Source organism: Prosthecobacter dejongeii (assembly GCF_014203045.1).
Classification (GTDB): Bacteria; Verrucomicrobiota; Verrucomicrobiia; order Verrucomicrobiales; family Verrucomicrobiaceae; genus Prosthecobacter; species Prosthecobacter dejongeii.
In genome coordinates this window covers 403,701-460,108 of record NZ_JACHIF010000001.1, presented here as the reverse complement: position 1 = coordinate 460,108, position 56,408 = coordinate 403,701, and the positions used below count along the sequence as shown (strand labels likewise).

Here is a 56,408-nt window from a genome sequence, read left to right as displayed (position 1 = left end):
ACCGAGGGGGAATGGATCGCCCGGAAGGTCGTGGCCGTGCGGAAGGGCCCCCTCATGAACGTGGGCGTGGACGTCAAGAACACCACTCCTCTTCCAGGCACCCGCAAGAGAGGGCTCACTTTGAGCGGGAAGATCGGGGGGCTGGCCGTCGCCAGCCACGTCATGAAGAAGGTCGTGGTGGCGAGTCACGCATGAGTCATCGAGGCGAAAATCGCCGGGGGCCTGCGCCTTCACGCTCGCGTCATGAAGGCGAAGCTCGGCTGGAGGAGCGTCTGGAATTCCGAGGTCCGCCGCGTGGCCCCGAAGTACCTCATGCCCACCTTCACCGTCATTCTCACCCAGATCATCGTGAGGGATCTCCTCCACGCTCCATGGCTTCGCCGCGTGGGCAAGGACACCAGGCGCATCCATCCTATCGAGGAGATCATCCACGTTCGGCCACTCCCCCCGCTCACCGTGGCCCTAGGGCAGAAAGTCACACCCCGCGCCCGGGAGGCCGGGGCCATGCAGAAGAACCCCGCCGGGATGGCCCCTCACGCGCACCTGAACACCACGAGCGCGGAAAAGGCGGGCCCGATGGAGAATCGCCGCGCGGACATCGCAAAGATCACATGGAGCGTCAGGGACGCCCCATGAACCGTGAACAAAACCGTGGCGACCACTTTCGCAGCGCTTAGACCGATTTCCAAAACCTTGTCCGAAAAGCGGCAACGGGGTGGGACGATTGGCGGCGTAACTCACTTGGCTGTTATCATCAAGATAGTAGCCTGCGCTCTTGCCACTCATCCCACCGCACCCGCCTTTTCAATCGGACCCTCTTTTTGGAAACCGGTCTAACAAACAGGTTTGCTAAAAAAATCCCCGCAGCGCGGAGTGTGGTTCACGCCACCTTCGCGCTGCTGACGTACTTGAGCAGATTCGCCAAAGTGCTGCGCATGTCTTTGCGCTCGACGATCATGTCCACCAGGCCGTGCTGTTTCATGAACTCAGCCGTCTGGAATCCTGGAGGCAGATCTGCATGGGTGGTTTCTTTCACCACTCGTGGGCCTGCGAAACCGATCATGCATTTAGGTTCCGCAATGATGATGTCACCCAGCGTGGCAAAGCTAGCCGTGACTCCCCCGGTGGTCGGGTGAGTGAGCACTGAAAAGTAGGGCAACTTGGCTTCTGCATGGCGTGCCAGGGCACCACTGGTCTTAGCCATCTGCATCAGGCTCAGGATGCCTTCGTGCATGCGTGCGCCGCCCGAGGCAGAAAAGACGATGACGGCTTTTCCCTCCGCTGTTGCGGCCTCGATGGCACGGGTGATTTTTTCACCCACCACACTGCCCATGCTGGCACCGAGGAAGCGGAAATCCATGACCGCGAGAAGCACTGGAACACCTTCAATGTTCGCCCGGCCCGTGACGACGGCTTCTTTCAGCCCAGTCTTATTTTGGTAGGCTTTCACTTTATCCACGTAGCCTTTGAAACCCAAGGCATCCACGGAATCGAGCGGCAGATCCATTTCCACAAAGGTGCCTTCATCCACCAGACTGGCGAGGCGTTCGCCGCTGCTGATGGTGAAGTGGTAACCGCAGTTCGTGCAGACCCGGAGGTTTTTGGCGAGTGTTTGCTCAAAGAGGCTTTCTCCACAGGAGGGACACTTGGTCCACAGCCCTTCGGGCATGTCCTGTTTCTTTTCACCCAGTTCGTTGACAGTGCGCTTTTTGAAAAATCCCATGATGTGATGTGTCGTCCCGTCTTTCACAAGCAGACTCCTCGTTCATCCCCGGATGGCTACCGCAGGAGCGGCTGTGAGAACACCCCACAACCTGAACCAAAAGCCCGATGGTTACCGGACGTGAGGCGGATACTAACCACGTGCTGCGGTAATCACCACCACTTTTTCTACCCCCGCCTGCTGCTTGAGGACTTTTGCACACTCATGGGCCGTCGCTCCCGTGGTGAGGACATCATCCACCAGCAGGATGTTCCGGCCCTTCAATTCCTGAGGTGGTCGCCAGGAAAAGCGGTGCGAGAGCGCAAAGGCTCCCCTTAAATTTGCCAGGCGCTTCCGTCTTTGCAGGTGGGCCTGGGCCACCGTCCGAGTTTGACGGCTCAAGGATTGCGCAGCGGGAATCCCCGTGCGTTGGGAAATTTGACGGCACAGTTCCCAACTTTGATTGAATCCCCGCCAAATTTGGCGGGAAAAATGCAACGGCACAGGCACCAGTAACCAGCGACGCAGATCCTCAGAGGCTAGGCGTGGATCTTCCAGTGCTGGCAGTAGCAGGTCCGCAAGGGCCGCCCGCAGTGAGAGATCGCGACCATATTTATATCGGTGGATCACCTCCCTCACCGGTTCGCTAATCTGGTAGCCCGCCACGGCGAAATCATACGCGACGCGGTGGCCCGTGCAGTTTTGACAGCGAAAGGCCTCCGTCATCGCACCTGAAAACATCTCCCCGCAGACGCTGCAATAAGGCGCGGTGGTCGCCTCCATGTCCTGCTGGCAAGTTCCGCAAAACCACGCGCCTACCCCTTGGCGCGGGGCTTCGTGCGGCAATAAAACCTCGCAATGACGGCAGAGCCGAGGGTAAAACCCATCCAGCACGACCTGGCACGTCTTTTGCCAAAAGTGCTGCACCGTACGGAGAAACTGGGAGGCCCTGGGCATGAAGCGGGAAGTGGAACTGGGACGCGCTACCTGCATTCCCTGAAAAAACAACTGCTTCCCTTCAGGAAGATCACATGCCTGCCCTTGCCAGATCTCGGAGCGTCTGCGTTACTGCATCCATGAGATGCCTGCTCGGCCTAGTTGTGATGGTTTGCCTCAGTTCCTTCGCCCAGGCGGTGGAGCTACTAGGAACTCCCCAAGTGCAAGTCACGCCGACTTCCGCCACCCTCTCCTGGAAGACAGATGTCGCCTGCGGCACCCGGGTCCATTACGGCTTCAGCGCAGATAAACTGGAGCAAAAGAGCGAAGGCCCCGTCACGGCCCAGCATGAAGTCACCTTGGTCAATTTAAAGGCTGGCACTGTTTATCATTACAGCCTCGGCAGTGCCCGCCAGCGCCTGCACAGCGCAACCTTTGAGACACCGGGTGCGAGCTCAGCGGTGGTGGCTCCATCTCCGTCTCCGGCCCCCTCACGCAAATCCATCTTGGATCAAGTCATCGGCCTGCTAGGCGCCGATGAAAAACCTGCGGCCAAACCACCCACCCCGCCCACTCAGCCACGGGCACCCCCCACGCACCAGACCTGGGGGCGAATGGAAACTTTGCAGGATCACTTTGTGAGACACGGGCCCGATTTCCAAAGCCGGACGGCAGATGACTATGCCGCGCAGGCCTGGCTCTTTCTCCAGCGGGCAAAGCAGGGCCAGTTACCCATGAAGTGGGACGATAGCGAGGGCACGCTGCGTGTGTTTGATCCTCAAACAAGGGCCTTTGCCGCTTACAATCGGGAGGGCCGCACCAAGACCTTCTTTCGGCCAGGCAACTCCTCCTACTGGCAGCGCCAGCCGGGGCGCCCCATCTCTAACCTGCCGTTTTAATTGCCCATGAAACCCACCCTCCATTCCTGCCCCGTGTGTGGCTACCCCAAGCTCCAAGAGCCCCCTCGTAGTGCCTCTGGAGGCCCGAGCTATGAAATCTGCCCTGCCTGTGGCTTCCAATTTGGTGTCAGCGATGACGACGACGAAATCAGCTACGAAGTCTGGCGGGAGGAATGGGTGGCAAGCGGCATGGAGTGGACCAGTCTGGGCATCTCCCCACCTCGTGGCTGGGAAAAGCAAAAGCTGACGCACCTTCCCAAGTCCGCCAGCTAACCACGCCCCAAGAAAGCATCCTGAATCCTGGGGGCCTACCCCCAACTAAAAAAGGCAGGTCGTGGAGACCTGCCTTTTTTAGTTGAATGAATGGACCGATAGCGGGCTTAACCCAGCATCTTGTCTTCCGCTGCGGCCTTTTTCTTTTTCTTGGCGCCGGCATTGCGCAGTGCTTTCGGGATGGGGTCTTCCTTTTTCTGCAGCGCACGGCGCAGCTTCCGCAGCGCGATGTTTTGAAGCTGGCGGATACGCTCACGCGTGACGCCGAATTCCTGGCCCACTTCTTCCAGCGTGCGCGGCTTCTGACCGGCGAGACCGAAACGAGCGTCAATGATCTTGCGCTCACGCTCATCCAGCACGGTCAGCAAGCCATCCAACTGGCCATGCATGTTCTTGTGGCTGAGGAGATCAAAAGGCGTCTGGGCATTTTCATCGCCGACGATTTCACCAAACTCGGTGCTATCGTCATCGCTGATCGGCGCATCCAGAGAGGCTGGGCGCATGGAGGCGACTTTAAGCTGGCTGAGTTTGGCACGATCAATGCCGATTTCTTCAGACAGTTCATCATCGGTCGGTTCACGCCCCAGCTCTTCAGACATGGCCATGGCCACGCGACGCATCTTGCTGATCTTGTCCACCATGTGGACGGGTAGGCGAATGGTCTTGGACTGGTTAGCCAGAGCGCGCTTGATGGACTGCTTGATCCACCAGGCCGCATACGTGGAAAGTTTTCCCCCTTTATTAGGGTCGAAACGTTCCACGGCCTTCATCAGACCGATGTTGCCTTCGGAAATGAGATCCAAAAGAGGCAGGCCATAATTGGCATAGTCCTGGGCGATCTTCACGACCAGGCGGAGGTTGGCGCGGATCATGTGTGAGCGCGCTTCTGGGTCGCCGCGCTTGATGCGCTCGGCGAGTTCGACCTCCTGCTCAGGAGTCAGCAAGTCGGTCTTGCCGATCTCCCTCAGGTAGATCTTGATACCTCCGTCGAGTTCCATGTTAGACATTACAGATTTAAATACGGTGCAGTTTTGCTTTTCTTGACGCCCTACTGAAATGCAGGGGGTCGGCAGTATAGCATAAGGATGACTGACTTTCTCCTCATTTTTTCAAAGCAACTTTTCTGCCAAATTGTGGTGGTAGGGTTTATCGGCTGAAATTCACGGTTTTCGGCGCGCAAATCTATGACAGCTCCGTTGAACTAAAGTTTAAAACCATCGTCAACAAAATTTGCAAATAATTTTAACATTTGTTAACAAATCAAAAACAGCGGTTTCGCAGAACTATCTATTCATACGCGATTTTCAAAACACGGTTACCAACTCGATAAATCAGCCTTGCCAGATCATCCAGCCCTGCTATTTATCCTTTCAGAAGGAAGGACAGGAAGTTTAAAAATTTGGATCAATTGATCAATCAGGTTTTCTAAATTTTAAAACTTTTTGTGTTAATTCTAAAAAATATCTTGCAGGTCTAAGATGCTGCCGGTTATTATAACTTCAATCGCGGGTATAGCTTAATGGTAAAGTTCCAGCCTTCCACGCTGGCCATGTGGGTTCGATTCCCACTACCCGCTCCAGTTGTAAAACCCTGTTATTTCTTCCTGCTATGAGAGTTTCAATCGCTCTTCGATCCGCCATTTGCCTCCTTGGGCTGGCCTTCAGCGCCAATTTTTCCCAGACACTGGCGCAATCCAGCGGTTGCGATGACATTTCTCGGGACGTGGCTGCGGCTATCCAGAAAGATCCGTCGAAGGCTCTGATGATTGTGGAAGATGCGTTGGTGATCAACGAAACCTGCGCCTGCGAAATCATCAAGGCAGCCATCGTCGCTTCCCAGGCAGACAGCGCCATGGTCAATCAAATTGTGCAGACGGGTATTTCCGTCGCACCTAAAATGTCCGGTGTCATCATGGACTGTGCCACGGCCGTCTCCCCTGGCGCGGCGATCACCAATGTGGCTGCCACCACTTCTGTTGATCCGACAGACTCTGGTAAAAATCCTTCCAAGAATCCCTTGCCTGTGGCGCCGGTGGAGGAAGAGTTCATTCCGACTCCCAGCATCCGCGGTGTGTATCTGATTCAGCCGCCTGCGACAGGCTTCGTTCCTTGTGATCCCAAGTATCGCAAGTGCCACAACGTGCCTACTTCGCCTTGCAACTGCAAGCCTTGATCCTTCGGTTAAACGATTGAGTTTCGCTCACCTCTCAACCTTTCCCGACCATGCGCTCACACCATGCTATGCTTTTTGCGGCCCTGATGCTCGCATCAGCCACTTCTGCTCTTTCGCAAGGGCTTACAGCCGTTCGGGATTTTTCGGGTGATTTTGGTGAGGATCAACCCTTAACCTGGAGCCTGACGGCGCGCGGCGGTTACGACTCTCTCAGCTATGAGGTGCCCTCGCCGTTCTTGCAGGATTTTGAATCCTACTACGCGCAGGGTGGCGTGGGCATGACCTATGCTGATGCGGACCCCACCACACCTTGGAGCATGGCTGTGGATTTAGGGGCGATCCATTATCTCGATGGCATTCCCCGCTACGATGATACTTTCTATAATGCGCGGGTGGCTTTTAACATCGCCCACCAGATTTCGCAGCGCCTGAAGATCAGCAACAACTTCTACCTTACGTATGAGGCCGAGCCGAATGTCGCTACCGGGGCTTCGACAACGCTCTACAATGGTCAGTACCTTTATGGTTTCAATAATTTCAATGTGAGTTACGCCTGGTCTCAGCGCTTTTCGACCACCACCTCCCTCACTGTGGACGGCATTTCTTATGAAGATGATGTGGTTTCTGGGCTGGAAGATCGCTTGTCCGTTTTGATCGCGCAGCAGTTCAGCTACGCCTTGACCAAGCGCACCAGCCTTGCGGCTGAATATCGTTACCGCATCACCGACTATCGTGAGCGGGATGACGTGGATGCCCAGTCCCACTTCGCTTTGGTCGGCGTGGACCATGCCTGGAGTGAGCGCTCCACAGGTTCCTTCCGCGTGGGGGCAGAATTCTTCAAATCGGATCGGGCTGAAAACACCTCGCCTTACGCGGAGGTGGCCTTCAGCTACCTCGTCGCCCGTCAAACGACCGCTCGCTGGTTCGGTTCCGTGGGGTATGATTCTTCCGAAATCGGTGGATATGACACCCGCTACGCGGTGCGCACCGGTTTGAATGTGAATCACCAGATTAATAAGCGCATTGCCGTCAATGGTGGCGTTTCTTATGCCTACAGCACCTTCGATGGCGGCGTGGGAACGGATGTCACGGAGCATTCACTGCTGCTTTCCACAGGCATCTCTTACCAGATGCTCGAAAACCTGTCTCTCGATGCCCGTTACTCCTATTCGGTCCTTCAGTCGGATGACTCATTGCGTGAATTTGATCGCAATAACATCTCGGTGGGGGTGACCGCTTCTTTCTGAGAAATCGTTTTTGCCAACAGCCCAAGTCTCTCGCCAGTGATCAGCCGCGCGCTGACACTGGCGAGTTGATAAAACCTTCGTTTCCTAACTTTTCCAGACTATCAACATCGCTATGCGTGACACCGGAAACGAGCTTCAGCAGCAGGCCATGGATTCCTGGCAAGTGATTCGGAATCGCTTCGGACTCATCATTTTATCCTTTTTGTTGGTCTTCGCCACTGCGGCCATCATCACGTACATCATGCCCCGCAAGTATCGCGGCTTGGTGGAAATGAAAATCGAGCGTGTGCAAAATAAGGTCCAAGTCTTCCAGCGCAGCACGGATGACTTTATGGCCCCGAGTGATGTGGTGATCAAAAACGAGTTTGAGAGCATCACGAAACCAGAAACGCTTTATCCCGTGGTGGATAAGCTGGATCTGCAGAAGCGCTGGTCCATGCCGAATCGCCAATCGGCGCTGGCGAAATTGCGCGGTAATCTGGATACCCAATCGAGTGTGCGGTCGGACTTTGTCACGATTGAGTTTTATGACCAAGATCCAAATACTGCGGCGGAGATCGCCAATGCGGTCGCTCAAAGTTACATGACCCGCCGTGTGGAGGTGGAGTCGAAACAGAAGAATGAAGCCCTGACGATGTTGGGCAAGCAGATCGCGGAGCAAGAAGAGCAGCGCAGTCAGGCGCGGCTCACCATGCAGGAGGCAAAGAAAAAAGGTGGCATCGTGGGAGAATGGTTTTCCAATGGAACCAATTCCACTACCCCGGGGGCCAACCTGCGCACCACGGAAGATTCGATGGTGGTGACTCGTGAGCAGGCATTGCTGCAGGCTGATTTGGAAGTGCAGTCGTTGAGTGCAGAGATCGATGAGTTGAGCAAACTGGAAGGGGATGAACTCGTCGCTCGAGCTTCAGGGCTGAAACTGGAGAACGCCAATGTCACCAGCATGATGGCAGACCTCAATAAACTGCAGGTCACACGCGAAGGTCTCGTCAATGCGGGGCGTGGGAGAAAGCATCCTGAAGTGGAAGGGGTGGATAGCCAGATCGTTCTCTCCAAACAGCTCATTCTGGATGCCGTGAAATCGCACCTTTCGGCTTTGCAGACGCGGCTGGACTTTGCCACCAAGCGCCGTGCCTCCCTACAAAACTCCAACAATGATGCGAAGAAAGACATGCTGGATCAGCAGTCTGCCCAGAATGATTACAAGACTGCGGCGGATGAAGTGGCCTACATCGAAAGCCTGCTGACCCAGCTCAAATCCAGTTACTTCCAGACCAAAGCCGAGCTGGAACTGGTGAAATCTCCCGCCACCATTTATGCCGTGGCAACACCAGAAGGAAAGCCGACAAAGCCTAATGTGGCGCTGAACTTGGCTCTTGGGGGTGTCCTGGGGCTGATGCTGGGCGTGGGCTTAGCCTTCTTCCTGGAATACATGGATACCTCCGTGAAGAGCCTGGATGATGTGGAACGTTTCCTGGGGGTGCCGGTGCTGGCAGTGATCCCTAAAGACGTCGCGGTCCTGCATCGGGCCAGTGGGTTCAATCCCGATGCAGAGGCTTATCGCATCCTGCGGACTAACATTGAGTTCAATCGCCGCAATCCAGATGCCAACTGCATCACTGTGACGAGCGGCGGAGCCGGGGAAGGGAAGTCCACCACGCTGTGCAACCTTGCCTTTGTGTGTGCCCAGGGGGGATACAGCGTGTTGCTCATTGATGCCGATCTTCGTCGTCCACGCATGCACACAATGTTTGATGTGAGCAATACGGTGGGCCTGACCAATTATCTGACCACGAACGTGCAGCTTGAAGAAGTGGTGGTACGCACACCGGTGGAAAACTTGTATTTCCTGCCCAGTGGCATGCTGCCGGCTGACAGTGCCGGGGTGCTGAATTCTCAACGCATGTCTGAGTTGATTGCAGATGCGAAAAGCCGTTTTGATCTGGTGCTGATTGACTCGCCGCCGATTCTTGGCGTGAGCGATGCGTCGGTTTTGGCCAACGAGGCTGACCTCACCCTCATCGTGGTGCAGCATCGCAAGCTGCCGCGTCACATGCTTTTGAGAGTGAAGCAAACGGTGGAAAACGTGGGCGGGAACGTCCTCGGCGTCGTTCTCAACAATGTAGATCTGCGCAGCGATTCCCAATACCAGTATTACACCAGCTACTACACGTATTACTCGCCTGACAACATGGCGGCTCCGGCTGGCAATAAGCCTGAGCGCAGGAAAAAGCAGACCTCCGCGCCCCAACCTGTGGCTGGTAAGGTGGCTTCTTCGAACACTCCACGCGGAGATCTTTTCTAACTCAGTCCTTCCCTGTTATGACTCGTTATTTTCTTTTCCTTTTGGTTTTTTTAGAGCTCCGGCACCTGGGTTATGCCCAGAGTGGTGAGTTGCCCCTGCGGCCCGGAGATCGCATCACCATTTCCGTGGGAGCCATCCCGGATAATGAAGTGGCCCAGATCAAAGGCGTGTACACCGTCAGTGACAGTGGAACCATCAATCTCCTGCACATTGGCGAAGTGCGGGCACTGGGGTTGAAACCTTCCGCTTTGCAGCGTTCGATTGAGCAGACCTATGTGAGCCGTGAGATCTACACCCGGCCAAACGTCCTTGTTTCCATTGACAGCGTGGGGGATGCGACGATGCGCCAGGTCATGGTGACTGGGGTAAACAAACCTGGTGCCGTGCCTTACAAGCAGAATATGACGCTGTCTCAGGCCATCATGACGGCGGGTGGCCCTACCCCTTTCGGCAGCATGCGGAAAGTGAAATTGGTCCGTGCGGGCCGCGCGCCTACCGTTCACAATCTTTCTTCGGGCACGGGCAATCCCAGCGTGGATGTGCAGGTGCAGCCGGATGACCAGATCATCGTGCCAGAGTAATCACCGTGGCACGCAAGCAGCCTGATCCCGCCCTTCGCGCCACCTTGGATGAGGTGAAGGCTGTGTATGCAGAGTTGGAGAATCGCCCTCTTCAGCGGGACTGCCAGATGCGTGTCCAGTGCTGCCATTTCCGGCTCACGGGTAAAACGCCCTTCCTCACTTTGGGCGAGGCCATCTATGCGGCCCAGGGCGTGCGCGCCAGTGGGCGTAAGGTGATGAAACCGCATCCTGAGGGAGCCTGTCCTTTACTAGGCAAAGATGGGCGCTGCACCATCTACGCCCATCGGCCTTTTGGCTGTCGTACGCACTTTTGCCAGCCAGCAGGGGGCATGTATCCGCGCAAGCACATTGCCGACCTCATCCACCGGCTGGAAGCTCTGGATGAAAAGTTAGGTGGCGATGGTTCGCGAGAGCTTGAGCCTGCGGTGGCGGATGCTTTAGAGGAGAGCCGCTGAGGGTACATTTCCTTTGTTCAAAGTGGCTGTGATCAGACGTTCTTTGGATGTGAGGTTGATCATCGCCAGTTTTTTCTTGGCCGGTGCTGCTGTGGCGGGCCCGGTATCTTTTTCCAAACAGATCGCGCCCCTTTTGGCGGATCAGTGCCTGGAGTGTCATCGCGCGGAAAAGGCCAAAGGCGGCTATCGGTTGGATGCCTTCGAGCAACTGCTCAAAGCTGGGGATAGTGAGGAGGTGCCAGTGGTCCCTGGTAAGGCTGAGGCCAGCGAACTGTATGAATTACTCGTCATCCATGATGAGACCGATCGCATGCCCAAAAAGGCCGATGCATTGCCTGAAAAAGACATCGCTCTTATTCGCCAATGGATCCAGGAAGGGGCGAAGTACGATGGCGCAAATGCCCAGGCTTCCCTGACCAGCCTGCTACCGCAGAAGATGGCCCAGACTCTGGAGAAATATCCGCGCCCCATCCCGGTGACGGCACTGGCTGTGAATGGCGATGGCAAGGTGTTAGTGACCAGTGGTTTTCATGAGGTGCTCAGTTGGGATCCCGCCACGGGGAAAATGAGGGGCCGCCTCCCAGGATTGCCGGAACGAATTCTGGGGCTGAGTTTTGTTCAAGGTGGGCCCTGGCTGGCAGTGGCGGGAGGGAGCCCCGGCCGCATTGGCGAGGTGTGGCTGGTGAACTTTGCAAAACCCAGCGAAAGGAAACGTCTCGCTCAGCTACGTGATTGCGCACTCGGCGTTGTGGCTTCAGCCGATGGTAAGTATCTCGTGGCAGGTGGTGCGGACAACCGTGTCCGTTGTTTTGCCCTGCCGGAAGGGAAGGAGATTTGGAACATCGAATCGCATGCAGATTGGATTCTTGGCCTTGCCATCAGCCCAGACAGCCAGCATGTGGCCACGGCGAGCCGCGACCGCACGGCGAAGGTGATGAAGATCACGAATGGGGAGATTCAGGGAACTTTTAATGGGCACAGCGTGCCTGTTCTCAGTGTGGCCTTTGCCCCCAATAGCCAGGAGGTGATCTCTGGCGGCAGTGATGGTGAGGCGCGCCGCTGGGTGCTGGATGGCACTGGGAAAAAGGACAGTACTTTACGCCCCTCCGGCCGCTCGGAAGTGCTGGCGCTGGGTTATGTGAATCAGGATACCCCCCTCACGGCCAGTGGTAGCGGGCAGGTCAGTCTTATAGATTCTAAGGCCCGTAAAACCAAAGCCCGACTGGCCATGCATGGCGATCGCGTGAATGCCATGGTGCTACTGGGGGCAGGTGCTGAGCAGGCGGTGATCACTGCCTGCCACGACGGGGAAATCCGCATCACTCGAATGCAGGATAACCAAGAGTTGCGCAAATTTATTGCGAGCCCGGGCTGGTGATTTTCACTTCACGTCGTCCCAACTCAGGTCGAACCTCGCCAGATACTTTTTCAGCCGGTCGGCATCGTTCGCCTTGGCCTTGCTTTCGCGAGAGATGGCGAAGAGTTTTCGGCCTGCATCAGAGAGGGTTTTGCTCTCGCGGCAGATGCTTACTACGTAGTCGAGTTGGGCGAGGTCAAAGGGGTCTATTTGGGCCCTTGCGTCGCTGCTAAGAACGGCGGCCTGCGTCGTAGGGACAGATTCTTGCCAGCCCTCCAGCAGCCGCGCTTTTTCCTGCTCCACACAGCTAACGGTGATGCGGCCTTTGGGGGCAAGGGTGGCCATGCGAGTGACGGCGGCATTGAGGTCGCGGAAGTTCGCGCTCCATTTGGCCTCGGGGCTGCGGGCAAATTTGAGAAAGGCTTCGCGAGCCTCTTTGTTAAAGCGCACCTGCCTGCGGTGAGATTTGGCAAAACGTTCCAGCTCAAAGTCCAAGTTGACGCTGATGTCCTCACGCCGCTCGGCCAGGCTCGGCAGGGTGAAGGTCCACAGATTGATGCGGGCGAGAAGATCGTCTCGAAATTTTCCTGCCTTCACCTCCGCACGCAGGTCGCGATTCGTGCCGACGATGAGTTGGAAATCACTGGAGACTGCTTTATCTGCACCGAGAGGGAGAAAGGTTTTATCCTCCAGGGCGCGCAGCAGCATCGCCTGTTCATCCAGGCCCAGTTCGCCGATTTCATCCAGGAAGATCAGGCCTTTATCGGCCTCCTTCAGCAGACCGGGGCGGTCCGCCTGCGCCCCCGTGAAGGCTCCTCGGCGATGGCCAAAGAGGGTGCTCATGGCCTGATCACCACGCAAGGTGGCGCAGTTGACTTCGACGAACCTTCCGGTTAGGCCAGCGCGGGTGGCGCGTAGATCGTAGATGCGTGAGGCCAGTAGGGACTTGCCTGCGCCCGTGGGGCCCATGATCAACATGGGGGCCTTCGAGTTCACGGCCACAAGTTCGATCTGGCCAATGAGTTGGTTGAAGGCTTTGCTCTTTGTCGCGATGCCGCTCTTTAGGAAATCCAGCGTCTTTTCCTGCTCCTGGGCAAAGCGCGTGGCGAGGCGATCATACTTGGAGAGATCCAGATCAATGATCTCATAGCGCCCAGCGGAAGTGGAATCACGTCCTTCACGCCTAACGGGTGAAGTTTGTAAAATGCGGGCTGGGATGAAATTCGCCTCATTGAGCAGGAACCAGCAGATCTGCGCCACATGCGTGCCGGTGGTGAGATGGATCAGGTAGTCCTCCTTTTCCGTCTTGAACGCATAATTGGTTATGAGATCATAGAGGCCTTCATAGACCTGCTGAAAGTCCCAGGGATCGGCAAAAGAGATCTCGTGAATGTTCACCGCTGTTTCGGGGGAAACTTGGTGAATGTCCTCAATGACCAACTGCGCCATTTCGGAGAACTTAGGTTCCACCAGAAGTTCTAGGCGGGAGATGATGAGGTCCTCCTGCTGGCACATGGCCACCGTGGGGCGCCATCTCGACCACCGATCTGTCCCTTGGGCACGGTCTAGCGAAGCGCCCAAGAAGCCAAAAACGACGGTGGATTTCATGAAAAGAAGGGTGGGATTAGATTTGGGTGCGAGAAATTTTAAACACTTATCTCAAAAGATAAAATATTATCTTTCTGAATACGCTATAAGAAAATATGCTCCGTGGTGTTTGGGGCGTCTGAGGCTGGATAAAATTTTCTTTCCCTTATTCCATAAGGCTTCCAGCCTCATGGAACACCTCCATGCCAAAACTTGGCACGGTCCTGGCAATACTTCTTCTCGTTCTCCGACTCCATGCAGTTTCCTGAGGCGATAGGCCAATGAACGCTGCGCATCGGTGAGGAGGGCAATGCCTCTGAAAAGGTACAACAACTCAAAAAATTCCTCCCGGATGGTCGGGGTGAAAGTCTGCTACGGCAGGCGGACACAACGGCCTGATGACTTTGCGAGCTGTCGGGTGTCGTGGCGAAAGCCGCCACGTTTGGCCCCTTCAGTTCCCGTCATCGGTCCGCCGATCCAGCCGGGAGGAACCTCTTTTAAATTTCTCTTTTTTATGACCACCTTCATTTCCATTTTCCGCCCTTTGGCCCGTCGCAGCTTTGTGGTGCAGGATCATCAAACGGCCCTGCATTTTAAAGATGGGCGTTACGTGGGGGTGCTGGCTCCCGGTAAGCACCGCTTCTGGACTTCCAGCCATGAGGTGAAGTGTGTGGACATGCGTGCTCAGGCCATCCTGGTGCAAGGGCAGGAACTCCTGACCGCAGACCAAGTGGCTCTGAAAGTCAGCGTGCTGGCCACTTTTCAGGTAGTGGATGCTCTAGCCATGCACCGTGCCACGCATGACGTGAGCAGCGCTCTTTATACGGATATCCAACTTGCTCTTCGTCAGATTGTCGCTGCCGATGCTGCCGAGGTGTTCCTTCAACAGAAAGGGGATCACGGCACCAAGCTGCTTGCGCTAGTGGCGGTGAATGCTGAGGCCCTGGGGCTGAAAGTCGCTCGCGTGGACATTCGCGATGTGATGCTACCAGCCGATCTTAAACGCAGCTTCATGTCTGCTCTCCAACAGCGGCAGGAAGCACAAGCGGGACTTGAAAAAGCCCGTGCTGAAACGGCTGCCCTGCGCACCCTGGCCAATGCCGCTAAGCTGATGCGCGATAACCCAGAGCTTCTTCAACTCCGCTATTTGCAAACTCTTCAGGAAGTGGGAACCAGCGTGGGGAATACCCTGGTGCTGGGGCTGACGAACTCAGACCAGCTTAAAGCTGTATCGAGAGCTTAATTCTCAATTCGACCTTATTCTCATATCTTTTCCCCAATTGCATTTTTCCCATGACCTCTCCTTTTCACATCATCAACGAAGCTGAAGCCTTCATTCCTGCCCGCGATAACAAGGGTAAACCGATCACGGTGATCGGGACGGAGGCGATCCGAAAGGGCTTTGACCAGACCTGCATTGACCAGGCGCTGAACTCGCGTTCGGCTCCGGGGGTGACGGACTTGGTTTTAAACCCGGATGCGCATGCGGGCTATGGAGCACCAGTGGGCTGTGTGATGGCTTCGCCCACGCACATTTATCCAGGCCCGGTGGGCGTGGATATCAAGTGCTCCATGTCGCTTCTGCAGATGAACATCCCGGCGAGTGAGATCGTGGATCGCACGGTGCGTCGTCGTCTCATCGAGGCCATCGTGGCTCGTACGCCGACGGGGCCGGGACGTGGTCAGCGTGAGGCGAAGAAGTCCCGCCGAGTCTCGGCGGCGCTCGGGGTGCAGGCTTGCACGGAAGGGGCGAGCCAGGCTGTGTGTGAGGCGCTGGGAATCCCGCCGGAGTGGGCGCTGCGCTGCGAAGACAGTGCGCACTATGGGCATGACGGAAACGTCTCCACCCTGCATGAGCGCCTGGACAAGATGCGCGCCTTCAATGCCTTCCCGAACTTTGAAAATAAGATGATGCAGCTCGGTTCTTACGGAGGTGGAAACCACTTCGGTGAGTGTGAGGTGGTGCAGCTGGACGAAGATCCGGCGATGCGTGCGACGGCGGAGGTCTTTGGTCTGCAGGATGATCGTGTCGCTTTCCTGAGCCACTGCGGATCGCGCGGGTTTGGGAACATTTTGGCGCAGCGTCAGTTTAAGGCGCTGGAAGGTTTCTTCCGCACCTGGGGGCTGGATTTCCCAGCGGGTGACAAGCAGCTCGTCTATGCGCCGCTGGGGACGCCGGAGGCGGATGCGTATCTGGATGACATGGCACTGGGGGCGAACTTCGCCACGGTGAACCACATGCTCATCAATGCGCTGGTGCTGGAGGCCTTCCAGGAAGTGCTGCCAGGAACCACGGGGCAACTGGTGTATTTCATCAGTCACAACATCGCACGCCAAGAAGTGGTGGATAACCAACTTTCCTGGGTGCACCGAAAGGGGGCGACCCGTGCGTTTCCTGGAGGTCACCATGCGCTGAAGGACACACCGTTTGCTGCGACTGGTCACCCAATCTTGCTGCCTGGAAATCCACGCGATGGCTCGGTGGTGATGGTGGCGAAACCGGAGGCGGTGAAGAGCTGCTACAGTGTCAACCACGGGGCGGGACGCTGCATGGGGCGCAAACACGCGTCTCGTGTGCTAGACCAGAAAACTGTGGATGCGGATTTCGAGTCTAACGACATCCTCTTCAATTCACGCCAGTATCCCATCGATGAAGCGCCGAACGCTTACAAGGACTTCAAAGAAGTGCTTCGCAGCGTGGAGTCCGCCGGTCTTGCGCAGCAGGTGTGCAAGCTGAAGGCGCGTTTTGTCATCAAGGATGCGGCGGAGGCGGATGACTGAGTCACGACGGAGTGTGGGCAAGGGTTTGTCCGCATTCCGTTAATTTTAATCTCAATGACGTTGATGTCTTTTTTCAAGAAACGCCTGAATCTCCAGGTGCCAGACGAACTGATGTCCATCATGCATTATTACGAAGACACGTGCGTTATGGGTTGCTGTGGCATTGGCTGCCTCGACCTGTCACCGCAACGTGCTGTTGATGGAATGATGGATCATGGCCTAGAATGGGGCGAGCATGGCTTGACCGCTTTGGATGCATTGCTTCAGGTGGTCTCAAAACATTCGGGATCGGTCGATTCAGACGACAATGGCTTTGGCGATTCTTGGGAATCAAGCGCGCAGGCTGTGGCCTTTTATGCAGTGTGAAGGATTCTTTGAGCGTCGCTATCACTCAAGTTCGTCAAGTGGGACTGCCTGAGATTTCTTGTAGCAAAACCCCATTCGAATGATTCCTCGAAGTCGCATCTTTTTTTGCCAAGTCACTCATTTCATTGTCGGATCTCATTCATGACCACTCGAACTACAACTTCTTCCAAAAACCAGCCATGGGCAGCTTTTGGCGCGTTGTATGGCGAAAATGAAGACATGCTGGAAGGCAATCGCGAAGGGTTGTTGGTGCTTCGGCAGGCCATTGATCAAGCGCTTGAATCTGGAGACAGTCGAATCGAAGAAAGCTGCGTGGAAGTCGCTGGAGTGCGCCGTCTAGATGAACCACGCACTCTGACAGAAAGCACTCAGTCTATAGGTGCAAAGCTGGCGATGGTGGGCTGTCTTCTTTTGATCTCACTCGCTGCCGTCATCTTCATTATAGGACTTATCCAAGTCACTCATTTCATTGCCGGATCCCATTCATGATCGCTCGAACTCAAACTTCCTCAATGCTGCAAATCTCCGGTGAATCCGGCGGTGGTCAGTTGCTGCGCTCAGCGTTGTCGTTGTCCATGGTGACGGGACAGCCATTTCGCATGACGAACATCCGTGGCAAACGCCCCAAGCCGGGACTGATGCGCCAGCATCTGACATGTGTGAAGGCGGCGGCGGAGGTCTGCCAGGCGGCGGTGGATGGCGCGGACTTGGGCTCGGTGGAACTGGTCTTTTCGCCTGGGCGGATCCAGGCTGGGGACTATGCATTTAACATTGGCAGCGGCGGTAGCACCACGCTGGTCCTGCAAACGCTGTTGCCCGCGCTGCTGCATGCGGAAGGGGTGAGCACGCTGAGGATCGAGGGTGGGACGCACAATCCCATGGCACCGCCGTTTGAGTTTCTGAATGAGTGTTTCCTGCCCGTGCTGCAAAGGATGGGTGTGGAGGCTGAAGTGGCCCTGGAGCGTCATGGTTTCATGCAAGCAGGGGGTGGGGTGCTGACGGCTACGATGGCTCCCATGAAGAAGTGGAAGAAGCTGAAGCTGCTGGAGCGTGGGGATTTGCAGCAGCACTTTGGCCGCGTGCTGCATGCGCATCTGCATGGCGGCATTGCCCAGCGGGAGATTTCTACCGCAGCGAAGGTGCTGGACTGGCCTGAAGATAGGCTGGAACTGCGCGATGCCAATGACAGCGTGGGCCCAGGCAATGCGCTGCTGCTGGGAGCGCGATTTGCAAATGTGTGTGAGATCAGCACAGGCATCGCCCAGATGGGGAAATCGGCCGAAGCTGTGGCGACGGGAGCCGCGAAAGGGCTGAAAAGTTACCTGGCCTCCGAGGCAGCGGTGGGTGTGCACCTGGCAGATCAGTTGCTGCTGCCTCTGGCGCTGGCGGGCGGTGGAGAGTTCACCACCCTGACGCTGAGTAACCATGTGCAGACGAGTATGATGCTGATTGAAAGCTTTCTCTCCGTGCAGTTTGCGGTGAATGAGCAGGCTGCGGGGGTGAAACACATCGCCGTCCGGCCTGGGAAGTAGGTAGGGATACGTGTGCCTGCCCCTTGACCCTGTGGCTGGTGCTTGTACGTTCCAGCCTCACCCCCGTAATGCCTGACGCCCCCACCCTGTCCCAACTCGAGCTGCGTGTGCTCGATCTCGTCCGTGACGAAGTCCTCCAAACACCGCCTGGTTTCGGTGTCAGTTCTGACCTCTTTGAGGCCGGTTTGGACTCGATGGCTATCATGCAGTTGTTACTGCTTTTAGAGGAGCACTACGGCGTGGCCATTCCGGTGGGCAGTGTCTCACGGGCAAATTTTAAAACGGCGCAGACCATCGCCGCGCTGCTGGTGGAGCAAGGTTATGCCATCACCCAAGGCGCTGCGGAGGAACCCGCTCCTGCGCCCCCGCCAGAGCCTGTGGCCTTGGTGCCGAAGGCCCCGCCAGTGCCTGAGGAAAAATTTGATCGGTTGCCGCTGCGGGACTGTGATTTCTTCACGCATGCCTTTGATGAAATGCTGCGCCAGGCCGGGCAGGGGGGGCACATCGCGCGCTCTTTCATCGAGCTGGATCGTGCGCCGGATGTGGTGGCCCTGAAGGCGCTGCTGGTGCGTTTGCAGGATTACTTTGCCTTTCCCATCCTGACGGCGCAGCTCAAAAAGCCGAGCTTCTTTTCCCTGCCTCTCTGGGTGCCTGCCACGAATCCACGACCGCTGGAGTTGCAGTTGTGGTCCGACGAAAAATCCGTGGGCACGCTGCTGCCGCATGGCGCGCAAAAGTTTGCCGATCTGCAAACGAAGCTGGATGACATCATCAATACCTCCCTGCCGCAGTATGAAGACGGGTGGATGAATGTGCGCTTTGACCTGGTGGAAAAGGCCGATGGCTCCTGCGTCTTTGTTTTCTCCTGGAGCCATCTCATCATGGACGGCATCGGGGCGGAGTTTTTCCTGCTGGAGATCAATCGTTTGTTAGGGGGTGGGGGTGAGCCTGTGCCGGGATTTGACCTAACGGATCTGAAGGATCAGCGGGGTTGGGGTGAGCGGTGGAAGACGGCAAAGGTGATGCCGGCCTTTTTTGATACGGTGATGAGCAAGCCTTTTGAGGCGCTGGGCTCTGCCAAGCTCTCGGCTGGGCGGGCGCATTTTCAGGTCATCACTTTAACAGAAGCGCAGAGTGCGGAGGCGGCGCGTCGCAGTGCGGAGGTGTCCGGGCCGCTGATCAACATGCCGTTTCATTTGGCCTGTGCCATGCGCGCGCACCAGCGGGTGTTTTCCCATCGCGGGCAAAAGCCGGAGTCGCTGATGTGCTGCGTGCCTATCCAGGTGCGGCGGAAGGGCACCCGTGGTCCGCTTTTCCAAAATCACCTGACGATGTTTTTCTGCAATCTGGTGGCGGAGGATCTGACCACGCTGGATGCGGCGGCGCAGTCTCTGCACAAGCAGCACACACGGTTCATCAAAGAAAAGATCGGCGATGCCTTCCGTGATCTGATGTGGATGATGCGGCCCATGCCGCCGAGCCTGCACATGCACTTCATCAACTGGCACATGAAGGGTAAATTCAGCTCTTTCTACCACTCGAACACGGGGGTCTTTGCGCCTGAGTTGACGCACTTTGGCGGAGCCCAGGTGACGAACGCCTACCACGTGCCAAGCTTCTCAGATCCACCAGGGACGGGCGTATTCACAAATGAGAAGAATGGCCGCCTAGTGCTGACGCTGTGCTGGCGTGCAGGCACCATGACGGAGGAAGAGCGTGCCATCTTCATTGGTCAATTGATGAGTGACCTGGGTGTGACCGCCTAAAACCCCCTGACCCTAACGTTGCACAAAAAAGCCATCACGTCCTGTGCATGGCACCCGATGTGCTCTCTACTGACTGCCCATGCTGAATGTTGACATTTCCTCTCTTGGTCCCTGCCTGTTTCGCTCGCCGCTGCACCAGATCGGCAGTGTTCAGGTGCCCTATAAGACGGAGGCTGATCGTATCCTCTACACCAATAGCGTGCAAGGGCTGCAAGGTGAAAATGGGACCCTGAGCTTTGAAGAAGCGGGCCCTCGTGAACAGATCTTTTTTGATCCGCCGCGCACGACGGTCGGCATCGTCACCTGTGGTGGTCTGTGTCCGGGGCTGAATGACATCATTCGTGGCATTGTGAACCAGTGCTACCGCCAATACGGGATTACCCGGGTCTATGGGTTCCGCTATGGTTATGAGGGGCTGGTGCAGCGTTATGGTCACACGCCCATTATGTTAAGGCCGGAATCGGTATCCCAGATTCATAACTTTGGCGGTACCATTTTAGGCAGCTCCAGGGGCCAGCAGCCCATCGGAGATATGGTGGACACGTTGGAAGATATGTCCGTGGATATTCTCTTTGTCATCGGTGGAGATGGCACGCTGCGGGGGGCATCGGAAATCGCCAAAGAGATCGCCCGGCGTGGTCTGCGGAAGGCCATTGTGGGCATTCCCAAGACGATTGATAACGACATCATGTATCTGGACAAAAGCTTTGGTTTTGAGACTGCTTTTGCTGAGGCTGTAAACGCCGTGAAATGCGCCTACACAGAGGCCTGCGGGGCCGTGAATGGCATCGGCCTGCTGAAGCTGATGGGGCGGGACAGTGGTTTCATCGCTTGTTATGCCGCCTTGGCAGGTAGCAATGTGGACTTTGTGCTGATCCCTGAGGTGAGCTTTGCCATGGAGGGCACCACGGGGTTGCTAGAAGCACTGCGTTATCGCCTGGCGAAAAGGGGCAGTGCCGTCATCGTCGTGGCGGAAGGGGCGGGGCAGGAGCTCTTCCAGGCCGATGGGGCGACGGATGCGAGCGGCAACAAACGATATGGCGACATTGGTTTGCATCTGAAGGATCAGATCAACGCCTTTTTCAAAGCCCGGCGTATGGAGGTGAACCTGAAGTACATCGATCCTAGCTACATCGTCCGAAGCGTGCCTGCGAACCCGCAAGACAATGTCTATTGTTCACGCCTAGCGCAGTCAGCCGTGCATGCGGCGATGGCGGGGAAAACCTCCATGCTGGTAGGGCGCTGGCACAATTCCTTTGTGCATCTGCCGCTAGACATGGTGACTCATGGCCGCCGTAAGGTGGATCCTCACAGTGAACTGTGGCATGCAGTGCTGGAGAGCACAGGCCAGCCAGCGATGATGACTTAGACCCAATGCGCTAAGTCATGGGAGTGTGGTCAGAAGAAGGAGACTGCATGCGCGGCCACCAGCACACTGGCTGAACGGACTTTGCGGTGGCAGGAGCGAGACCGTGTTGGCGGCAGGGTCGCCTCCGCGATTTGCACCCTGATTCGCCGCACACCCTCCGTTCATCGCTGGAGCGCGGATCGGAGCGAATGATCTATTTCCCTTGCTTGGCGGTTTGCGGCGGCCCCCTTGGCTGCACCATTTATGAGATACTCGTTAGCCGTGTCACTGAGGAACGGTTGGAGGCTTTTAGGGCTCATTCAGTTCGTCTGAGCGGTCCAGTCTTTTCAGACCGGCTGAAGCCGGCACGACAATGCACGGCGACCTGCCGAGACCACCTGCTGGCGCAGGTAGCGACGGGGCGGGTCCCGCCCTCTTTAAAACTCGGGGGGTCCGTTCAGGTGTTCGCATTTTTCTGGCAGGCCGGGGATGAAATCCACCACTTGCTTTTGCGAGCGCAGTTTGTCCTGAAGCGTGGAGACTTTCACCGCCTGCACAGCGCTGCCTTCCTGCGCTGCCATCGCTGCGGCGATGCCTGCCGCGTGGCCGGTGATCATCCACACGCTTTCTAAGCGCAGGGTGCAAAAGGCCACGTGCGTGTAGCTGGCAGCTCCGGGCACCAGGAGGTTGGTGCATTCAGCCGACTGGGGCGTGAGGGCGCGGTAGGGGATCTGGTTTGCATAGCCCATGCGCCAGATGCGGCCTTCGTTGACGAATTCATTCTCGTTCAGGGCCACCCGCTGCACGTGATGGCAATCAATGAAGTGGCTGCTCATGCCGATGCTGTCCGGTTTGCGTAGGTCTGTCTGCACATCCGCCTGCTTCATCACATACACTCCGCGCATGCGCCGGGCCTCGCGCACGTAGAGCTGGTAGGGGAGGTGGCCGTTATCGGAGAACTCATCCTTGTGCAGCCCCAGCGCTTTCATTTCCGTCTGCACATTCGCTGGCACGGCCTCATCCTGCGCCAGGAAATGCAGCAGGCCCAGGGTGTAATCCAGGTGATCTGCATAGATGCGCGCGCGCTCTTCATGGCTGGCATCGGGCCAGTCAAACTGGCCGCCGAAGTGGCCTAGGGAAAAGATGGCAGACTGTTTGTTATTCAGCTCAAACTTGCCATTCCGCCGACCGTAGAGGTCCAGGATGTCCGCCAGCTTTACGGATTTTTTCTGGGCGGTCTGGTTGCGCAGCCAGCCGCCTAACAAGGAGTAGCGAGCTGCATTGTAATGCTGTGGGGCTGGGATGGGCACTTGCAGCTTGGGGTCCTTCGCCACGGTGAGGCGGAAGTTGTAGTTCATCGGGGCGCGATGGGCCTCGCCCTCTGTCAGATCCTTTGCCCAGGCGCTGATGCCGGGCAGCAGCTTGCCCTCGGCATCCACGGTGCGGGCCTGGCGGGGCACTTTGTCAAAACGAATGCCCGCTGCCTCCTCGCCAAACTCCGCCTTGGACTCGCGGCCCACTGCGTACTTCACGCCCGCGCGCGCCATGAGGTCGCCTTCATAACTGGCATCCACAAAGACCTTGGCAGTGAGCTTCGTGCCATCGGTCAAGGTGAGGCTGGTGATCTGGGCGCCCTCCTTGGTGACAGCGTCCACGGCTGCGCCGAACTGTACTTCTACCTTGGCCTCCTTCAGCATTTCGAGGTACACCTTCTCTGCGACGGAGGATTCAAAAAAATACTCCGGCTGGCCCGTGCCGTAGTGGTCCCCCAGCCGCCGATAAAACTCATCGGCAAAGCCGCCGATGGTCCACTTCAGCATGTGCTCACTCTCCGCCGTGTTGATGCCACTGGTACTCAGTCCTCCGACATGCTGAGTCGGCTCGATGAGCCGCACCTTCACCCCCTCCCGCGCTGCCGTGATGGCCGCCGCGATGCCGCAGGGCACGCCGCCATAGACCACTACATCCGCCTCGCGGACCTCCGCTGCCAAGGAGGGGGAAGCCAGGGCCAGGGATGCTGCCGCCCCTGCACAGAAAACAAAGGTTCTTCGATTCATGAACAGTCAGTGAAGCAAGGAAAGGGCAGGGCGGCAAGGTGATAGCGTGTTCCCACTCGCAGATCCCTCGTAGGGCGGGTGTGTCCGGCGCAAAAAGATTCCGCAAGCTCTTCCGTGTCATCGCCGGATTACCCGCCTTTCTTGGAAGGCCCGGGTCCTCCAAACCATTGCCGTTTTGGGGGAATCGAGTCGGCAGCCAATAGGGCACCGCTGGCATCCTTCCAGGATGCGGCGTTAATTGGGAATGACGATCTTGCCTAACCAGGGGTGCGGTCGTCCCGTATGCGGGCTCCCTTTACCGTCTAGCTACCGGCTGGGATGCCTCCAGCATCAGGGAGAGGTGAAGGCGGGGGCGCGGAATTTTACACCGCGAGAGATTGGAAGACCGCAGAGAATACGGTTTTGTTTCTCTCTGCGGTTTTGTCCTCTGTGGGGTCATTCTTTCTGAAGGTCCTTGCCCGTCGGGTGAGCAAGCCGGGTCATTACGCTAGTCATTTCTCCCAGCCCCAGCGGGGCGGGACAACCCAGCCCAGGGCCAGCGAGCCCTAGCGAGCGTAGCCCTGGGACCCCCGGAAAGAAACCGTCACCCCTCCCCCAAGCCCTGAAAGGGCGAGGCAGGAGAAGGTGGCGTGGCCCTCCTGCCTCGCCCTTTCAGGGCTCTCTGGCACAGAGAACACCGCCGTCTTATCCCCCAGGGCTGCGCCTGGTTCCCTGGCTGGCCCTGGGCTTGTTGTCTCGTTCCGTTGGGACTTCTGAGGGATTGGGTTACAGGCTGATTTCGCGAGGGAGGATCGGCTTACTTGGCTTCCGATCCACTACCCTGAAATGGAGCATCTTTGGTTAGGCTCGGAGGATTTTCTCCATCGCCTTCCCCTTGGCCAGTTCATCCACCAGTTTATCCAGGCAGCGTATTTCCCGCATCGTCGGGTCTTCCACCTCCTCCACCCGCACGCCGCAGACGGTGCCTTGGATCAGTGTCCGTGCAGGATTCATCTGGGGCGCTTCTTGGAAGAAGGTTTCAAAGTCGGTCTGCTTGTCCAACTGGGACTCCAGTTTCGGTTGGGTGTAGCCCGTCAGCCAGCGGATGATGGCATCCACCTCGGCCTTTGTGCGGCCCTTCTTTTCAGCCTTGGCGATGTAGTGGGGATAGACGTCCGCGAAAGGGGTGGTGAAGATGCGGTGTTTGGCGGGCATGGATCGTGGTCTGTTTTAACAAGCAGAATTTCGCGATTTGTCAGGTGCCCTCGCTCTTTGCAGAGGCTCATTGTCGGCGTACTCCAGTAGGCGCTGGTTGGCGTCATAAGCGATTTCTATCCGATGATGCTGCATGCTGCGCATCGCAATTTCGGCAGCCGTCATGGGGATCATAATGGCCTCGGCAGTCCCCAAAGTCACGGCATTGCTAATGGCCTGCCCGGATCCTTCATCAAAGGAGTTAAGCTTGCCCTGGTACACATGTGTATCCATAAACTTGGCCTTCAATTCCCTGCCATAAGTGTCTAACACCGTTACATCCGTGATCGTGGCGTTTGGGGCACCCAGTTGGCGATGCACCTCCGCTCTTTCCATTCCTGTCTTGAGGGTGACTCCTGTGGAAGCGGTCATCCAGGCGGAAACGCAGTTCGACATCGTCAGGCATGTGGCGACTAGCAGGGCAAGGCGGAGGCAATGTTTCATGTCAGCAGAGTAAGTGAGGCAGTTTGAAGTCTGCTCCGATGGATGTCGGGTCCAAGGAGGGCCACCCGCTGAGAAGATCATCGGATATCTCAGTGTCAGGCCATCCCGCAGGCTACCGATTCACATGCGGTATTTGGCCGCCCGCTGTATCATGGTATTTTCGATCACACACCCTCAGCCGCCTTTTTGATCGTGGCGATGTCGATCTTGATCATTTGCACCCTGGCTGCCATCGTTCACTCGCTGCCATTGAGGGCCTTGGACGGTGCGGTTTTCCATTCTCACTCCTTCGGCCACAGCCACACCATGTAGCCCACGTAGGCGGCCAGCAGCAGTGCCCCCTCCCAGCGCATCAGTTTCTGGCCCGTCCTGAGGATCGGTACCAGGACGATGGCAAAGGCGATGCCGATGTAGATGTCCGTCATCTGGATGCCGGTGCCATGCAGGGGCCTCAGCAGGCTGGCCCCGCCTAGGATGCCCAGGATGTTGAAAATGTTCGAGCCGATGATGTTCCCCAGGGCGATGTCCGGCTCCTTTTTCAGTGCCGCGACCACGCAGGTCACCAGCTCTGGCATGCTCGTGCCTGCGGCAACGATGGTTAGGCCGATCACCGCCTCGCTGATGCCATACAGCCGTGCCAGGCTCACCGCGCCATCCACCATGAAGCGCGAGCCCACCACCAGCAGCCCCAGGCCGCCTAGCATGAAGACCACATCCCGTCCCACACTGCCTTTGGGCGTGGGTAGCGCCTCCGCATACTCCTCCACGACTGCTGGTGACTGCCTCACCCGTTTCGCATACATGACCGTAAAGATCACGTATGCCACCAGCCCCGCCACCAGCAGGCCGCCCTCCAGCCGACTGAGGTGGAGATCATGCAGCATCCACCCGCCGATCATCGTAACGACCACCATGAGGGGGGCATCCATACGCAAAATTTGAAGCTGCACCGTGAGCGGGCAGATCAGCGCCGTTAGCCCCAGGATCAGGCCGATGTTGAGCGAATTGGATCCCAGCACATTGCCTATGGCAATCGCGCCCTCCCCATCCAGCGCCGCCTTCATGCTCACCACCAGCTCCGGCGCACTCGTGCCAAAGGCCACCACCGTCAGCCCCACCACCAGCGGCGTCAGCCCCAGCCGCAGCGCCAGCGCCGAGCTCCCCCTCACCAGCCCCTCTCCCCCAAAATAGAGCAGGATCAGGCCGAGCAGGATGAACGTCAGAGATTCAATCATGGGAGGAAGGGGAATGTCATGCATGTAACACCACGCGCCCGGATTTGTCATCTCTAGATCCCGCCCCCTTCGCCGACTTATGACAGGCTGGACGATGGCATCCGATTTCGCTCCTTACCCGTCTTAGGATCTACGGACCTAACAAAAAGCGCGGCGCTTATGGCCTCAGGAAAGCAGCCCGAGCTTTAGCTCGCCTAGGCCCTGCCTGGTCGGTTGCGTCGAAGGGGGAATGACCATCTCGCCTAACCAGGGATGATGTGGCCACGCTCCAGCGCCTCCTTCGTAGGGCGGGTGTGTCCGGCGCAAAAGATCCCGCTAGCTCTGCCACCTCATCGCCGGATTACCCGCCCTTCTTGGAAGGCCGAGTCCTTCACCCCACGTCGCTTGGGAAAAGAATCGCGTCGGCAGCAAAAGGGCACCGTCAAAGCAAGGCGGGTAATTCCGCGAGTGACTGGATCCTGCCAACGAAGCCAAAGGGCGCGGAACACACCCGCCCTACGTCCCCTGATCCCTCGTAGGGCGGGTGTGTCCGGCGCACTGACGCGTGTTTGCTCTCCCGTGTCATCGCCGGATTACCCGCCTTTCTTGGAAGCCCCGAGTCCTCCAAACCGTTGCCGTTTTGGGGGGACCGCGTCGGCAGCAAAAGGGCACCGCCAAAGCAAGGCGGGTCATTCCGCGAGGGACTTGATCCTGCAACGAATACAAAGGGCGCGGAACACACCCGCCCTACGTTCCCAGATCCCTCGTAGGGCGGGTGTGTCCGGCGCACTGCGGCATGTTTGATCTCCCGTGTCATCGCCGGATTACCCGCCTTTCTTGGAAGCTCGAGTCCTCCGAACCATTGCCGTTTTGGGTGGAATCGTGTCGTTAGCCAAAAGGGCACCGCCAAAGCAAGGCGGGTCATTCCGCGAGTGACCTGATCCTGCAACGAACCCAAAGGGCGCGGAACACACCCGCCCTACGTTCCCAGATCTCTCGTAGGGCGGGTGTGTCCGGCGCAAAAGATCCCGCTAGCTCTGCCACCTCATCGCCGGATTACCCGCCTTTCTTGGAAGGCCGAGTCCTCCAAACCGTCGCCGTTTGGGGGATCGCGTCGGCAGCCATGAGGGCACCGCTGGCATCCTTCCAGGATGCGGCGTTGATTGGGAATGACCATCTTGCCTGACCAGGGGTGTGGTCGCCGGGGCTCCCTTTACCGCCTGGCTACCGGCTGGGATGCCTCCGGCATCGGGGGCGTTGAAGATGGGGGCGGGGATTTTCTCACCGCGAGAGATTGGAAGACCGCAGAGAATACGGTTTTGTTCCTCTCTGCGGTTTTAGGTCCTCTGCGGGGTCATTCTTTCTGAAGGTCCTTGCCCGTCGGGTGAGCAAGCCGGGTCATCACGCGAGCCCTCTCCCCCAGCCCCAGCGGGGCGGGACAACCCAGCCCAGGGCCAGCGAGCCCTAGCGAGCGTAGCCCTGGGACCCCCGGAAAGAAACCGTCACCCCTCCCCCAAGCCCTGAAAGGGCGAGGCAGGAGAAGGTGGCGTGGCCCTCCTGCCTCGCCCTTTCAGGGCTCTCTGGCACAGAGAACACCGCCGTCTTATCCCCCAGGGCTGCGCCTGGTTCCCAGGCTGACCCTGGGCTTTGTTGCCTCGTCCCTTCGGGACTTTTGAAGTGGTTGCTCTTCGCCTGCCTTCCCTGAAATATTCTCCCCTAACCCAAAGGGCGATGAATAGGGGGCTCAGCAAAGTAGCCCTAGCTTGAGCAGCTCGGGGCTATTAATCAACGACTTCAAATGAGAGCGAGGCTTTGGTGAGGGACAGAACCCTTTCAGGGTTCAACGTCTCCTGACGTGTGCGGTCATGGATGACCAGGGTTCTGCGAACCCTTCGCTCAAGTGCGGAAGCCCTTTGGGCTTGGGGAGGAGGCGATGGATTGTCTCTAGGGAGTTCCAGGCTCATCTGGTTATAAGAACCTTTCGCTAGCTTTTGGAACCTCGTTGGAACGGTGAGCTAGGCATTCTCTTTGCCTACCTATTGAGCATGAGTATGGCCTCCATCGGTGACGTGAGACTCATTTGATTTGAATGCGCCGTATCTCGTTGTGGTAGTAGCCGATGCTTTCGCGATCCAGACGTTTTCCCAGATAGGCCTCCACTTCTGAGCCGCTAGGAATCTGAGCGATTTCTTCTTGGAGTGATTCGGGAACGAGAAATCCTATGCCCATTCCTTTTTCTTTCATGATTGTAGGTTTGCCCGAGGCGCCCAAAGTCAAAATGCCATCATGCCGCTCTAAACGGTTAAGGTAGTTTGATTCCTGGAGGCACCTCAGCGAATAAAACTTGTCGGAATAGAAGCGATTGATCGCCGGATGGTGGGGCGCAAGCCAACCGAGGATAAAAAAGGCCGCAAGGTAGCTGACGGTAAGAACAAGGATACCTGCGAGGATATAGGCCAAATTTTTCTTCATGATGTATTCCGAGGCTCAAAGATGGCACGGGTGAGTGTGAGTTGCCTCAATCAGTCTTGGTTGGCAGGTCATTTGTTCGCAGAGCTACTTTTAGAATAGGGAACCCAACGACGTTTTGAGTTCGGTGCCAGCAAGAGTTGGATCTGTGGCACAGGCAGACCTGACTACGCCAACAAAAAAGCCCGGAAACCTTGCGGTTTCCGGGCAGGTGAGAGACTAACGAGATCGCTTCAGTTAACCCCCAATATTCCCCGCGCCATTCACCTGCGAGTTCACGCGTAGTCTCAGCCCGTTGAGGCGGATGAAGCCGGTGGCGTCGTCTTGGTTGTAGGCCTTGGTGGGGTCGGCTTCCATGGTGGCGATGTGGGGGTTGTACATGCTGAACGGGCTCTGGCGGCCGGCGGCGTGGATGCCGCCTTTGTACAGCTTCACGCGGACGGTGCCGGAGACGTTCTTTTGGCTCTCGGTGACGAGTGCCTGGAGGGCGAGGCGCTCGGGGGCGTACCAGAAGCCGTTGTACACGAGCTTGGCGTATTCGGGGATGAGGCTGTCGCGCAGGTGCATGACTTCGCGGTCCATGGTGAGCGACTCGATCTGGCGATGGGCGAAGTGGAGGATGGCACCGCCGGGGGTCTCATACACACCGCGGCTTTTCATGCCGACGAAGCGGTTTTCCACCATGTCCACGCGGCCGACGCCGTGTTTGCCGCCGAGTTTGTTCAGCGCTTTCATGACCTGGAGGGGGTTCATGGGCTTGCTGTTCACGGCCACGCAGTTGCCTTTGTCAAAGTCGAGCACGACGTACTCGGACTTGTCCGGGGCGTCTTCCGGGAAGACGGAGAGGGTGGTGAAGTAGTCGCGATACTTCACGTCGCCCGCGTTGAACCAGGGGTCTTCCAGGATGCCGGCCTCGTAGCTGATGTGCAGGAGGTTGCGGTCCATGGAGAAGGGCTTTTTCGCGCTGGCCTGGATGGGGATCTTTTTCTCTTCGCAGTAGGCGATCATCTCGGCACGGCCCGGGAACTGGGTGCGGAAACGCTCGTCACGCCAGGGGGCGATGATTTCCAGGTCGGGGGCGAGAGCGGCGGTGGTCAGCTCGAAACGCACCTGGTCGTTGCCCTTGCCGGTGGCGCCGTGGCCGATGGCGGTGGCGCCTTCGAGCTTGGCGATCTCGACCATGCGCTTGGCGATGAGGGGGCGGGCGATGGAGGTGCCCAGGAAGTACTGGCCTTCATAGATGGCCCCTGCCTGCATCATGGGGAAGATGAAGTCCTTGGCGAACTCTTCCTGGAGGTCGTCCACGTAGATTTTCAGAGCGCCGGTTTTTTTGGCTTTGGCGTTCAGGCCTTTCAGTTCGTCGTCCTGACCGATGTTGGCGCAGAAGGCGATGACTTCGGCATCATAGGTTTCTTTGATCCAGGAGAGCAGGACGGAGGTGTCGAGGCCGCCGGAATAAGCGAGGACGATTTTCTTTTTCATGTGTGGGAAAGGGAGCGCGGAGAATAAACGGTTCGGCGGGATTGTCGAATGGAGAGGTGGGCACATCAGAGCCGCTCATCCGCTCGGCGTATTTCGTCGAGGTCGGCCAGATCCTGGATGCGTCCGGCAAGGGTCTTGGCTTTGATCAAGGCATCCTTTGAGAGGTAATGGATATCAAAGCCTTCGTCGGTATCCACGGTATGTTCAGCCCAGCAAGAGGCGAAGCTGAGGCCGGGCAATGAGGTGAGGAAATCAAAAAGGATGGGCGCTCTGCCGACCATGTATTGAAAGCTCTCCTTGGCGAAGTCTGCTTGGGTGACGTCAATCAAGGGCATTCCAAACTGGTGAAAAGCCTTCACGACTCGAGCTGCGTTATCGTCGGACGGTTCCAGCCAGATGTCTAAATCTTTGGTGAAGCGAGGTTGGGAATACAGCATCGCCGCATAGCCGCCTACGATCAGGTATCGCACCTCATTCTGATCGAAGAGGCGAAGGAGATCGCTGAAATCGGAGTTCATCGAGATTGCGCTTTTGTTGTTTCCAAGACTCTATGACCAATTCCCATGCTGCTTGCCGGATGGCGGCACCGCCTTGATTCTGCCAGAAACGGATATTTTCCGTTCGCATGCTATCCAAGCTCTCGCACTTTTTGGCATACCAACCGGCACGGAGAGGAGGTGTCTGGGGTGCGTTCATGGTGGATGAAATCAAATCACGTTCACCTGAGAAGACAACTGCTGAATCGGCTGTCGTGACATTCCTTGGAAAGTTGTGTCGGGGGGCGGCGTTTCTGCGGGGCTATGAAGCTGCCCTCCTGCTGGATCGCCCTGTTTTTGTTTGGACTCGGCCTGCCCGCTCTCGCGGCGGAGGCTGCGCGGCCGAACATTGTCTTTCTTTTGGCCGATGATCTGGGGCGGGCGGACTGTGGGTTCATGGGGGGGAAGGACATCGCCACGCCGCACCTGGATAAGCTAGCGAAGGCGGGCGCGGTGCTGGATCAATTTTACGTGCAGCCGGTGTGCAGCCCCACGCGGGCGGCGCTGATGACCGGGCGCTACCCCATGCGCCACGGCCTGCAGGTGGGTGTGGTGCGGCCCTGGGCGGACTATGGGCTGCCGCTGACGGAGCGTGTGCTCCCCCAGGCGCTGAAGGAGACGGGCTACCAGACGGCCATCGTGGGCAAGTGGCACCTAGGTTCCATCACGCGGGATTACCTGCCCACCCGCCGTGGGTTTGACCAGCAGTACGGTCACTACAATGGGGCCATTGATTACTTCAAGCTGGAGCGTGATGGCGGCTACGACTGGCATCGCAATGACCAGCGTAGCGATGACCAGGGCTACTCCACTCATTTGTTAGGCCAGGAAGCCGCGCGGGTGATCCGCGAGGGGGATAAGGCCAAGCCGCTCTTTCTCTACGTGCCTTTCAATGCCGTGCACAGCCCCTGGCAGGTGCCGGAGGAGTATGTGAAACCCTACGCCCACCTGAAGGGGAACCGCGCCATCTACGCCGGCATGCTGGCCTGCATGGATGAGGCCGTGGGAAAGATCGCTACGGCGGTGGAAGAGGCCGGGCTGAGTGACAACACGCTGTTCATTTTCTCCAGTGACAATGGTGGCCCCAGCCCCGGCACCATCACGGACAATGGCCCCCTGCGCGCTGGCAAAGGCACGCTGTATGAGGGAGGCACCCGCGTGGTGGCCTTTGCCACTTGGAAGGGGAAGATCCCCGCAGGCAGCGTGGTCAAGGCCCCCCTGCACATGGTGGACTGGTACCCGACTTTGCTGAAGCTGGCCGGGGCCTCTCTGGAGCAAAAAGACCCCCTGGACGGGCGCGATGCCTGGCCTGCCATCACGGAGGGGGCGGCCTCTCCGCATGAGGCCATCCTTTACAACACCGCGCCTAACAACGGAGCCGTGCGCATGGGCGACTGGAAGCTGGTGCTGAATGGCGGCACGACGGATGCCGAAGAGGCCCCCAAAGCCGCCAAGAAAAAGAAGAAAAAAGCCGCCGCGCCGACTGGCGTGGAGCTGTTTAACCTAGCCGAAGATCCCAACGAAAAGACCAACCTCGCCGCGAGCCAACCGGAAAAAGTGGCCGAGCTGAAAGCTAAGCTCGCCACCTTTGCCGCGCAGGCCCTGCCGCCGAAAGGTGGCCCGCAGCCGAAGAACTACGTGGTGCCGAAGGTGTGGGGCGAATGAGTGTAAAAAGAAGACGGTGAAGCCTAACGAATGAGGGTGTTCGCTAGACATCACCCATTGGCGGGTCTGGCTGCTCCTTGGCGTCAACGCGGCTCTAGAATGAAGCCTTGATCATCGGCTCGAAGGGTATGATTGGAGAGCTCGGCGAGGTAGCGCAGGGCTTCCACCAGGGGCACTTCTTTGAGACTGAGGCTGATCTTGAGGCCAGCAGGAGCACCGGGTTTGATGATGATATTGAGGGGAGATTCCTGCATGCGATCACAGGCGGTTTGCACTTGGGTGCGGAGGTATTCCGCAGCTTCTTCCAAGGTGGCTTCTTTGAGCTGGACCTGGGGCAGGATGATCTTGCGGTCCAGTTCACCAGCCCGGCCCTTTGGGTTTTGGGCAGGGGTTGGAGTGGCCTTTATCAATGGAGTGGAACCGGTGGCCGGGACGAAGATCACGGCATGCGGCTCGACTCTGAATTTCATCCCTGCCAGTTCGCTAACGTATCGAATAGCTTCGACTAACGGGACTTTTTTGAGATCCAGGCTGATAATCTTCTGGGGTCCGGGTCGGAGTAGGATCAGGAAGGGAACACCTTTGCGAGTCTCATCGGTTTCTGTGGTGTCATACTCCTTGGCTTTCACGGTTAAAAACTCCACCACTTCCTCCAGGGTAGCTCCGCTGAACTGGATGTCTGGGAGAACGATGCGGTCGAGTTTTTCCAGCAAGTACTTGTTCGCAACGGTGGGGTAGGGGGCATCCTGTGCCAGGTAGCTGAGGTTGAGCTTGTGCGAAGCTTCCGCTTCAGCCTTCGTGCCAAAATAGATCGCGCCAAAGGCTTTGTGATTGCTTGGTGGGGCGAGTTTATAAAATGTCAAATGGGGCAGGCCAGGGTACGGCTGAGGCAGGGTGAGAGAAAATTTACCACGGCCTTTTTGGAGAACGACTTGTTGGTTAGGCCCATTGGGGACACCTTTGGCGGGTGAGTCGAGCGAGGTGATGTACAGGCCCAGTGTGGCTGCATCTTGGCTGGTCAGTTCATACTTGCCTGTGACTGTGAGAAATTCAGCGGTCCTTTCGACGGAGATGATGTGCAGGGCATCCCCAGGGCGGAAGCGTGACTGGCCTAGGGCAAAGCTGAGGTCTTTCTGGGCCGCTTCGTCAGGGGGAGTCTGGGCACGGGTGCTGCCCAGGAAAGTCAGCACCGCCATGGCCCCAACGATGAAGGAGCGCATGAGGGGATGAGAGCGTGGAGCCTGTGCAATGGCCTGGATGCGGGTGCGGAGGGCGGTCCCGCGCTGGAAGATGCCGACAAAACCGAGGCTCAAACCATGAGGGCCGAAAGCAGACTCCATCTTCAGTAGTGCATGGCCATAGTGGCGGCGACTTTCGGTGGAGCCATGGGCCAGCACTTGGGCATCGCAGGCAGCTTCGCGATCCGTGCGCACTTTGAAGAAAGCCATCCAGAGCAGGGGATTGAACCAATGCAGGGCCATCAGTGCACAGAGCAGCAGATTCATGGGTAGATCGCCGCGCTTCAGATGCATGAGTTCATGCTTGAGGATCAGGCGGATTTCTGCGGGAGTGAAGTGCTCACCTAACTGGAAGGGTAACATCAAGGTGGGACGCCACACGCCCGTGATGGCGGGGCTGCCCACCTGCGGAGATACCCAGATACGGGGCAGGCGGCGCAGGCGCATTTCAGCGGCCACTTGCTCGATTTCATGGAGCAGATCGGTAGGTGCTGGAAGGGCGCTACGGCGATAGCGCCGCAAGGCGAGCATGAAAGAAACTGTGCCACAGAGCAGCCATGCACAGCAGCCCACGGCCCAGGTCGTGGCAAGGGCGAGCTGCCAGTTGAAAGGCTGGGTGGGGGTGGGTGGGATGGGCACTGCTGGCGCGGCTATTTCTAGGGCCATGGGTAGAGGCTGCGCGGCTGGCGCGACCACGGCTTCCTTGGCCGTGTGAGACAGGAGAGTTTCTACGCTCCATCGGCTTTCCAGCAGGCTCGGCATGAGCAGCGTGGCGAGCACAGGCAGCCACAGGGCGTAGCGCCAGCGCGGGGTGAGATGCCGATGCAAAGCGGCCTGGATCAAGAGCACGGCTGCTGCGAGAAGTGAGGCGCGAAGGCTGGTGGCGAGCACCCAGTCAAAGAGTTGGGGAAGCAGGTTCATGGTGGTTAGCGGTTGAGTGATTGGTCGAGCAGCTTTTTGAGCTCTTTCACCTCCTCAGGGGTGAGCTTGCTGTTCTGGGCAAAGTGGATGAGCAGGGGCTTGGCAGCGCCTTGGAAGACGCGCTGGAGGAAGGAATCACTCTCTGCACGCACGCAGGCCTCACGCTTCACAGCGGGCAGGTAGGTGCGGGTGCCACTGGTGTTTTCATCGGTCTTCAGCGCGCCTTTTTCCACCAGGCGGGTGAGCAGCGTGCGCACGGTGTTTTCTGCCCACTTCCTCGTGGGCTTGAGGGTGCGGGTGACTTCAGAGGCGGTCTGGGGAGCACGCTTCCAGAGGGCTTCCATGATGGACCATTCAGACTCGGAGATGTCAGGAGCAGGCATGATTTATGCATTTCACTACATTTGTAGTTTTGATGCAACCACAAATGTAGTGGATGGGTATTTATTTTTTGTTAGACCTAGAGGGCCGCCAGTGGAAAGGATCTCGTTCGCAAAAGGGTGTGCTTTTACGCAAAACGACGCTTCTGCATTCAACCCTCGAGACCTCTTGACGGCCCCTCACCCCGGGCCCTTTCGCTTCGCGGCTTCGCAACCCCGCAAGTGGCGAGGGAGGACGTTTTTCGTCTTCGTTGGCTGAAGATCAAGCCACCGTCGTTCGCTCTGAATCAGTCCTCGTTCGCAAAAGGGTGCCCTTTCCTCAAACGTGCCACCTTCCACCTTCTAGACCACTGCGCCACTCCTCACGGCACAGTCTTCACCTTGGCGGGCGCGCGCGGTGTTGGTCATTCACTTCGATGGCTTTGGCCTTGATGGATTCCGCGAGGGCGGCGTCTTGGGCTTTCAGCCAGGTGTCGTAGCCCTTTTTGCGGGTGGCCAGGTATTGGTAGGTATCAAAGATGGCTCCGTTGCCGAGGGCGCGGGGATCGCCTTCTGCTTTGAGCAGGGTCATCATTTGGTCGCGCAGGTCATTCAGCACGGGGGTAAAGGCGAGGTCGTTGGCGAGGTTGCGAATGCCGGAGGGATCATCGCTAAGGCGATAGAGTTCATCGGCAGGGCGTTTGCCAAAGGCCATCTCATAGTAGGTGCCGCCGAGGGCTTTGATCAGCTCCTTGGTGGGGCTGGGATCGCAGTTGCCAAAGTCGGTTTCAGGATTGCAGGCGGGCCAGCGTTCGGGGTGAAAGTTGTGCACGTAAAGGTAGTCGGGGGTGCGGATGGCGCGCACGGGATAACCCCAGTCGTTAGGCCGCCCGAGGTCATGCCGCTCTTTGCCCGCGAGCATGATTTTGCGATCTTCGATGAAGCCTGACTTGGGCGAGCGCAGGATGTTGACGAGACTCTTGCCCGTCATCTGTTCATGAGGTTTCAGCCCGGCCAGTTCCAGGAAGGTGGGGGCGAAGTCACGCACGTTGATGAAGTCCTCCACGACTCGCCCTGGCTGGATGCCTTTGCCCCAGCGCATGGCCAGTGGCAGGTGGAATCCATCTTCGTGGATCTGGCCTTTGACGTAGGGGAAGGGCATGCCGTGATCGGACGTGACCACGATAAGCGTGTTGTCCAGCTCACCCGCTGCTTCCAGCGTAGCCAGGGCTTTGCCGATGTAGGCATCGGCGTATTCCACCTCGATGGCGTAATCCGCCAGGTCGCCGCGCACCACGGAGGTGTCTGGGAAGTAAGGGGGCACCACCACGTCTTCGAGTTTCTTGCCCAGGCGCAGGCCCGAGTCCGGCTCGTAGGCGCGGTGAGGCTCTTGAAAGCCCATCCAGAAACAGAAGGGTTTGCCCTTTTCACGCTGGTTCATGAAGGCATCGAAATTCTTGCCGTAGTCGTTCTTGCCCATGCCTTTGGCAGGCGGGGCGAGGGTGTGTGAGTCAAAGCTGGGGCCGGCAGGGTTTTGGGTGCGGCCATTGAGTTTATAGTCACCAGGGCCCCAGCCTTTGCCCGTGAGGCCGATGGTGTAACCGGCGGCCTGGACGAGATCGGGATACACCGCGAACTTGGGAGGGAAGATGCCATTGTGGCAGGAGGCTTCCTCGAGCTGCCAGGTGTTGCGCCCGGTCAGGATGCTGGCGCGGCAGGGGCTGCATTTAGGATTGGAGGTGTAGGCGTTTTTGAAAAGGATGCCTTCTTTGGCGATGCGGTCAAAATTCGGCGTCTTGACCCAGGTGGAGCCATAGGCCCCGGCATCGCGCCAGCCCCAGTCATCGAAGATGATGAATAAGACGTTAGGCCGATCCGCCGCTTCAGCGCAGGTGCTGAGCAAACTGAGTGAGGCCAACAGCGTGAGGAGAAAGCTTTTCATGAGGCTGGGAAAGCAGGTTATTTCTTGGGTGGGTTGGGCACTTGGGCGGTGATGAATTCTTCACGGCTGAGACTGCCGTTGGCATCTTGGTCACGGGCTTTGAACCAGCCTTCCGCCTCCGCCGCACTGCGTCCTTGGCGGAATTCGTCCCAGCTCAACACGCCATCTTTGTCTCTGTCTTTTTGGGTGAATTGCTTCTCGCGGCTGGGATCATTCTTTGCGGCTGGATTCTTGTCTGCAGCTTTCCTTTTCGGGGCCCCTGCGATGGGCAGGGGGAGGTAGTCGTAGTCCAGGATCATCTTTTCCTGAAGGGCCTCTTTGAGCTGCTGCTCGATGTCCTTCATGTCGGGCTGACCCGCGAGATTGCGCAGTTCACTGGGGTCGGTGTCCAGGTCGTAAAGTTCATAGACGGCGCGTGGGCTGGTGAACCAGAGGGTTTCAAAAGCGCTGTCGAGTTGCTTCCCCTCGTGGGCTTTCACGATGTCCTGCCAGCTCGGGTCCCCGGCGCTGTCCACGGGGGAGTAGCGGTGGCTGGGGGTGACGTTGTAGATGAGTTTGTAGCGGTCGCTGCGCACAGCACGGCTGTAGTCCACGCCTGCTGCGGAGACGCCTTCATTGAAGGTGGCGCTGCCGTGAGGGCCGCGTTCAGCGAAGATGTGCTGGCGGGGTTGGAACGGCTGGCCGCGCAGCAGGGGGAGGAAACTTTTGCCACTGATGCGGTTAGGCACAGGCAGGCCTGCTGCCTCCAGGCAGGTGGGGGCCATGTCTTCACCGGAGATGAGGGCGCGGGATTCGCTGCCGGGCTGGATGACGCCGGGCCACCAGACGATGAGGGGGACATTCAGCCCGGGGTCATGCAGGCTGCCTTTGCCACTGGGGAAGGCCATGCCGTTGTCACCCGTGAAAACGATGAGCGTGTTCTCCAAACCGGCGCGCGCTTTGACGATGTCCAGCACGCGCTTGAAGTCGGTGTCCATGTGCTCGATCTCGCCCTCGTAACGGGAGAGGTCAGACCGCACGCCGGGCAGGTCTGGCAGGCTGCCTGGAACGGCGAGCTTGGCGGGATCAGGTGGGTTTGTCCCCGTGTCCCAGGGGTGATGAGGATCGCTGAAATTGACCCAGAGATAGTAGGGCTTGTCTTTCGGGCGTTGATCAAAAAAGGCCTTCATCGTCTCCGGGATGGTGGTCTGGCCGGTGGAGTCCACGTAGTCGAAGCGTTCTTTGAAGGTCTGGAGTTGGTTGGCCTCAAACACCCGCGCGCTGGCTTCCGGGCTGCGGCCAGAGCCATCCAGATGATAACTGCGGCCCAGGACACCCACGAAGTACCCGGCCTCTTTTTTCAGGATCTCCGGGTAGGTGATTTCATCGCGAGGCAGGGGCGAGCTGAATCGCGTGATGCGGCAGGCCACCGGAGAGCGCCCGGTGAGGAAGGTGGCCCGTGAGGGCACACACTGCGGGGCCCCAGTGAACATGCGGTGGAACTTCATGCCTTCCGCCGCGAATTGATCCAAGTGAGGCGTCTTCATCTCCGGCCGCCCATAGCAGCCTAGAAAGGGGTAACTGTGGTCATCGCTGAGGATGAAGACAATATTCGGCGGCGGTGCGGCGTGCAGTCCCGAGAGGGCTGAAAGGCAAAACAGGGCAAAAAAGAAAAGACGACGCATGGCGAAGGATCCCTGGGAACGAAAGCAAGGTGCCCACGATTGCGACAAAAGCACAGCTTGTGTAATTTAGCCGTGCTGATGTTCACCCCTGCCGGTCCCACTCTGCCCCTTGCTGCGTTAAAAACTGCCCTGCATCGCCTGGCAGAGCAGAATGTTTTCATCGGCACTTCGTCATGGAAATATCCCGGCTGGAAGGGCCTGCTCTATGAGGAGGAGCGGTACCTATACCGAGGTAAATTTGCCGAAAGTCGCTTTGAGCGCGAGTGCCTGGAGGAGTATGCGCAGGTCTTCCGCACGGTCTGTGTGGATGCGGGTTATTACAAATTTCCTTCGCCCAAGTACATCGCCGATCTCTGCGCTCAGGTGCCGGAGGGGTTTAAGTTTTCCTTCAAGGTGACGGATGAGATTACCGCGCGCACCTTCCCCAAACTGCCGCGTTATGGAGAACGCGGTGGCCAGCGAAATCCGCATTTTCTAAATGCCGAATTGTTCCGCAGCGCCTTCCTCGCCTCGTGCGAGCCGCATCACGAAAAGATGGGCGTGCTCATGTTTGAGTTCAGTCATTTCCACCCGCGTGATTTCCAGCGCGGGCGGGAGTTTGTGGATCTGCTGGATGGCTTCTTCTCTCAGTTGCCCAAAGGTTGGCAATATGGCGTGGAGGTGCGCAATCGTTCCATGCTGCATCCGGACTACTTTGCCATGCTGCGCAACCATGGAGTGACCCATGTGCTGAATAACTGGACGCACATGCCGAGTGTGGCGGAGCAGTTGGAGATCCCTGGTAGCCTAACCAGTGATGAATTTGTCGCAGCGCGTTTCCTGCTGAAGCCGGGCCGCACCTATGAGCAGGCGGTGCAGACCTTTCAGCCGTATCAGTCCACCAAAGAGATCAATGAAGAGGCGCGCCAAGCGGCGGCGGCCATCATCGAAATGCGCCAGGCGGATGTGGCACGGAGAAAGACGAAGCCTTCGTTTTTGTTTGTGAACAATCGTTTGGAAGGGAATTCCCTGCTCACCATCATCGCGGTGATGGAGCGGTTAGGTTTAGCGAGTGAGGCACTGCGAAAAGCAGGCCCATCCAAATCGGGTGTTTGAGCCGATTTCTGACGCATTTGTCAGGGGATCTGGATTGACCTGATGGACGCATTTCAGATAGGTTCTTAAAATATTGATGAAACAATTTCTTCTACTTTTCGCCGTCTGGTTGCTGTATCTTCAGACGTCGTTCGCTGATTGGGTCGTGAGTCACAAAACTACCTTTGGGGGGCAGGGCCAACAGATGACCATCATGAAGATCAAAGGCGACAAAATGCGCGTGGACATGGGCCACGTGGAAAAAGGTCAGGGGTTGAGTGTTGTGACCAACGGCGTGTCGGGCACCGTGGTGACGCTGATGCACCACTCAAAATCGATGTTTAAGACGGACGAGGAGTCCCGCAAAGGCATGATGGCTAGAGACGGCGGGGCAATGGGTGAAAGCAAGCCTGCGGTTAAACTTGTCGCCACGGGGCAGAAGGAAAAAGTGGGCACGTATGACTGTGAAGTTTACACCTGGAGCAGCCAGGGTGGCAGCGGGAAATTCTGGTTTGCCAAGGACTTCCCAGGGTGCCAGGAACTGAATGCGGCCATTGAAAAATTGTCCAACTACAACGCACCCAATAACCACGCTCATTACCCTATGCCGAGCGCTTATCCCGGTATGCTAATCAAGCTCGAGATGACCATGAGTGGAGTATCCAGCGTTGTTGAGTTGGTCTCAGCCAAGGAACAAAAGGTGGATGACAGCGCTTTCGCGGTTCCTGAAGATTATCAGGAAGTGCAGACGCGAATGCTCCCCAGCAAGTGATCAGCCACGCAGCAGTCATCATTTTTTTGAGGAGCGGTGCATTGCGGCCCCCGCTCGTTTCTATTGGCAGGTCGGCGGCGGCCATCATCGAAATGCGCCAGGCGGATGCGGCACGGAGCAAGACAAAGCCTTCGTTTTTGTTTGTGAACAATCGGCTGGAAGGGAATTCCCTTCTCACCATCATCGCAGTGCTGTATCGGTTAGGTTTAGCGAGTGAGGCGCTGCGAAAAGCAGGCCCATCCAAATCGGGTGTTTGAGCCGATTTCTGGCGCATTTGTCAGGGGATCTGGATTGACCTGATGGGCGCATTTCAGATACACTCAAAAACCCTTATGAAAAAATCTCTTCTACTTCTCGCCGTTTCGTTGGTCGCTCTTCAGACGTCGTTCGCTGATTGGGTCGTGATTCAAAAAGCCACCACCGATGGGCAGACCCAAGAGGTGAGCATCAAGATCAAAGGTGACAAAACCCGCATGGACCTGGGCCAGCAGATGAGCGTGGTGGCCGACGGCGCTGCGGGCAACATGGTGATGCTGATGCATGCCCAGAAAATGATGATGAAGATGGACGCAGAGTCCCTGAAAAGCATGATGGCCATGGCGGGCGGTGCAATGGGCGGCAGCAAGCCTGCGGACAAACCTGCGGCCACGGGGCAGAAGGAAAAAGTGGGCAGCTACGACTGTGAAGTTTACACCTGGAGCGGCCAGATCGGCACCGGAAAATTCTGGGTGGCTAAAGACTTCCCTGGTTACCAGGAACTGAACGCGGCCCAGGACAAACTGATGAAGGCTATGGGCAACCCTGCCGCGGCCCTTTCCCCTCAGGCCAGCGATTTTCCTGGCATGGTGATCAAGTCTGAAATGACCATGATGGGCAAGTCCACTGTGTCTGAGCTGGTCTCCGCCAAGGAAGAAAAGGTGGAAGACAGCGCCTTTGCTCTGCCTGAAGGCTATCAGGAAATGAAGATGCCGGCCGTCCCCGGCAAATAATCGGGCACGGAGCCTCGATGTTTTTTCAGGAGCGGTGGTCTGCGGGCCCCGCTCCTTTTTATTGGCAGGTCGGCATCGTCTGCCGTTATTTAGAGGATCATGTCCGCCCCCGCTGCCCGTCGCCTGCCAGATGATCATCCTGCCTGGAAAGATCTGCGCCCGCTGGGGTATGAATGCACACGCTGGCTGAATGCCATGACGATGCTGCAAGGGCGCTGGCGCAAAGGCAGGCTGCCTGAGTCGCTGACCGGCTTTCTGCAAAGCTGGATGCCGCAGGAGCCGCTGCCGACCCCTTTGCCTGAGAGCTTTGAGATCCGCCTGGAGGCTGGGCTGCTGCGTGCGGAGGGGGCTCTTTCCCCCGTCCAGCATCCGGCTTGGCAGGCGCTGCTGCATCTGCCTGCACTGCGGGATTTCTGGACGGCGGAACTGCGCGCCAGCCACTACGCCCACCTTTTGCACATCATCCCCCCGGCCTGGTGCATGGACCCCACGCCCCTGCCGCCGGGCAGCGTCATCGCCGGGCTGGGCCTGTCCAGTTGGGCGGAATTGCCCAGGCTAGAGGCGGCGGGCTGCAGCTTTCTGCGTCACCCGGTGGGCGAGAACCAAGTTGTTTTAAGCACTTCTTCGGCGATAGCTGATGCCTGGCTGGCCCGCTACACCCTGCGGGACGGACAAATCACCCTGCAGGACGCCTTCCTGCTCTGATTTGTGCCTGACTGCCTCGTTTTACTTTGACCGCTGCCCCTCTCAAACCTGCCGCTCCCCTGTCCCTCCTCGGCCTGACGCCGCCGGAGATCACCTCCCTCATGGCTGAACTGGGCGAGCCCGCCTTCCGCGCCAAGCAGGTGATTGACTGGACCTTTGCCAAACGGGCCGTGAGCATCGAGGCGATGTCGAACCTATCCAAGGGCCTGCGCCAGACGCTGACGGAGAAGTTTGTCACCCGGACGATGACCATCGCCACCGTGACCGGCTCCAAGGACACCACGCGCAAATTCTTGCTGAAGCTGCACGATGGACGTTTTGTCGAAACGGTGCTCATCCCGGCGAATCCGGCGCTGTATGGCGAGGCCTCAGACCGCCACACGCTCTGCGTTTCTAGCCAAGTGGGCTGCGCCTACGACTGCAAATTTTGCGCCAGTGGTTTGGCCGGTTTCACCCGAAATCTGACCACCTCTGAAATCGTGGAGCAGATCGTCCAGGTGGAAGCCTACAGCGGAGAGCGGATGGATAATCTGGTCTTCATGGGCATGGGCGAGCCGCTTTCCAACTACAGCAACGTCATCAAAGCGATCGAGATCCTCAATGCTGAATGGGGCATCGGCATCGGTGCGCGGCACATGACGGTGAGCACCAGTGGCCTGGCCCCGCAGATCAAACGCTTAGCCGATTTCCCTCTGCAAATCCGCCTCGCCATCTCCCTGCATGGCGCCAGTGACGAGGTGCGAAACAAGATCATGCCGGTGAATGAGAAGTACAACCTCGATGAACTCTTCGAGGCGCTGGCTTACTGGCGGTCCAAGCGCAAGCAGCACATCACCTTTGAGTACATCCTGATCAAGGATGTGAACGATGGCCTGGACCAGGCGCATCGTCTGGCGAAACGGGCCAAGGGCCTGGATGCCAAGGTGAACCTCATCCCCTACAACACCGTGGAGGGCCTGCCCTGGGTGAGGCCCAGTGAGCCGCATCAGGATGAGTTCCGCGACGTGCTGCTGAATGCGGGGGTGAAGGCCACGCTGCGCCGGGAAAAGGGGCATGACATCGCCGCTGCCTGTGGCCAGCTACGCCTGCGCCAGGAGACGGAACTGGGCATCATCGAATCCCCGATTCCTGAAAAGCGCATCACGATCAATGCCGGGGCTTGACGCTGGACACGCGGCCCCGTCGTTGGATGGGTTTGTGCGGCGCATGAGCGGGTGAAGTGTGAAAGTAGCTCCACACATTCCGCCATCACCGGCTATCGAAAGGCTTTGGCGGCTCACCTTCGCCTGAGTCTTCAGGTTGCGGGCTCATACATCGCTGCGGGATCTGCGGCGGCCAGGTCCACCAGGTAACTGGCAAACTGGGTGGTCAGCCGCTGAAAATAACGTGCTCCTTTTTCTGCCGTGGCGTGCTGGGGATCTCCCGATCCCGTGTCATTCGTGGCCTGGGTCCAGGCACGTGGGGCCCAGGCCCATTTCTCCCGCATGGCCGGGATTTTCCACAGGTTGTCCGTGCCTGGTCCCCATTGGTCTTGAGGCAAAACCAGATCCGGGTGCAGGTGCAGCAGCAGGCTGGTTTCGCGCTCATCCGCATGATCGCCCACGATGGTGAAGATGTCTTTCCCGCTGCTGATGCTGAACCAGTTCACCACGGTGAGGAAGATGCGGGGGTGGCGGGCCTGAAGCTCCCGCAGTATCTGGCGGAAGTCATTGCCGCCGTGGCCATTGAAGAGGACGAACTTCGGCACGCCCACGCCTTCCAGAGAAGCGATGATGTCCTCCAGCACGGCCATCTGCGTGCTGGGGTTCATATTGATGCAAAAGGGGATGTCGAGCTGGCCCGTCTGCACGCCAAAGGGGATGTTGGGCAGGATGGCCACCTTGGCCCCGGCTTCCCAGGCGAAGCGCCCTGCCTCGGCACACATGGCTTCGTTTTGCAGGCTGTCCGTGGCGTAGGGCAGGTGCCAGTTGTGCGCTTCGGTAGCGCCCCAGGGCAGTACGGCAACTTCGTAGCGGGTGTCTTTGACCTGCTGCCAGTTCGTTTCAGCGATCATCCAGGGGCGGGGTGCATTCATGGGAAAAGAATACTCCACAGGAGAGCTCCTTTTGCCAAGCATCTTGACGTCACGCCACGCCTACCTCCATCATAGGCCCATGCGTCTGCTTGCTGCCTTGCTGCTGTTTCCCCTCCTCGCCCAGGCGGCGGGGTCCTACTTCACCGTTGAGTACCCGCCTTCAGAAAAACCGGGGGAGCTCATCTATGGCGTGACCTACACCCTCTGGGTGCCGGAAGGGGTGGAAAAAATCAAAGGCGTCATCGTCCACCAGCACGGCTGTGGGGCCGGGGCCTGCAAAGGTGGCGAAACCGCAGCCTATGACCTGCACTGGCAGGCGCTGGCGAAAAAGCACGACTGCGCTCTCCTGGGGCCCTCCTATCACCAGGCCGATGGCCAAGACTGCCGAAAATGGTGCGATCCGCGCAATGGTTCCGAGAAAACCTTTTTGCGCAGCCTGGAGGACTTCGCGGCTCAGTCAAAGCACCCCGAGCTCACCCAGGTGCCCTGGGCGCTGTGGGGGCACAGCGGGGGTGGTTTTTGGTCCAGCCTCATGCTGACCCTGCACCCTCAGCGCATCGCCGCCATCTGGTTCCGTTCTGGCTCCGCCTTTTACGTCTGGGAAAAAGGCGATATCCCACGCCCCACGCTGAGGGAGGCTGTGTATGGCGTGCCCATGTGTTTCAATGGCGGCCTCAAGGAGGAGCAGGACAAACGCCACGGCCCCGCCCGCGTGGGAGATCGCGCCATGTTCAAGGCCTGGCGGGAGAAAGGAGCCCCCGTAGGTTTTGCCCGCGACCCACGGACCGGCCACGAGTGTGGAGACTCCCGCTACCTGGCCATTCCTTTCCTGGATGTCTGCCTCACCCAGCGCCTGCCTGAGACCGGTTACGCGCTGAACCCGGTGAAGGTGAGCGAAGGCTGGCTGTCTGAAATGGATGACGACAAAGCCGTTGCTGCGGGCGAGTTCAAAGGCGCTTTGGAAACAGCGGCCTGGCTGCCTGCCAAAGAGCTCATTCCGCTGCGGGCGGAGTACCTGAAAACAGGCGCGACAGGCGACACCACCCCACCTCCGGCCCCGACTCAAGTGCGACTCCACAAAGGTATCCTCACTTGGGAAGCCGAGGCTGATTTGGAAAGCGGGCTCCAGCAGTTTCTCATCGTCAAAAACGGTCAAGAAATCGCCCGAGTCCCGGAAAAACCAGCGGGTAAATTCGGGCGCAAACTGTTCCAAGGCATGTCCTATGGCGATACCCCAGAGAAGCCCGTGGCCGAGATGAAATTCGTGGACCCTTCCCCCGCCGCAGACGCCAGTGCCTACCGCGTCCTTTCCGTGAACAGCGTGGGTTTGAAATCTGAATGAGCCTGCCACCGCCCGCAGCCCCCTTCGCCGCGCTTTTGCTAGCGGGGGGGCAGTCCAGCCGCATGGGTCAGGACAAAGCGCAGCTCGCCTGGGCAGGCCAGCCGCTGTGGCAGGTGCAGGCGCGCAAGCTCCAGGCCTTGCAGCCCACGCCGCTTTTCATCGCCTGCCGGGAAGAGCAGGGCCTGCATGAGAGCGCGCCGCCGGATCTGCGGGCCGAGTGGCTTTTCGATCCACCGGGGCAGGGAAGCGGTCCCCTGCTGCCCATCCTCCAAGCTTTAAAGCAGGCCGCGAAGCCCCTGCTGGTGCTGGCGGTGGACATGCCCGAGATGACCCCAACTTTCCTGGTTGAGATCCTGGCGCAACCGCTCGCAGGCAGTGCCCTTTTTTTTCGTACCGCCCATGGCATCGAGCCCCTCGCTGGCCTCTACACCCCAGCCCTGATTCCTGTTTTCGAAGCCGCCGCTGCGGCCTCTCGCTTCAGCCTCCGTCGCCTCATTGAAGACGCGGTGGATCAGAGGCTGGCCATCGTCTTGCCCCTGTCTCCGGCTGATGAAGGGCTTTTTAACAATGCCAACACGCCTGGGGAGTGGCGTGGCTTGGCGAGGTGACACCCGCTTTTACGACGATGAAAATCGAGCGTACGGCGATCCCTCCATCTTGGCCTGATTTCCATATGGGTTAGGTAACCGGAGGTTTCGGGGCTTCGCACCTTCACCTCCGGCTCATGGCTTTCGCCCCTCCGGGGCGTGGGGGATTCACGGGGATATTGAACGCCTAACCAAAAGAGTGATCAAGGCACTCACCTCCCAAATAAAAAAGCGGCCTCTTGCGAGGCCGCCACTGGGTTCCACAACGAACTTCAGTAAATCTTAGACCACCCACTCAGGGCGGTAGTCGCGGGTGAGCCACTTGGCATCGCCGCCTTCGGCGAAGGTGCGCTCGGTCGGGTTCCACTTGAAGCCGGTGCCGGAGTAGTAGGCCATGTTCATGAGGTGGCAGGAAATGACCGTGGTGGCGCCGATGGCGACATCGCAGATCGGGCGCTCGCGCGTTTTGATGCTGTTCAGCCAGTCGTCGTGGTGGTTCTTGCTGTCGTAGAGCTTCACCTTGGCGTCTTTGAGAAATTCGCGCTCAGTGAGGATGACTTCGCGGTCCAGGGAGGTGCCTTTGTCCACTTCCTTGTCGAAGAACTTGTGGATGGTTTTGCCACCGAGAACGAGCTCGAACTTGCCACGGTTCACGTGGATCTCGCCTTCGGTGCCGTAGATGGAGACGCCTTTGCCTTCACCATGGGTCAGGACGACGCCATTGGCATAGACGAGCTGGGCACCGCGCTTTTTGTCCGCGCCTGGGGAGCGGATTTCCACGGGGCCGCTTTCATCCACCCCGAGGGCCCACTGGGCGATGTCAATGTGGTGAGCACCCCAGTCGGTGATCATGCCACCGCCGAATTCGCGCGTATTGCGCCAGGCAGGGAAGTGGTTGTGCACACCGCGAGGGCTGAGGGCGCTGTTGTAAGGCTTCAGCGGGCCTGGGCCGCACCAGCGATCCCAGTCGAGGCCGGGTTCTGCAGCTTCTTCCTTGAGATTGTAAACGGGAGCCGGGTCACCAAAGGAGGTGGTGATGGTCTTGATTTCACCGATGACGCCATTGCGCACCAGCTCAGCGGCCACGCGGAATTCCTTGCTGGACCGCTGCTGGGAGCCGGTCTGGAAGATGCGGCCACTGTCGCGCACGGCTTTGGTCAGGGTCAGGGCTTCGTGGACGTTGTGGGTCAGGGGTTTTTCACCATAGACATCCTTGCCAGCACGCACGGCGGCGATGCCGATGTAGGCGTGCCAATGGTCCGGCGTGGCGATGACGACGGCGTCAATGTCCTTGCGGGCCAGCAGCTCGCGGAAGTCATTGTAGGCGCTGCAGCCTTTGTAGTCAGCGCCGGCTTTTTTGCCGTAGCTGTCTTCGACCTTCTTCTTGGCGTTTTCGCGGCGGTTGGTGTCCACGTCACAGACGGCTGTGACCTGCACATTTTCACGGCCGAGGAAGTTGCCCAGGTGGCCGCTGTTCATCTTGCCCATGCCGATGAAGCCGATGTTGAGGCGGGAGTTCGGGGCGGTCTCTGCCGACCACACGCGGGAAGGCAGGATGAAGGGGGCGGCGACAGCACCTGCAGCGGTTTGCAGGAAGGAACGACGGGACGGTTGGCTAGAGCTCATAGAGGAAACATTAACAGGCCTGTGAATACGGAGTTCAGGCACGATTTGTGCAGTTTCTGTCATAAAAAGATCGGGAGGCCCAGCTTATTAAGCACAAAAAAACGGCTGCCAGGGTTTCTGGCAGCCGTTGGGGAAGGGTCGAAGGTAAATTACTTCTCGATCTTCAGCAGCTCGACTTCGAAGACGAGGGTCTCGCCTGGGCCGATGTCTGCGCCTGCGCCATTGTCGCCGTAAGCGAGATCAGACGGGATGTAGAACTTGTACTTGGAGCCGACGCTCATGAGCTGGAGACCTTCGGTCCAGCCTTTGATGACTTCCTGCACGCCGAAGGTGATCGGCTCGCCACGGTCCACACTGCTGTCGAAGACTTTGCCATTCAGGAGGGTGCCGTGGTAGTGCACATTCACTTTGTCCGTCGGCACTGGCTTCGCGCCGTCGCCCTGCTTGAGGACTTCATACTGAAGACCGCTGGCGGTGGTCTTCACGCCTTCTTTTTTGCCGTTTTCAGCCAGGAACTTGGCGCCCGCGGCTTTCACTTCACCGGCTTTGGCAGCCTGCTTGGCCTGCATTTCTGCCTGCTTGCCCTGCATCACTTTTTCGAAGGCCTTCATGGCTGCCTCGAGTTCTTCGGGCTTGTATTTAGAAGGCTTGCCTTCGAACTGGTCGCGCACGGCACCCAGGAAGCTGTCGAGATCAATCTCAACGCCCTGCTGCTTGAAGTTGTTGGCGATGTTGCCGCCGATCTGAGATCCGATGAAATAACTCACTTTGTCCATGGAAGCCGATGCAGCAGGAGCCGAAGCTTCGCCAGCAGGTTTTTCGCCAGCAGGTTTGGCAGATTCCGTTTGGGCGGAAAGTGAAGAGGCGACAGCGAGCGTGGCGCAGACGAGACGGAGGGTAGCTTTCATGAGTAGAGGACGCGAGACTCGGAGAGATGGGTGAAATGGTCAACCAAAGAAAACGCCCTCGAAGAATGCGCTCAAGATACGGATTTCGCCTCTTCTTACCGCTGACTTTTTTTCGAGATCCAGAGAAAGAAGCCTTCAACGGGGGAGTTCGTCGGCCCCGGCGGTCCGCTTGACTTCTCGGGAGCAGGGGCGTTCCAGGGGTTGACGGGAGGCCTCTCTGGCCCGACTTATTGCAAATAATGCGCGGTTTCCCTCCAGTTCAGCTTTTCCTTCTCGGGCTCGTTTTTGCCCTGCTGGCCTTTCCTTTAGCGCACATGACCACGGGGTATGAAAGACCTGGAGAAGCAGCCTCCACCGGGGCGGGGAAGGATGCGGACATGAAAGAGGTGAAAGGTGGCACGGACCACCCTGAGGGTGAGCACAAGCATGTGGAGGTGCCGACGCTGGTGCGGCTGCGGTTTGCCCACCGGCCCCTGACGGTGAGCCTGAAGGAGGGCGATGTGGAGCTGGCCGTGAAGGTGGACCTCGCCACCTCACCGGTGGAATTTCAAACGGAACTGGAAGTCTCCCATGACGGCAATGAACTCATCCTCCAGGCCACCTGGCCTGAGGGTACGCCAGAGACGGCCCTCACGGTGGAACTGGAACCGGACGGCTTCGATACCCGCCGTGAAACTCGCTGGTCCTCCGGCAATACTCTTGACGAAGTTTTGACATTCACATGGTAAAGAATCCCTCACACGATCACCCCCCGGGGAAGGAGCACGTCTGCTGGGGTGGCGGCGGCTGCACGCAGTCGCACCACCACCGGCTGGAGGTGCAAAACCTGCGCGTGAGCTACCAGGAAGTGATGGCCCTGGACGGCATCAGCTTCAGCACAGAATGCGGGCGCAGCATCGCCTTGATCGGTCCCAACGGTGCGGGCAAGAGCACCCTGCTGAAAGCCCTGGCAGGCCTGCTGCGCACCGACAGTGGCAGCATCCTCTGGCGTGGCAAACCGCTGACGCGCAGCAGCTACGAGATCGCCTACCTGCCACAGCGTGGGGACGTGGACTGGAACTTTCCCATCACCGTGCGCAGTCTGGTGGAGATGGGGCGCTACCCGAACCTGGGCTGGTGGCGGAAGTATTCCAAACACGATGCAGAGATCGTCCAGCGGGCGCTCACCACCATGAACTTGCTGGATCTGCAAGACCGCCAGATCAGCGCCCTCTCCGGGGGCCAGCAGCAGCGCACCTTCATCGCCCGCGCTTTGGCGCAGGAGGCGCATGTGCTGCTTTTGGACGAGCCTTTCACGGGGCTGGATCGCCCTGCTCAAGAAAACCTGGCGCGCCTGTTTCGCGAGCTGACGGCAGAAGGCCGCCTGCTCATCGCCAGCCACCATGATTTGCAAACGGTGGAAGGAAACTTCGACGACGTGCTGCTGATCAAACGCACCCAAGTCGCCTTTGGGGAAGTGGCTACGGCCTTCACCCCCGAGCGCATCGCCGCCGCCTACGACCGCTGATTTTTCCCATGCTTGCTGATCTTCCTTCTCTCGCTGATTTCCTGGCAGAACCCATCGCCAAACGGGCCCTGCTGGCTTGTTTGATGATCGGGTTCGCGAATGGTTTTGTCAGTGCATTCGTCGTCCTGCGGAAGTCCGCGCTGAAGGTGGGCACCCTGTCTCACGCGCTGCTGCCGGGGATTGCCCTGTCCGTGCTCATGGTGGGGCTGTCTCAGTGGAGCGCCTTGGCCGGGGCGATTTTTGCCGCACTTTTTGTTGGGCTTGGGTCCATCTTTTTGTCACGTACCTCACGGCTGGATCAGGATACCTCCATGGGCATCCTCTACACCACCGCCTTTGCCGGCGGGTACCTCATTTTGACCCAGCTCAATGTGAGGCAAAAGCTGGATGAGTGGCTGTTTGGCAGCATCGTTGGCATGGCGGATAGTGACATGTGGATCGCCTTTGGCATCAGTGCCATTGCGGTGCTTACCCTCACGGCTTTGCAGCGCCCGCTGCTGATCTATCTCTTTGAGCCGAACATCGCCGCGAGCCTGGGTGTGCCCGTGCGATTCCTGAATTACGCCACCTTTGGCATCACCATCCTGGTGCTCATTTCCTCTCTGCAGGCGGTGGGTTGCATCCTCAGTGTGGGCCTCATGGTGGCCCCGGCCGCCACCGTTTACCTGCTGACGAACAACGCCCGCGCGCTGTTCTGGGGTGGGGGACTCATTGGCGCATTTGGTTCCGCGGCGGCCTTTTTCCTCAGCTACCCGCTGGGCTGGTCTGTGAGCGCCAGCATCATCGTCGTCCTCGGCGGGCTGTTCCTACTGGCCTACATCTTCAGCCCCCGCTACGGCCTCTTCAGCAAACGCGGGCGGGTGTGAGGGGGCTACATCCATGGTTAGGCGTGGAAATAGGGCACGCCTGTTTTTTGCCAGTCATCGGGGCCAGGAGGACATTGGGGGCTTGCATTTCGGTTTGCGTCTATCGCGCCAGTTTTGGATGACCAACCGATTGCGAACGGCGATTTCTCGCGCCTCTCCGGGGCGCGGCGGGTGTGTGCGCGTTGTTGGTTAGGCGGGGATCTGGGGGGGTCGCTCGTGCCTCGCTGCACCCCCGGCTATCGGCTCTCGCCCCTCCGGGGCGCAGGTACAGTATCCATCACTCTCCGAGTGATGCCGTTCGCCCCAAAACACGCCCTTCCGCCCCCTCGCCAGCCCCGCTGCGCATGGGGACCCTGCGCCCTACATCTCTCCCTGGCACTTACCCGCCCCGGAGGAGCGAAAGCAGAATAGCCGGGGGTGCAGCGAGGCTTGGTGAGCGGGAACCCCTCGGACTCGCGAATAACCAACGATGCGGCAAGAGGTGCGCCCTGGAAGGGCGCGAGAAGCGCACGCTGACCGAGACGCCTACCTCTCCAATCCTCACGCCCCCGCAGGCCTGCAGACGGAGCGCGAATATTCTATTCGCCTAACCTTCCCAGCGCGCACGCACACCTCCCCGCCCCAGTTCGCCCCACCTTCCCCCGCTTCCACGGCTCGCTCGGAAGAAGGGGCGGACCATCCTGTTTGGGGCGAACGCATCACTCGGAGAGTGATGAATACGGTACTTGCGGACGTGGCCATTCCCCCGCCCATCTGCGCATGAGGACCATGCGCCCTACCTGACTACCCTTGCTGCTAGGCGCTCTCTCCTGCACCAGATGAAGCCGGGACGACAGTGCAGGGAGGTTTTGCCCCAGGTCTGCCGCGCAAGGGGCGGACGGAGGTTTCTCGCGCCCCTCCAGGGCGTACCTGTGATGATGCGTTTTTAGTTAGCGGGGTCCGGAGGTTTCGCTCGTGCCTCGCTGCACCCCCGGCTATCGGCTCTCGCCGCTCCGGGGCGGGGAAAGCGCAAGGGGCGGACGATGCGCCTTGGGGCGGACGCATCACTCGGAGAGTGATGGATACTGTACAGCGGGTGGGATAGGCCTGCCGCGTTCTTTCCCGTCCGTGCTGGAAATCACTTCGGCGTCGTCAGCACCTTCAGGCCTTCAGGGGAAAAGTCGGCATCGGTCAAGGTGACGCCATGCTTGATGCGGGAGCCTTCCATGACGGTACCGCTGCCGCTGGTGCCTGCGCGGGTGATGCTGAGGCTGGCAGGCAGGTGGCGGTCGAGATCGTCTTTTTCCACGCGGAGGGTCTCCATGCGGACGATCACCTGGCCTGCGGCGTTGTATTTTTCCACGCGCAGGGGCACGCGGCGTTTGGGGTCAATCCAGCTTTTCACAGAGGCGTAGCTGGAGCGGTCTGAGGCGCCGGGTTTGGACTCTAAAATCTGGCAGTTCACACGGCCCACATCTTCGGTGCCAACGAGGGTTTGCTGGCTCCAGCCAAAGAAGTTTTCGATCAAGTCCTCATACGTCAGGTCGCTGCCAAAGAGGCCTTCTTTGAGCTGCGCTGCGGAGAGGGGTTTGACGCTGTCAGGGGGGATGAAAAGGGTGCCGCGTGCGGCCTGGCCGCTGGGCTTGCGCAGCAGGACGGACTCGCCTTTGCGCTCTTTGGGGAAGAGGATCTGGTAAACGAGGTCGGTACCCGCCTGGGTGTGGCGTTCTTTGGTCTGGAGCTGGATGGTCCCGCCGCCATTCACCTCCAGGCGCAGGCGCACGTAGGCGGTGCCGTCGAGGCGATCTGCATTCAGCCGTGCGGCCAGTTCCGCCGCTGTCGCGGGAGTTTCAGCAGCGGGGGCTAGAGCGGCCCAGCCAACGGCGAGCATCGCAAAAGAAAGGGGGAAAGTCTTCATGGTCAAAAGCATCGTTTCTCGCGGCCATCTTGCACGCGTGACATCGCGGATTGTACCGGAGCCTCAGACTGGAAAAAGGAAAATCGGTGGCTAGCGGCACCCCAGCTCACCCATTCAGCGCGGCGGCGGGATTCAGGCGGGAGCTGCGCCAGGCGGGGTAGAGACCGCTGAGGACGCCCACGATGACGGCGATGGCCACGGCTTTGAGCAAGAGCGAGGGGCTGAGGTCGGGCTCCAGCAGGCCTTTGATGGCGGGGGCGTTTTGCATGGCCTCCACCCCCAGGATGCCGAGCAACACCCCGCCGATGCCGCCAGCGAAACCCAGCAGGGCAGACTCCCACAGCACCATGCGCACGATGCGGCTGCGCTTCCAGCCCAGGGCGAGGAGCACGCAGATTTCCTGCTTCCTCTCAAAGACGGTCATGAGCATGGTGTTCATCACGCCCAGCACGCCCACCAGCACGGCCAGCAGGGAGGTGCCCCAGCTCATGGCGCGGATCATTTTGTAGCCTTGGCTGTTGTTAAAATGTTGGGCCACAGAGACGGCGCGTACCTCAGGGGCCACCTTGTTGATCTCGGCACACAGAGCCTGCAGTTGCTCTTCCGTCATGCCGGGCTGGGCGCGCACGTCCACCACATTGATCTTGCCCTCACTGGCCATCAGCGTTTGGAAAACGGGCAGGGCCAGGATGATGGAGCCATCTTCCACGAGAGCACCGCCATTGACGATGCCCACCACGGTCAGCTCGGTGGCCTCGACTTGCAGGGTATCTCCGACTTTCTTTTTCAGCACTTCGGCGGCGGTTTGCCCCAGCACCACGGCCTGCTCATTTTCATCCTTCGGTAGGCGACCGGAGGTGACCGCCAGCTTATCCCAGGTGAAGCCACCCCACTCGCGGGCAGAGACCATGATCATGTCCGCCTCTTCCACGCTCATGAGTTCCACCATGAGCATGCAGGTGGCGGAAACCTGTGGCAGTTGGGCGATGCGATCCCGCACCGTGGGGCTGAAGGGTTTCGGCACCATGGCACCGCCCATGTTGCTGACCACGATGTCTGTCCCGCGTGCCTTCAGGCCGGTGGCCCAGCTTTTTTCAAAGCCTTCCGAAATGCCCACCAGAGCCACCACAGCGGCGATGCCGATGGAGATGCCCACCAGGGTGAGAGCGGTGCGCACGCGGCGGCGTAGCAGACCACGAAGCACGATGGTGAAGAAATTCATAATTCGTTAGGCTTGGGCTGGAGTCACGGGTGGCAGGGCACCGTCGGAGACCACTTGGCCGTCCTTCATCAAAATCGTGCGGGTGGCCAGACGGGCGATGCCCAGATCATGCGTCACCATGACCAGCGTCATCTTTTGCTCCTCATGCAGCTTCACCAGCAGGTCCAGCACCTGGGCGGCATTGTGGCTGTCCAGATTGCCTGTAGGTTCATCCGCCAGTAGCACGGAGGGGCGATTCGCCAAGCTGCGGGCGATGGCCACGCGCTGGCGTTCACCGCCGGAAAGTTTGCCAGGAAAATGGTGGACGCGATGTCCCAGGCCCACCTGCTGCAGCAGCTCCACCCCGCGGTCGCGCCTTTCCTTGAGGCTCAGTTTTCCCTCGAACATGGGGATCTGTACATTCTCCACCGCCGTGTAGGTGGGCAGAAGGTGAAAGGCCTGGAAGATGAAGCCGATCTCATGCGCGCGATAGGCCGCAGGATCTGCGGCATCTGGCAAAGACTGGCCGCGATAGTTCAGCGTGCCCGCCGCCGGGCGATCCAGCGCGCCGAGCATTTGCAAGAGGGTGCTTTTGCCACAGCCGCTGGGGCCCGTGATGGCCACGAACTCACCGGCTTTGACCTGGAAACTGACGCCCCGCAGAGCCTGCACCTGGCCGCCATCGTAGTCCTTTTTCAGGCCGATGGCTTCGTAAACCAATGGCGCAGCGATGGGGGACGGGGAAGGGGCACTCATCGGGTGGAAAAGGGAAAAACGACCGCACGTCCACTCATCCCGGCATGGCCATGGAGGAGGAGGCTTCTGGAGACTTCGGCTGGCTGCGCCATTGTGGCCCTACTTTAGGGTCGGCCAGGTCGCGTAGCAGATCCATCACGGCCAGGCGGTAGCTGGAGTAGGGGGCGGTTTCCTCCTCCGTGCGGGGCGCCAGCTCGGCAGCACGCGCGGGCAGCTCCCAGTGGTGCATGCCCAGGTGGCGATGGTGCAGGCCGTGAAAGGGCTCGTGCAAAAGGGTGTAGGCCAGCACTTTGCCTGTCCAGCCTTCATCCACGATGCTGCGCGTGGCCCCGGTGGCGCTGGTGCCGCGCAGGCCCACGTGCTCCACATACTTGCGCCAGCTTTGCAGATTCGCCGCCATCATGGCAGGTAGCAGATACATGCAGAAGTAATATTTCCACAGGCCGAACCAGGCGACAGTGGCCACCACCACGGACCAAAAAACCACGATGCCGATGATCTCCTGCCAGATGCGTTTGCGCACGCGTTTGTTGCGGATGGGGGAATTCGCCCGGAAGAAGGTGCGCAGAAACAGGTAAGGCGTGAACCAGAGGCCAAAGGTCAGCTCTAAAAAGGCCGCCATGCGCCGCAGCCAGCGCGGTGCTTTAGGATCCACAAAGGGCCACAACTCCTCATCCCGCTCGGTGGCCAGGTGCATGTGATGCGTCTGGTGAGCGGCGCGGTATAAACTAAAACTGGTTAGGCTGAGGATGCCGATGAAGACGCCGTCAAATTCATTGAACTTCCGGTTCTTCCGCAGCAGGCCGTGGGAGGCCTCATGAAAGCCGATGAGCACCCCGTGCATGAAATGCCCTGCCAGGAGGACCAGCGGGACCACCAGCCACCAGTTCTCATGATACAGCGCGGCGAAGAGGCCGGCCTGGATGAAGACGAGCACAAAAACCAAGATCTGGAAGGCCGAGCGGCTGATCCAGTGCGGTTCATGGGGATCGGCACCGTCACCTTTCACGGTGAGGTCCAGGGGATCAGAAGAAGAGGCGGCGGCATTCATCACATTCAGGCCAGGAGATCGGCGAGGGGAGTATGGGGTGAGAGGGATACGTTGGCCAGCACGCGTTGGTAGCGGCGGTTCAGTTCCTGCGTGTCTTCAGGAGTGAAAAGGGAGGGCCGGTAAAGCCACACCACTTCCAGTTCATCCCCATCCTCCGTCACTTCACAGGCCAGGTCAAACCGGGCGGTGCCGGTGGACCGCATGCGCAGTTTAAATGACAAACTCGGCAGGGTGATGTCTGGGATAGGGTGGTTTTGCAGGGCAAAACGCACGTCGTAGATCGGGTTGTGCCCGGCCTCCGCTTTCACGCCCAGCGCCTTCGCCAGCTCGGCAAAGGGCATGGCTTCCGCAAAGCAGTCCATGCTGGCATCCTGCACGCGCTTCACCGCCGTGGCAAAGGTCTGCGTGAGGTCCACCTGCCCGCGCAGGGGCACCACTCCGGCAAAGTAGCCCATGGTTTCCTTCGCGGCCTGTTTGGTACGATTTGCCACCGGGCTGCCGACGACGATGTCCGTCTTCCCG

52 protein-coding genes and 1 tRNA gene (2 of these 53 cut by a window edge) are annotated in these 56,408 nt (G+C 58.6%); 30 read left to right on the top strand and 23 right to left on the bottom strand.

What is annotated here, in order from left to right; translation table 11 throughout:
• A protein-coding gene (locus HNQ64_RS01640; protein ID WP_184204555.1) for a hypothetical protein crosses the window boundary here: on the top strand, nt 1-195 show its 3' portion. 9 nt of this gene lie to the left of the window's left edge; the window shows 195 of its 204 coding nt (coding positions 10-204); the start codon falls outside the window, past its left edge; its stop codon occupies nt 193-195.
• A gap of 48 nt (nt 196-243) precedes the next feature.
• Entirely contained in the window at nt 244-636 is a 393-nt protein-coding gene (locus HNQ64_RS01635) for a hypothetical protein (protein WP_184204553.1), read from the top strand.
• A 244-nt stretch (nt 637-880) separates the two neighbouring features.
• Here HNQ64_RS01635 and accD read toward each other — a convergent pair whose 3' ends face one another.
• Both accD and HNQ64_RS01625 read right to left on the bottom strand, forming a co-directional pair.
• On the bottom strand, nt 881-1,723 hold the full coding sequence (gene accD / locus HNQ64_RS01630) for an acetyl-CoA carboxylase, carboxyltransferase subunit beta (protein WP_184204551.1): 843 nt from the start codon (nt 1,721-1,723) through the stop codon (nt 881-883).
• A 132-nt stretch (nt 1,724-1,855) separates the two neighbouring features.
• Nucleotides 1,856-2,659, bottom strand: a complete 804-nt coding sequence (locus tag HNQ64_RS01625; RefSeq protein ID WP_184204550.1) for a ComF family protein — start codon at nt 2,657-2,659, stop codon at nt 1,856-1,858.
• A 119-nt stretch (nt 2,660-2,778) separates the two neighbouring features.
• Here HNQ64_RS01625 and HNQ64_RS01620 point away from each other — a divergent pair, with 119 nt between their 5' ends.
• Both HNQ64_RS01620 and HNQ64_RS01615 read left to right on the top strand, forming a co-directional pair.
• On the top strand, nt 2,779-3,537 hold the full coding sequence (locus tag HNQ64_RS01620) for a fibronectin type III domain-containing protein (protein WP_184204548.1): 759 nt from the start codon (nt 2,779-2,781) through the stop codon (nt 3,535-3,537).
• 6 nt (nt 3,538-3,543) lie between these two features.
• Entirely contained in the window at nt 3,544-3,810 is a 267-nt protein-coding gene (locus HNQ64_RS01615; RefSeq protein WP_184204546.1) for a hypothetical protein, read from the top strand.
• A gap of 107 nt (nt 3,811-3,917) precedes the next feature.
• Here the strand turns inward: HNQ64_RS01615 and HNQ64_RS01610 are convergent, their stop codons facing one another.
• Entirely contained in the window at nt 3,918-4,817 is a 900-nt protein-coding gene (locus HNQ64_RS01610) for a sigma-70 family RNA polymerase sigma factor (protein WP_184204544.1), read from the bottom strand.
• Nucleotides 4,818-5,315: 498 nt separating this feature from the next.
• On the opposite strand from HNQ64_RS01610, the gene HNQ64_RS01605 reads away from it, so the two are divergent.
• The 7 genes from HNQ64_RS01605 (at nt 5,316) to HNQ64_RS01575 (ending at nt 11,948) form a co-directional block, all read left to right on the top strand.
• Nucleotides 5,316-5,389 (top strand) — tRNA-Gly (locus tag HNQ64_RS01605).
• 29 nt (nt 5,390-5,418) lie between these two features.
• Nucleotides 5,419-5,982, top strand: coding sequence for a hypothetical protein (locus HNQ64_RS01600; protein ID WP_184204542.1), 564 nt, complete (start codon nt 5,419-5,421; stop codon nt 5,980-5,982).
• A 50-nt stretch (nt 5,983-6,032) separates the two neighbouring features.
• Entirely contained in the window at nt 6,033-7,229 is a 1,197-nt protein-coding gene (locus HNQ64_RS01595; RefSeq protein WP_184204540.1) for a DUF481 domain-containing protein, read from the top strand.
• A gap of 112 nt (nt 7,230-7,341) precedes the next feature.
• A complete protein-coding gene (locus HNQ64_RS01590) occupies nt 7,342-9,534 on the top strand; it encodes an exopolysaccharide transport family protein (RefSeq protein ID WP_184204538.1) in 2,193 nt (730 codons plus the stop codon).
• A gap of 17 nt (nt 9,535-9,551) precedes the next feature.
• Complete coding sequence (locus HNQ64_RS01585; RefSeq protein ID WP_184204537.1) at nt 9,552-10,115, top strand: polysaccharide biosynthesis/export family protein; 564 nt, start codon at nt 9,552-9,554, stop codon at nt 10,113-10,115.
• 5 nt (nt 10,116-10,120) lie between these two features.
• A complete protein-coding gene (locus tag HNQ64_RS01580; RefSeq protein WP_343075869.1) occupies nt 10,121-10,570 on the top strand; it encodes a YkgJ family cysteine cluster protein in 450 nt (149 codons plus the stop codon).
• A 28-nt stretch (nt 10,571-10,598) separates the two neighbouring features.
• A complete protein-coding gene (locus HNQ64_RS01575; RefSeq protein WP_184204535.1) occupies nt 10,599-11,948 on the top strand; it encodes a c-type cytochrome domain-containing protein in 1,350 nt (449 codons plus the stop codon).
• A gap of 3 nt (nt 11,949-11,951) precedes the next feature.
• Here HNQ64_RS01575 and rtcR read toward each other — a convergent pair whose 3' ends face one another.
• Entirely contained in the window at nt 11,952-13,535 is a 1,584-nt protein-coding gene (gene rtcR / locus HNQ64_RS01570; protein WP_184204533.1) for an RNA repair transcriptional activator RtcR, read from the bottom strand.
• 493 nt (nt 13,536-14,028) lie between these two features.
• Here rtcR and HNQ64_RS01565 point away from each other — a divergent pair, with 493 nt between their 5' ends.
• From HNQ64_RS01565 to HNQ64_RS01535, 7 genes are all read left to right on the top strand, one after another.
• The gene (locus tag HNQ64_RS01565) at nt 14,029-14,757 is read left to right on the top strand and encodes a slipin family protein (protein ID WP_184204532.1); all 729 of its coding nucleotides are present in this window, start codon (nt 14,029-14,031) and stop codon (nt 14,755-14,757) included.
• Nucleotides 14,758-14,807: 50 nt separating this feature from the next.
• Nucleotides 14,808-16,295, top strand: coding sequence for an RtcB family protein (locus HNQ64_RS01560; protein WP_184204530.1), 1,488 nt, complete (start codon nt 14,808-14,810; stop codon nt 16,293-16,295).
• Nucleotides 16,296-16,349: 54 nt separating this feature from the next.
• Nucleotides 16,350-16,661: a DUF6331 family protein gene (locus HNQ64_RS01555; RefSeq protein ID WP_184204528.1), complete on the top strand. Its 312-nt coding sequence runs from the start codon at nt 16,350-16,352 to the stop codon at nt 16,659-16,661.
• Between the two features lie 141 nt (nt 16,662-16,802).
• Nucleotides 16,803-17,150, top strand: a complete 348-nt coding sequence (locus tag HNQ64_RS01550; RefSeq protein WP_184204525.1) for a hypothetical protein — start codon at nt 16,803-16,805, stop codon at nt 17,148-17,150.
• The gene (gene rtcA / locus HNQ64_RS01545) at nt 17,147-18,193 is read left to right on the top strand and encodes an RNA 3'-terminal phosphate cyclase (protein ID WP_221305304.1); all 1,047 of its coding nucleotides are present in this window, start codon (nt 17,147-17,149) and stop codon (nt 18,191-18,193) included. Before HNQ64_RS01550 ends, rtcA begins: the two co-directional genes overlap by 4 nt.
• 68 nt (nt 18,194-18,261) lie before the next feature.
• Complete coding sequence (locus HNQ64_RS01540) at nt 18,262-19,959, top strand: acyl carrier protein (RefSeq protein WP_184204524.1); 1,698 nt, start codon at nt 18,262-18,264, stop codon at nt 19,957-19,959.
• 79 nt (nt 19,960-20,038) lie between these two features.
• A complete protein-coding gene (locus HNQ64_RS01535) occupies nt 20,039-21,328 on the top strand; it encodes an ATP-dependent 6-phosphofructokinase (RefSeq protein WP_184204523.1) in 1,290 nt (429 codons plus the stop codon).
• Between the two features lie 416 nt (nt 21,329-21,744).
• On the opposite strand, the gene HNQ64_RS01530 is transcribed toward HNQ64_RS01535, so the two are convergent.
• The 4 genes from HNQ64_RS01530 to HNQ64_RS01515 form a co-directional block, all read right to left on the bottom strand.
• On the bottom strand, nt 21,745-23,364 hold the full coding sequence (locus tag HNQ64_RS01530; RefSeq protein WP_184204522.1) for an FAD-dependent oxidoreductase: 1,620 nt from the start codon (nt 23,362-23,364) through the stop codon (nt 21,745-21,747).
• Between the two features lie 840 nt (nt 23,365-24,204).
• Complete coding sequence (locus HNQ64_RS01525; protein WP_184204521.1) at nt 24,205-24,558, bottom strand: DUF2200 domain-containing protein; 354 nt, start codon at nt 24,556-24,558, stop codon at nt 24,205-24,207.
• A gap of 15 nt (nt 24,559-24,573) precedes the next feature.
• Nucleotides 24,574-25,041, bottom strand: a complete 468-nt coding sequence (locus HNQ64_RS01520) for a hypothetical protein (RefSeq protein WP_184204520.1) — start codon at nt 25,039-25,041, stop codon at nt 24,574-24,576.
• Nucleotides 25,042-25,322: 281 nt separating this feature from the next.
• Entirely contained in the window at nt 25,323-26,276 is a 954-nt protein-coding gene (locus tag HNQ64_RS01515; RefSeq protein ID WP_184204519.1) for a calcium/sodium antiporter, read from the bottom strand.
• Nucleotides 26,277-27,424: 1,148 nt separating this feature from the next.
• Here HNQ64_RS01515 and HNQ64_RS01510 point away from each other — a divergent pair.
• Nucleotides 27,425-27,622, top strand: a complete 198-nt coding sequence (locus HNQ64_RS01510) for a hypothetical protein (RefSeq protein WP_184204518.1) — start codon at nt 27,425-27,427, stop codon at nt 27,620-27,622.
• Between the two features lie 709 nt (nt 27,623-28,331).
• Here HNQ64_RS01510 and HNQ64_RS01505 read toward each other — a convergent pair.
• The 3 genes from HNQ64_RS01505 to HNQ64_RS01495 all read right to left on the bottom strand — a co-directional run bounded on the left by HNQ64_RS01505 (nt 28,332) and on the right by HNQ64_RS01495 (nt 30,724).
• Nucleotides 28,332-28,727: a hypothetical protein gene (locus HNQ64_RS01505; RefSeq protein ID WP_184204517.1), complete on the bottom strand. Its 396-nt coding sequence runs from the start codon at nt 28,725-28,727 to the stop codon at nt 28,332-28,334.
• A 234-nt stretch (nt 28,728-28,961) separates the two neighbouring features.
• Entirely contained in the window at nt 28,962-30,206 is a 1,245-nt protein-coding gene (locus HNQ64_RS01500) for an argininosuccinate synthase (protein ID WP_184204516.1), read from the bottom strand.
• Between the two features lie 65 nt (nt 30,207-30,271).
• The gene (locus HNQ64_RS01495) at nt 30,272-30,724 is read right to left on the bottom strand and encodes a hypothetical protein (protein WP_184204515.1); all 453 of its coding nucleotides are present in this window, start codon (nt 30,722-30,724) and stop codon (nt 30,272-30,274) included.
• Nucleotides 30,725-31,006: 282 nt separating this feature from the next.
• On the opposite strand from HNQ64_RS01495, the gene HNQ64_RS01490 reads away from it, so the two are divergent.
• Nucleotides 31,007-32,407: an arylsulfatase B gene (locus HNQ64_RS01490; RefSeq protein ID WP_184204514.1), complete on the top strand. Its 1,401-nt coding sequence runs from the start codon at nt 31,007-31,009 to the stop codon at nt 32,405-32,407.
• 83 nt (nt 32,408-32,490) lie between these two features.
• Here the strand turns inward: HNQ64_RS01490 and HNQ64_RS01485 are convergent, their stop codons facing one another.
• The 4 genes from HNQ64_RS01485 to HNQ64_RS01470 form a co-directional block, all read right to left on the bottom strand.
• Nucleotides 32,491-34,566 (bottom strand): M56 family metallopeptidase, encoded by a 2,076-nt coding sequence (locus tag HNQ64_RS01485; protein WP_184204513.1) that lies wholly within the window; start codon nt 34,564-34,566, stop codon nt 32,491-32,493.
• Between the two features lie 5 nt (nt 34,567-34,571).
• On the bottom strand, nt 34,572-34,949 hold the full coding sequence (locus HNQ64_RS01480) for a BlaI/MecI/CopY family transcriptional regulator (protein WP_184204512.1): 378 nt from the start codon (nt 34,947-34,949) through the stop codon (nt 34,572-34,574).
• Nucleotides 34,950-35,322: 373 nt separating this feature from the next.
• A complete protein-coding gene (locus HNQ64_RS01475; protein WP_184204511.1) occupies nt 35,323-36,867 on the bottom strand; it encodes a sulfatase family protein in 1,545 nt (514 codons plus the stop codon).
• Between the two features lie 17 nt (nt 36,868-36,884).
• On the bottom strand, nt 36,885-38,531 hold the full coding sequence (locus tag HNQ64_RS01470; protein WP_184204510.1) for a sulfatase family protein: 1,647 nt from the start codon (nt 38,529-38,531) through the stop codon (nt 36,885-36,887).
• 78 nt (nt 38,532-38,609) lie between these two features.
• Here HNQ64_RS01470 and HNQ64_RS01465 point away from each other — a divergent pair, with 78 nt between their 5' ends.
• The 5 genes from HNQ64_RS01465 (at nt 38,610) to rlmN (ending at nt 43,234) form a co-directional block, all read left to right on the top strand.
• Nucleotides 38,610-39,626 carry a DUF72 domain-containing protein gene (locus tag HNQ64_RS01465; protein WP_184204509.1) on the top strand — a complete coding sequence of 339 codons (1,017 nt, stop codon included), beginning with the start codon at nt 38,610-38,612 and terminating at the stop codon, nt 39,624-39,626.
• Nucleotides 39,627-39,702: 76 nt separating this feature from the next.
• A complete protein-coding gene (locus tag HNQ64_RS01460; RefSeq protein WP_221305303.1) occupies nt 39,703-40,377 on the top strand; it encodes a DUF4412 domain-containing protein in 675 nt (224 codons plus the stop codon).
• Between the two features lie 332 nt (nt 40,378-40,709).
• Nucleotides 40,710-41,366 (top strand): DUF4412 domain-containing protein, encoded by a 657-nt coding sequence (locus HNQ64_RS01455; RefSeq protein WP_184204507.1) that lies wholly within the window; start codon nt 40,710-40,712, stop codon nt 41,364-41,366.
• Nucleotides 41,367-41,465: 99 nt separating this feature from the next.
• Nucleotides 41,466-42,071, top strand: coding sequence for a hypothetical protein (locus HNQ64_RS01450; protein ID WP_184204506.1), 606 nt, complete (start codon nt 41,466-41,468; stop codon nt 42,069-42,071).
• Between the two features lie 26 nt (nt 42,072-42,097).
• Nucleotides 42,098-43,234 carry a 23S rRNA (adenine(2503)-C(2))-methyltransferase RlmN gene (gene rlmN / locus HNQ64_RS01445; protein WP_246430909.1) on the top strand — a complete coding sequence of 379 codons (1,137 nt, stop codon included), beginning with the start codon at nt 42,098-42,100 and terminating at the stop codon, nt 43,232-43,234.
• 131 nt (nt 43,235-43,365) lie between these two features.
• Here the strand turns inward: rlmN and HNQ64_RS01440 are convergent, their stop codons facing one another.
• Nucleotides 43,366-44,145, bottom strand: coding sequence for a creatininase family protein (locus tag HNQ64_RS01440; RefSeq protein ID WP_184204505.1), 780 nt, complete (start codon nt 44,143-44,145; stop codon nt 43,366-43,368).
• A gap of 79 nt (nt 44,146-44,224) precedes the next feature.
• On the opposite strand from HNQ64_RS01440, the gene HNQ64_RS01435 reads away from it, so the two are divergent.
• Both HNQ64_RS01435 and mobA read left to right on the top strand, forming a co-directional pair.
• Nucleotides 44,225-45,487 carry an alpha/beta hydrolase family protein gene (locus HNQ64_RS01435; protein ID WP_184204504.1) on the top strand — a complete coding sequence of 421 codons (1,263 nt, stop codon included), beginning with the start codon at nt 44,225-44,227 and terminating at the stop codon, nt 45,485-45,487.
• On the top strand, nt 45,484-46,095 hold the full coding sequence (gene mobA, locus HNQ64_RS01430) for a molybdenum cofactor guanylyltransferase (protein ID WP_184204503.1): 612 nt from the start codon (nt 45,484-45,486) through the stop codon (nt 46,093-46,095). Before HNQ64_RS01435 ends, mobA begins: the two co-directional genes overlap by 4 nt.
• Before the next feature lie 261 nt (nt 46,096-46,356).
• On the opposite strand, the gene HNQ64_RS01425 is transcribed toward mobA, so the two are convergent.
• Both HNQ64_RS01425 and HNQ64_RS24090 read right to left on the bottom strand, forming a co-directional pair.
• Nucleotides 46,357-47,700, bottom strand: a complete 1,344-nt coding sequence (locus HNQ64_RS01425; protein WP_184204502.1) for a Gfo/Idh/MocA family protein — start codon at nt 47,698-47,700, stop codon at nt 46,357-46,359.
• Nucleotides 47,701-47,849: 149 nt separating this feature from the next.
• A complete protein-coding gene (locus HNQ64_RS24090) occupies nt 47,850-48,608 on the bottom strand; it encodes an FKBP-type peptidyl-prolyl cis-trans isomerase (RefSeq protein WP_184204501.1) in 759 nt (252 codons plus the stop codon).
• A gap of 239 nt (nt 48,609-48,847) precedes the next feature.
• Between HNQ64_RS24090 and HNQ64_RS01415 the strand changes: the two genes are divergently transcribed.
• Genes HNQ64_RS01415 through HNQ64_RS01405 form a run of 3 tightly spaced genes read left to right on the top strand, consistent with a single transcriptional unit; the run spans nt 48,848 to nt 50,981 of the window.
• Nucleotides 48,848-49,336, top strand: a complete 489-nt coding sequence (locus tag HNQ64_RS01415; protein ID WP_184204500.1) for a hypothetical protein — start codon at nt 48,848-48,850, stop codon at nt 49,334-49,336.
• Nucleotides 49,330-50,115, top strand: a complete 786-nt coding sequence (locus HNQ64_RS01410; protein ID WP_184204499.1) for a metal ABC transporter ATP-binding protein — start codon at nt 49,330-49,332, stop codon at nt 50,113-50,115. The genes HNQ64_RS01415 and HNQ64_RS01410 overlap by 7 nt, the downstream gene beginning before the upstream one ends.
• 8 nt (nt 50,116-50,123) lie before the next feature.
• Nucleotides 50,124-50,981: a metal ABC transporter permease gene (locus HNQ64_RS01405; protein ID WP_184204498.1), complete on the top strand. Its 858-nt coding sequence runs from the start codon at nt 50,124-50,126 to the stop codon at nt 50,979-50,981.
• A gap of 1,117 nt (nt 50,982-52,098) precedes the next feature.
• Here HNQ64_RS01405 and HNQ64_RS01400 read toward each other — a convergent pair.
• From HNQ64_RS01400 to HNQ64_RS01380, 5 genes are all read right to left on the bottom strand, one after another.
• Entirely contained in the window at nt 52,099-52,878 is a 780-nt protein-coding gene (locus tag HNQ64_RS01400) for an outer membrane lipoprotein-sorting protein (RefSeq protein ID WP_184204497.1), read from the bottom strand.
• Between the two features lie 106 nt (nt 52,879-52,984).
• Complete coding sequence (locus HNQ64_RS01395) at nt 52,985-54,100, bottom strand: ABC transporter permease (protein WP_184204496.1); 1,116 nt, start codon at nt 54,098-54,100, stop codon at nt 52,985-52,987.
• 6 nt (nt 54,101-54,106) lie between these two features.
• On the bottom strand, nt 54,107-54,835 hold the full coding sequence (locus HNQ64_RS01390) for an ABC transporter ATP-binding protein (RefSeq protein WP_184204495.1): 729 nt from the start codon (nt 54,833-54,835) through the stop codon (nt 54,107-54,109).
• A 34-nt stretch (nt 54,836-54,869) separates the two neighbouring features.
• Nucleotides 54,870-55,886 carry a fatty acid desaturase family protein gene (locus HNQ64_RS01385; RefSeq protein WP_184204494.1) on the bottom strand — a complete coding sequence of 339 codons (1,017 nt, stop codon included), beginning with the start codon at nt 55,884-55,886 and terminating at the stop codon, nt 54,870-54,872.
• Between the two features lie 5 nt (nt 55,887-55,891).
• Nucleotides 55,892-56,408 carry the 3' end of a condensation domain-containing protein gene (locus HNQ64_RS01380; protein WP_184204493.1) on the bottom strand. 833 nt of this gene lie beyond the right edge of the window, so 517 of the gene's 1,350 nt are visible here — the last part of the coding sequence; its start codon lies beyond the right edge, outside the window — the gene reads right to left on this strand; the stop codon is at nt 55,892-55,894.

Excerpts from the sequence above, each read along its gene's own strand:
- rtcA (WP_221305304.1), top strand. The coding sequence starts at position 17,147 with ATGATCGCTCGAACTCAAACTTCCTCAATGCTGCAAATCTCCGGTGAA.
- HNQ64_RS01635 (WP_184204553.1), top strand. The coding sequence starts at position 244 with ATGAAGGCGAAGCTCGGCTGGAGGAGCGTCTGGAATTCCGAGGTCCGC.
- HNQ64_RS01415 (WP_184204500.1), top strand. The coding sequence starts at position 48,848 with ATGCGCGGTTTCCCTCCAGTTCAGCTTTTCCTTCTCGGGCTCGTTTTT.
- HNQ64_RS01590 (WP_184204538.1), top strand. The coding sequence starts at position 7,342 with ATGCGTGACACCGGAAACGAGCTTCAGCAGCAGGCCATGGATTCCTGG.
- HNQ64_RS01535 (WP_184204523.1), top strand. The coding sequence starts at position 20,039 with ATGCTGAATGTTGACATTTCCTCTCTTGGTCCCTGCCTGTTTCGCTCG.
- HNQ64_RS01465 (WP_184204509.1), top strand. The coding sequence starts at position 38,610 with ATGTTCACCCCTGCCGGTCCCACTCTGCCCCTTGCTGCGTTAAAAACT.
- HNQ64_RS01550 (WP_184204525.1), top strand. The coding sequence starts at position 16,803 with ATGACCACTCGAACTACAACTTCTTCCAAAAACCAGCCATGGGCAGCT.
- HNQ64_RS01500 (WP_184204516.1), bottom strand. The coding sequence starts at position 30,206 with ATGAAAAAGAAAATCGTCCTCGCTTATTCCGGCGGCCTCGACACCTCC.
- HNQ64_RS01555 (WP_184204528.1), top strand. The coding sequence starts at position 16,350 with ATGACGTTGATGTCTTTTTTCAAGAAACGCCTGAATCTCCAGGTGCCA.
- HNQ64_RS01400 (WP_184204497.1), bottom strand. The coding sequence starts at position 52,878 with ATGAAGACTTTCCCCCTTTCTTTTGCGATGCTCGCCGTTGGCTGGGCC.
- HNQ64_RS01505 (WP_184204517.1), bottom strand. The coding sequence starts at position 28,727 with ATGAAGAAAAATTTGGCCTATATCCTCGCAGGTATCCTTGTTCTTACC.
- HNQ64_RS24090 (WP_184204501.1), bottom strand. The coding sequence starts at position 48,608 with ATGAAAGCTACCCTCCGTCTCGTCTGCGCCACGCTCGCTGTCGCCTCT.
- HNQ64_RS01490 (WP_184204514.1), top strand. The coding sequence starts at position 31,007 with ATGAAGCTGCCCTCCTGCTGGATCGCCCTGTTTTTGTTTGGACTCGGC.
- rtcR (WP_184204533.1), bottom strand. The coding sequence starts at position 13,535 with ATGAAATCCACCGTCGTTTTTGGCTTCTTGGGCGCTTCGCTAGACCGT.
- HNQ64_RS01385 (WP_184204494.1), bottom strand. The coding sequence starts at position 55,886 with ATGAATGCCGCCGCCTCTTCTTCTGATCCCCTGGACCTCACCGTGAAA.
- HNQ64_RS01525 (WP_184204521.1), bottom strand. The coding sequence starts at position 24,558 with ATGCCCGCCAAACACCGCATCTTCACCACCCCTTTCGCGGACGTCTAT.
- HNQ64_RS01450 (WP_184204506.1), top strand. The coding sequence starts at position 41,466 with ATGTCCGCCCCCGCTGCCCGTCGCCTGCCAGATGATCATCCTGCCTGG.
- HNQ64_RS01600 (WP_184204542.1), top strand. The coding sequence starts at position 5,419 with ATGAGAGTTTCAATCGCTCTTCGATCCGCCATTTGCCTCCTTGGGCTG.
- HNQ64_RS01485 (WP_184204513.1), bottom strand. The coding sequence starts at position 34,566 with ATGAACCTGCTTCCCCAACTCTTTGACTGGGTGCTCGCCACCAGCCTT.
- HNQ64_RS01470 (WP_184204510.1), bottom strand. The coding sequence starts at position 38,531 with ATGCGTCGTCTTTTCTTTTTTGCCCTGTTTTGCCTTTCAGCCCTCTCG.
- HNQ64_RS01510 (WP_184204518.1), top strand. The coding sequence starts at position 27,425 with ATGACCATCTTGCCTGACCAGGGGTGTGGTCGCCGGGGCTCCCTTTAC.
- HNQ64_RS01435 (WP_184204504.1), top strand. The coding sequence starts at position 44,225 with ATGCGTCTGCTTGCTGCCTTGCTGCTGTTTCCCCTCCTCGCCCAGGCG.
- HNQ64_RS01620 (WP_184204548.1), top strand. The coding sequence starts at position 2,779 with ATGAGATGCCTGCTCGGCCTAGTTGTGATGGTTTGCCTCAGTTCCTTC.
- HNQ64_RS01480 (WP_184204512.1), bottom strand. The coding sequence starts at position 34,949 with ATGCCTGCTCCTGACATCTCCGAGTCTGAATGGTCCATCATGGAAGCC.
- HNQ64_RS01560 (WP_184204530.1), top strand. The coding sequence starts at position 14,808 with ATGACCTCTCCTTTTCACATCATCAACGAAGCTGAAGCCTTCATTCCT.
- accD (WP_184204551.1), bottom strand. The coding sequence starts at position 1,723 with ATGGGATTTTTCAAAAAGCGCACTGTCAACGAACTGGGTGAAAAGAAA.
- HNQ64_RS01410 (WP_184204499.1), top strand. The coding sequence starts at position 49,330 with ATGGTAAAGAATCCCTCACACGATCACCCCCCGGGGAAGGAGCACGTC.
- HNQ64_RS01395 (WP_184204496.1), bottom strand. The coding sequence starts at position 54,100 with ATGAATTTCTTCACCATCGTGCTTCGTGGTCTGCTACGCCGCCGCGTG.
- HNQ64_RS01440 (WP_184204505.1), bottom strand. The coding sequence starts at position 44,145 with ATGAATGCACCCCGCCCCTGGATGATCGCTGAAACGAACTGGCAGCAG.
- HNQ64_RS01475 (WP_184204511.1), bottom strand. The coding sequence starts at position 36,867 with ATGAAAAGCTTTCTCCTCACGCTGTTGGCCTCACTCAGTTTGCTCAGC.
- HNQ64_RS01425 (WP_184204502.1), bottom strand. The coding sequence starts at position 47,700 with ATGAGCTCTAGCCAACCGTCCCGTCGTTCCTTCCTGCAAACCGCTGCA.
- HNQ64_RS01595 (WP_184204540.1), top strand. The coding sequence starts at position 6,033 with ATGCGCTCACACCATGCTATGCTTTTTGCGGCCCTGATGCTCGCATCA.
- HNQ64_RS01405 (WP_184204498.1), top strand. The coding sequence starts at position 50,124 with ATGCTTGCTGATCTTCCTTCTCTCGCTGATTTCCTGGCAGAACCCATC.
- HNQ64_RS01455 (WP_184204507.1), top strand. The coding sequence starts at position 40,710 with ATGAAAAAATCTCTTCTACTTCTCGCCGTTTCGTTGGTCGCTCTTCAG.
- HNQ64_RS01390 (WP_184204495.1), bottom strand. The coding sequence starts at position 54,835 with ATGAGTGCCCCTTCCCCGTCCCCCATCGCTGCGCCATTGGTTTACGAA.
- HNQ64_RS01530 (WP_184204522.1), bottom strand. The coding sequence starts at position 23,364 with ATGAATCGAAGAACCTTTGTTTTCTGTGCAGGGGCGGCAGCATCCCTG.
- HNQ64_RS01625 (WP_184204550.1), bottom strand. The coding sequence starts at position 2,659 with ATGCCCAGGGCCTCCCAGTTTCTCCGTACGGTGCAGCACTTTTGGCAA.
- HNQ64_RS01515 (WP_184204519.1), bottom strand. The coding sequence starts at position 26,276 with ATGATTGAATCTCTGACGTTCATCCTGCTCGGCCTGATCCTGCTCTAT.
- HNQ64_RS01565 (WP_184204532.1), top strand. The coding sequence starts at position 14,029 with ATGACCACCTTCATTTCCATTTTCCGCCCTTTGGCCCGTCGCAGCTTT.
- HNQ64_RS01585 (WP_184204537.1), top strand. The coding sequence starts at position 9,552 with ATGACTCGTTATTTTCTTTTCCTTTTGGTTTTTTTAGAGCTCCGGCAC.
- HNQ64_RS01540 (WP_184204524.1), top strand. The coding sequence starts at position 18,262 with ATGCCTGACGCCCCCACCCTGTCCCAACTCGAGCTGCGTGTGCTCGAT.
- HNQ64_RS01495 (WP_184204515.1), bottom strand. The coding sequence starts at position 30,724 with ATGAACTCCGATTTCAGCGATCTCCTTCGCCTCTTCGATCAGAATGAG.
- HNQ64_RS01520 (WP_184204520.1), bottom strand. The coding sequence starts at position 25,041 with ATGAAACATTGCCTCCGCCTTGCCCTGCTAGTCGCCACATGCCTGACG.
- mobA (WP_184204503.1), top strand. The coding sequence starts at position 45,484 with ATGAGCCTGCCACCGCCCGCAGCCCCCTTCGCCGCGCTTTTGCTAGCG.
- HNQ64_RS01460 (WP_221305303.1), top strand. The coding sequence starts at position 39,703 with ATGAAACAATTTCTTCTACTTTTCGCCGTCTGGTTGCTGTATCTTCAG.
- HNQ64_RS01615 (WP_184204546.1), top strand. The coding sequence starts at position 3,544 with ATGAAACCCACCCTCCATTCCTGCCCCGTGTGTGGCTACCCCAAGCTC.
- HNQ64_RS01610 (WP_184204544.1), bottom strand. The coding sequence starts at position 4,817 with ATGTCTAACATGGAACTCGACGGAGGTATCAAGATCTACCTGAGGGAG.